This is a genomic window from Pseudomonas asturiensis (assembly GCF_900143095.1).
In the GTDB taxonomy this organism is placed as follows: Bacteria; Pseudomonadota; Gammaproteobacteria; order Pseudomonadales; family Pseudomonadaceae; genus Aquipseudomonas; species Aquipseudomonas asturiensis.
In genome coordinates this window covers 171744-213201 of sequence record NZ_FRDA01000010.1, presented here as the reverse complement: position 1 = coordinate 213201, position 41458 = coordinate 171744, and the positions used below count along the sequence as shown (strand labels likewise).

Genomic DNA, 41458 nt, shown 5'->3' with positions numbered 1-41458 from the left:
GCCCCTTCGCGGACAAGTCCGCTCCCGCTGGTTGGAACCGGTTTTCAACCTGCAGGATAGGGGCGTACTTTATTGTGCATGGCGCGACACCCTCTGCCTTCAGGCCGAAGTCGCCAGCCCTGCATTCACCAGCCATTGCTCCAGCCCTTGCAGGTCGGGAATGCGGGCTACGGTGTCGCCGACCTGTACGGCGGCCAGTTCCAGTTCGGTCAAGGGCACGTCGACGTAGCTCAGTTGGCTGTCGACCTTGCAGGAGCGCGGGATGCCTTGGGTCAGCAATGCGATAAACCTCACGTCATGGCGTCCGCCCAGCGCATTGAGCACGACGATCCGCGCTCGCCCGCCTACGCGCGTGCGACCACCGCAGGCCGCTTCGAAGCTGAGCAGTGGCAAGGTCAGTTCGCGCCAGGTGATCGGCCCCAGATACCACTCAGGCGCACCCGGTTCGGCGCTGCAATCCTGATAATCGATCAACTCGGCAACGGCGACGTTGGGCAGCAGCAGGTGACGATCGCTCAACGGCAGGATCAACCCGGTCAGGCTGGTCAGTCGCTGGGTCTGGAACGAACTTTCAGACATGAACCTGGCTCCAGTGCGCGATGCTGTCGAGCAGCACATTTTCCTGATACGGCTTGCTCAGGTATTCGTTGACGCCCAGGGCCATGGCCCGGTCGCGGTGTTTCTTGCCGGAGCGGGAGGTGATCATGATGATCGGCAGATCCTTGAGCTGTTCGTCGCGACGAATCTGGCTTGCCACTTCAAAGCCGTCCATGCGCGGCATTTCGATGTCCAGCAACAGGATGTCCGGCGTGTGTTCCTGCAACAGGGTCATGGCATCGACACCGTCCTTGGCGGTCAGCACATGCATGCCATGACGCTCCAGCAACCGGCCCGTGACCTTGCGCACGGTGACCGAGTCGTCCACCACCATGACCAGCAGCGGCCTGCTGTGCTCGACCTCAGCGGGTGCCGCCATTGACCCGACACCCAAGCGAGCGCCCTGCAAACGTCCCTGCAAGGTGCGGATTTGCGCCATCAGGTCGAGGATCAGCACCACATGACCATCACCCAGAATGGTTGCACCGGAGATGCCCTGAACCCTGGAAAACTGTGCGCCGAGGTGCTTGACGACGATTTCCCGCGACCCGGCCAGCGCATCCACTTGCACCGCCACCCACTGGTCCTGCAGATGCACCAGCAGCACCGGCAACGGCTGCAACTGGCCGATGAGCCTCGGCGGGCTGTTGTCGATCAGCTCACCCAGGTAGCGCAACTCGTAGCTGCGTCCGCCATATTGATAGCGCGGCGGGCTGGTCTGGTAATACGCATCCAGCTCGTTGGGCATGACGCGCACGATGCCGTCCACGGTGTTGAGCGGCACGGCATACTGCTCTTCGCCACAGGTCACCATCAACGCGCGGTTGACCGAGACCGAGAATGGCAGGCGAATCCTGAATCGTGTGCCTTTGCCCGGCACCGAATCGATCACCATCGAACCGCCCAGTTGCTTGACCTCGGCGTGCACCACGTCCATGCCGACGCCACGCCCGGATATCTGGGTGATGATTTCGGTGGTGGAAAAACCGGCCTGCAGGATGAACGGCAGGATTTCATGATCGGCAAGGTCTGCGTCCGGATGAATCATGCCGCGCTTGATCGCCTTGCGCCGCACGGCCGCCAGGTCGACACCGGAGCCGTCATCGCTGAGCTCGATCACGATATCGCCGCCCTCGTGCATCAGCTCAAGGTTGATATGCCCCTGCTCAGGCTTGCCGGCGGCCAGACGCTTTTCGGTGCTTTCAAGGCCATGATCGACGGCGTTGCGCAGCATGTGTTCCAGCGGCGCGACCATTCGCTCCAGCACGTTACGGTCCATTTCACCGTCGGCATTGCCGACATCAAATTGCACCTTCTTGTCCAATTGAGTCGCCACCTGACGCACCACTCGACGCAGGCGCGGGACCATACGTTCGAACGGCACCATGCGCGTGCGCATCAGGCCTTCCTGCAAACGGGTATTGACCCGCGCCTGCTGCGACAACAGCATTTCTGCGTCATGCGCCCGGGCCGCCAGGGTTTCCTTAAGGTCCATCAGGTCGGACGCCGATTCGAACAACGAGCGCGAGAGCTGTTGCAGTTGCGAGTGGCGGTCCATTTCCAGCGGATCGAAATCTTCATAGCCCAGACGCTCGACCTGAGCCTGATCGCGACTCAGAATTCGCCCTTGAGTCTCGATATCGAGGCGACGCAATTGATCGCGCATCCGCTCGATCGTGGTCTCCATCTCTGTCAGCGTCACCTGGGTGTCGAGCACTTCCTGCTCAAGTCGCCCACGAAATATCGACGTCTCACCCGCCAGATTGACCAGGTCCTCCAACTGCTCGGCGGGCACCTTAATCGTTTCGGGCACATTACGCTCGGACTCGGCATCTGCAGCCGGCGGCGCGACCACGACGGGCAACGCCTCTGGCGGACGGGCAACCGGCGTACGGTCTGCCGGGTCCAGGCTGGCGAGCCGTTGAATGCTCTCGATCAGCAGGGCCGCATCAGGCATCGGATTTTCGGTGCGCGCCGCATCGAGCATGTCAGCCAGTACATCGTGGCCGCTTTGCAGCAGGCTCATCATCAGCGGGTCAGGCTGCATGGTGCCACTCGACAGCCCTTCGTAAAGGGTTTCAAGCTCATGCGCGAGGTCGCCGATAGGGGTGATCTCGACCATTCGCGCCCCGCCCTTGAGCGTGTGCAGGTCGCGCAGCAGGTTTTCGACTTCCAGGGTGTTCTGCGGATCGGCTTGCCAGCGAGCGAGTGACGTGCCTGAGCTTTCGAGCAGGTCGAACCCTTCCTCCAGAAAGATTTCCAGCAGCTCGGTATCACGCTCCTGCGGCTCATCCGGTTGCGCGGCCAGCGCAACCGGCTCGGGCTCGGCTGTCTCGCCGGTGCGACAACGGATCAGTGCCTCGATCAGTGAGGATGGATCACTGAGCGGCTCTTGCCGGTACAACTGATCCAGCATGATCGCCAGCTCATCGTGACTCTGGAGCAGCAGCCCGGCCAGTGACGGCGAGTGGCTGAAACGCCGGTCGATCAAGCCTTCGTAGAGGTTTTCCAGCTCATGGGCCAGGTCGCCGACTTCGGCGACTTCGGCCATCCGCGCCCCCCCTTTGAGCGTGTGCAGATCTCGCTGCAGCGACGACAGCGGCAAGGGGTTGTCGGGGTCGTCCAGCCAGCGCTGCAGCGCTTGCCCGGCGCTGTCGAGGATATCGACGGCCTCTTCGAGGAATATCTCGACAATCTCGTCGTCCAGGCTGGCCGCTTCAGTTCGCGCAGCCTCGGCCTGCGAGGCTTCGTTCGCCAGTTGTTCAGTCGCGGCATTGAGTTCCGTGACGCTCAGCGTTCGATGGCCATCGCTTTTCACCAATCCGGTCGCAGCAGGATCGAGCGCCTGATCGAGCAGTTCGTGCAAGGCCCGCACACATTCGGGACGAGGCTCGACGTCCTGCCCCGCTGCCACTTGATCGAGCATGTTGATCAGGGCTTCGTGAGCGTGTTCGGCATCATCGAAAAAGCGCTCGCTGACGGCCAGGCTGCTTTCCTCCACTGCGCCATACAGGTCGAGCAAGGCTTCGCAGAGTTCATCGACCTGCGGCAGGTCGGCCAGGTGAGCGCCATGACCCAGCGTGGTCAGCTCGTCGAGCAGGGCGCTGAGCTCCTGACGCTCGCCGGGATGCTCGCGCCAGCGTCGCAGCAGGTTTTCCGCGTCCAGCACGATGTCCATGCCTTCAGCGAGGAAGCTGGCGATCAACTGAGGATTGCGTTTGATGCGCAGGCCGTTGTCCGATTCGCGCAACGCCGACGTCAGCCGGTCATTGAGCAGCGAATAGGCCGCCTCGATCAAGGCTGGCGCACCTGGAATCGGTGCAAACGGCTGGCTGTCCAGTTGTTCAAGGCCTTTGAGCAGGAGTGGCTCGGCACTGCGCAGCAAGCGAATTTCCGGCGAGCCGATGGCGATCAGATTGGCCTTGTACTCGCGCACCAGTTGGTCCAGCGGGCTGGCCAGTTCGGCCATCGGCAACACGCCCGCCATGTGCGCGCTGCCCTTGAGTGTATGCAGGGCGCGCAGCAGGCTGTCGCTGATCGACGGCGAGGCCGATTGCTCGGCACCCTCGAGAAAAAGGTTCAGGGTATTCAGGTGACCGAGCGCTTCCTGGCGGAAGATCTCCAGCAACTGCGGATCGATGACTTCGACGTCCGTCGACTCCACCGGCAGTGCGGGAGGCTCCAGACCGTTGGCCAACGCATGCGCACGCGCGGCCAGCAAATCGACGTCGTTGCGTTGACGCTGGGCACCTTCGGCAAAATCCCTGATGACAAGCGGCAACAGCGCCAGTACTTCATGCGTCAGTTGCCGGGCTTCCAGACCCGGCAGTACGTCGCCTTCCAGAATACGGTTCAGCAGGTTTTCAACCGACCAGGCCAGCTCGCTCAGGATCAGCGCACGCACCATGCGCCCGCTGCCCTTGAGCGTGTGGAACGCCCGACGCACTTCGGTCAGCGCAGCGACATCCCACTGATGACCCGCCGCCAGCGAGTTCAGCCACCTGGGCAGGTACTCTCGCAGCGCATCCAGCACTTCCTCGGCTTCTTCGAGGAAGACTTCACGCAGTTCGTCGTCCACGGCGTCTTCGCCGGAGGGCGGTGGCAACAGGCTCGTCGGGGCATGGCGAGCAGGCGGATTCACGGCAGACACCGGACTCGCCAGCACCTGAGCGATGGTCTGCGTCGGGCTGACCAGCGCCTTGCGGTCATCCAGCGCCAGCAATTCATCCTGGGTGATCACTTCGTCGAGCAGCGGCACTTCCAGCGTATCCGGCGCAGGCGCGTAGCCCAGCCGCGCCAGGCTCTGCTGCGCCAGATCGAGGATCTGGTCACCGGGCGCTTCATGGTCTTCGCCCATGCGCTCCAGGTAGTATTCGACGCCAGTAAGGGTATCAGCCAGGCAGTCTAGCAGGACCGCATCGGGACGCGTCTCGTCCACCAGCAGGTGTTCCTGAATGTATTCGTTGCACGCCGCCAGCAGACTGGCCGCACGTGCCAGCGGGATCATGGCCAGCGCGCCGCGCACCTGAACCAGCAAGGCGCACAACGGGTCGAGGCGTCGCCGGTCCCACTCGCCGTCGATGGACTCCAGAATCACGTCCTTGGCCTGTTGCAACACCGTGCGTGCTTCACGAATCACCAACTGGTGAATCTGGATCAGGTCGGTGGTCGGCAAGCGGCTTTCTTCACGGCTGGCCTGTTCGGTGTTGCCCGCCATGCCTGCCAGCGTCGATTCGACATAGAGCAACGCTCCCGCGACGTCCATCAACGCGGCATCGCTGGGCTCGCGCTGCCCTTGTGCCAGTCCCAGTACCACGGATAGTTGATCGATGATCACCTTGCGCGGCTGGCCAAAACCCAGCACTGCCAAGGTATCGGCGATCTGTCGCAGCGGCGGCAGCAGCGCGTTCAGTTCGCTGACATGCTGACGGTCGCCGCGCACGAACACGTCCAGCCGCTCCTTGACCCGCACCAGCCCTTCGCACAGGGCCTCGATGACCGAACGCATGGCGTCGCGGTCCGGGCCGGCCATGCGGGCGCGCTCTTCATTCACCACGTCGTTGCCGGGCAGAGCGTCGTCCAGCGCGTACTGATCCTTGAGGTCGAGCATCTTCGGCGCCAGGCTGTCGGATTTGGCGATGTAGAACAGCAGGCTTTTCAGCAACTCTTCGGGCGCAGGCTGATTGATGCCTTCAATGCCCTGTTCGGCCAGACGCTTGAGTTCCTTGTCGGCATCCTTCAGCAGGCTGCGCAGCGCCGGGCTGTTGGCAAAATTGCCGTTGAGCATGGTTTCGACCAGCGCCGTGGAAATCCGCCAGAGCGGCCCCAGCGGCGCGTCTTCGCAGAGCTGTTCGAGCCTGGCAAATACCTTGGCCATGTAACCGAGCTGGGTTTTGACGCCCTGCTCGCGCATCAGGCCCGCCAGTGCCGCTTGCAAGGTCTGGCGCAACTTGCGCAACAGGTTGGGCAGCTCGGGCGTGTTGCGCCGGGCGAGTTCTTCCTTGTCCAGCGCTGGCACGACCACCAGTTGCGGGGCGAACAGGCTGGTTTCCGACAGCAGGCTTTCGCCGCGGGCACTGCGCAGGTCGTTGAGCAACGGCAGGACCACCAGCGGCAGATCACGGCGCGCCGAATGAATCCGCTCCAGGTAGATCGGCAACTGGGTCATGGCCTGAATCAACAACTGCTCGGACTCGACCGGATGGCTGACGCGATGCTGCTGCACCGCCAGCACCAGTTGCTCGATTTCTTCGGCCAGCAGCGCAGCGCCGTAGAACTCGATCATCTGCAGACTGCCATGCACCTGATGCACAAGGTTCAGGCACTCGGCCATCGCCGCTGTGTTCGCAGGGTCCTCGATGAACTCGTCCAGCGCGTGACGTGCCTGCGTGAGGGTCTGGGCGATTTCGCCCTTAAGCCACTCCAGCGCCACGTAGTCGTGACGATCAGCCATGACGAATACCGCCCTTTACCCGATCCAGATCGTTCATGGGGTGAACATCATCCGATTTTTTTCGATGGCGGCAAGGTGAAACCCGACACGGAACGGCGCATTTCGCTGGCCATCTTCGCCAGGTTGCCAATGCTTTCGGCCGTTGCCGAGGTGCCCGAGGTGGTTTGCGACGTGGTCTGCTGAATCACGCTCATGGTCTGGGAAATCTGCCCGGCCGACTCGGCCTGTTGCCGCGCCGCGTCGGTGATACTTTCGATCAGTTCGGCCAGCACTCTGGACACCCCTTCGATCTCTTCGAGCGCAACGCCTGCATCCTGCGCCAGCCGTGCACCACGCACCACTTCGCTGGTGGTCTGCTCCATGGAGATGACCGCTTCGTTGGTATCGTTCTGAATGGCCCGCACCAGCGTTTCAATCTGCTTGGTGGCCGACGATGACCGCTCGGCCAGACGCTGCACCTCGTCCGCCACCACCGCAAAACCGCGTCCCGCATCGCCCGCCATGGACGCCTGAATGGCCGCGTTGAGGGCCAGAATGTTGGTCTGGTCGGCAATGTCATCGATCAGGCTGACAATGTCGCCAATTTCCTGCGAAGACTCGCCAAGACGCTTGATGCGCTTGGACGTGTCCTGAATCTGCTCACGAATGTTGTCCATGCCGCGAATGGTGTTGTGCACCACCTCGTTGCCCTTGTTGGCGATGGTCACCGAGCGCTCGGCCACCGAGGAGGATTCCGAAGCATTTGCCGAGACCTGATCAATGGACGCGGCCATGTCGTTGATCGACATGGAGGCCGCGCTGATCTGCAGCGCCTGATGCTCGGACGCCGCCGACAGCTGCATGGCCGTGGCCTGGGTTTCGGTGACCGCCGAGGCCACCTGCTCGGCCGTAAGGTTGATCGTGACCACCAGCTCGCGCAGTTGATCAATGGAGTAGTTGATGGAGTCGGCAATCGCGCCGGTGAAATCCTCGGTGACCGACGCTGCAACGGTCAGGTCGCCATCGGCCAGGTTCTCGATTTCATCGAGCAGGCGCATGATCGCGTTCTGGTTACGCTCGCTCTTCTGCGCCGTTTCGCGCAACTGGCGGTTGGTCTCGCGGACCATCACCAGACCGATCAGGATGATCGACATCAGCGCCAGCAGCCCCAGCACGTAACCGCCCACGGTATTGACCGTGCGCCGGTTGGCCAGGTTTTCCAGGCTGTTGGCCAGCACCGAAGTCTCGTCCAGCAGGGTCTGCGAGGTGTTGAAAATATTGCCGGACGCTTCCCGCACCCGGTACAGCTCGGGCGAGGTTTCGAGAATCTCGTCCACCGAACCGGACACGAACTCGAACAGTTCGGCAATTTCGGCCAGTCGCGCCCGCGCATCGCGGTCCTCGACCTGGGCGATGCGCAGGGTCGCATTACCTTCCAGCATGCCATTGAGCACCCGCCCGAACTGGCTGGCGTCGCGACCAAACGCATCGGCAGCCTGCACCGCAGTTTCATCGCCGGCCAGTACGGTGTTGACCGAGCCCAGAATCCGCTCGGCCAGCAGGGCCTGACGCTGGGCGACCACCACCTGGGTCGCAGGCGCTTTGCTTTGCAGAAGAATCTCGACGACCTTTTCGTACTCGGCCTGTAACTGTGGAATGGTCTCGGCCAGGGTCGCGGCCACCTGATGCAGCGACAGGACCGTCTGCTCGCTGGCCAGAATCACGTCGGTGTTCTTGCGCAGCGCTTCCCAGTCGTTCTGCACGTTGCGCAACTCGTCACGTATCGACGACGGCGCGGCAGGCAGGCTGGTGTTGGGATCACCCTTTCTGAGGTAACCCCAGCGCAAGTCGAAGTCGTTACGCGCATCGGCCAGCAGCTTGAACGCCTGGGCCTTGCCCGACGCCGCTTCGGTGGCGTTTTTCGCAATGCGCTGGGACAGCACACGCAATTCCCCGGCATGCCCGATGTACTGCTTGTCGTAATTGGACTGCGTATTGAGGTAAGCGAAGTTGGCGAACAGCAACATGATGAAAACGATCAGCGCGAAGAACAGCACGACAATCTGCATGCGGCTTCGAGCGCCTTCCAGTGACCTGCCTGTCTTACTCATTAATCAGGCCCCCGCCTGGACCAACTGCGATTCGTGACACAAAACAGACCGGCCAACACCGGGCCAACGGCTTTTCTACAACGCCACATCCATGAAATCTGCCGACTGCACCAGCGCCCAGGGACTGAACACCAGCCACGCCTGCTCCCGAATGAACTGCCCGCGCAGAAACGGCGCAACACGCGGATCGGGTGTGCCCTGCGCCTCGGAGATCAGGCTCAACTGACTGAAATGCTGCATGCCGAAGACCTCGTCCACCAGCAGGCCCGTCAACACATCCTGATGCTCCACCACCAGCACACGCCGTTGTTTGCGCACCGCTGAGAGTTCGTGACCGAAGAACCCGCACAAGTCCATGAGCGGCAGCAACCGCCCGCGAAGATTGGCGACGCCCAGCACCCAGGGTTTGACACCATGCAGCGCGGCATAACGTGGCTCATGAAGGATTTCGGCAATTTCGCCGATAGGTGCCACGAAACGCTGATCACCCATCCGAAAACCGATGCCGCTCCACTCCTGCTGATGGGTTTCCTGCAGCGGCAAACCGGCCGCCAGCGAACGGCAGCGCCGATCGATGTCCAGAAGCATTTCAAACGCTGTGCGTGGCTCGGCCATGATGATTCCGGCAATCAGCCGGCCAGCACCGCATTCAGGGTTTTCATCAGGGTGTCTTCATCCACCGGCTTGGTCAGGTAATCCCGCGCGCCCTGGCGCTTGCCCCAGACCTTGTCGGTTTCCTGATCCTTGGTGGTGATCATGATTACCGGAATCATCGCGGTGTCAGCGTCCTTGGTCAGCTGGCGGGTCGCCTGAAAACCGTTGAGGCCCGGCATCACGATGTCCATCAATACCGCATCGGGCTTTTCCTGACGGGCCAACGCCACGCCGTCTGCGCCGTTTTCAGCCTTGAGCACCTCGTGGCCGTGCTTTTCCAGCATGCCGGTGAGTTTGTACATTTCTGTCGGCGAGTCATCGACGATCAATATTCGAGCCATGGGTGTTCCCCGTCAGGTTGCGAGCACGCGCTCAATGGGCGCGGGCGTCACGGTATATGTTGTTCTGCTGCAACGAAGCTCGGCACATGAGCCTTGATCGCGCTGAGCAGTTCTTCCTTGCTGAAAGGCTTGGTCAAAAACTGATCAGAACCTACGATTCGTCCTTTGGCCTTGTCGAACAGCCCGTCCTTGGACGACAGCATGATGACAGGTGTGGACTTGAAGGCCCGGTTGTTCTTGATCAGGGCGCAGGTCTGATAGCCATCCAGGCGCGGCATCATGATATCGACGAATATGATGCGCGGGTGGTTATCGGCAATCTTGGCCAGTGCGTCGAAACCGTCCACCGCCGTGATGACGTCACATCCTGCGTTTTTCAGCAGCGTTTCGGCGGTGCGGCGGATGGTCTTCGAGTCATCGATGACCATGACTTTCAGGGCTGTGGGGTGTTGTTCCATATCTGCTCTTCCATCGCCGCAGCGAATTTTTGCGCGTTCTGCAAAGCACTGGGAGCCTGATGGTATGGCTTCACGGATCCGTCAGGATCTTAGACCGGATGCCGAGCCTTTTTAGCACACTCTCTCTGCTCAAGCCATAAAGTGCGCGAGCGCGTGCCTGCCCCTTGACCCAGCGCACTCGGAGCGCCACCCTGACGCCAATTTCACGGCCGTACCGGCCCTAATCGATCAGAGGATATTGCCCATGAGCGTTCGCCTAGGGATTGTCATGGACCCCATTGAGCGCATCTCCTATAAAAAGGACAGCTCGCTGGCCATGCTGCTGGCGGCACAGGCGCGCGGATGGACACTGTTCTATATGGAGCAGAAGGACCTGTACCAGAACGCAGGTCAGGCGCGTGCGCGCATGAAGCCGCTCAAGGTGTTCGCCGACCCGGGCAAATGGTTCGAATTCGAGGCTGAAGTCGATGCAGGCCTGGACGATCTGGACGTGATCCTGATGCGCAAGGATCCGCCGTTCGACATGGAATTCGTCTACGCCACCTACCTGCTGGAGCAGGCCGAGCGTGCCGGCGTGCTGGTGGTAAACAAGCCGCAGAGCCTGCGTGACTGCAACGAGAAACTGTTCGCCACACTGTTTCCGCAATGCACCCCGCCGACCCTGGTAAGCCGTCGCGCCGACATCATCCGCGCGTTCGCCGAGCAGCAAGGCGACGTGATCCTCAAACCGCTGGACGGCATGGGCGGCGCGTCGATCTTTCGTCATCGCGCAGGCGACCCCAACCTGTCGGTGATCCTGGAAACCCTGACCGCGCATGGCACCCAGCAGATCATGGCGCAAGGTTATCTGCCCGCCATCAAGGACGGCGACAAACGCATCCTGATGGTTGATGGCGAGCCTGTTCCGTACTGCCTCGCACGCATTCCGGCGGCGGGCGAAACCCGTGGCAACCTGGCCGCTGGCGGCCGTGGCGAAGCGCGTCCGCTGAGTGACAAGGACCGCTGGATTGCCGAGCAGATCGGCCCGACGCTGCGCGAGAAGGGGCTGCTGTTCGTAGGCCTGGACGTGATCGGTGAGCACCTGACCGAAATCAACGTCACCAGCCCGACCTGCATCCGCGAGATCGACAACGCGTTTGGCACCGACATCGGCGGCTTGCTGATGGATGCCATCGAGAAGAAACTGCAGGCGCGCGCTGCCTGATCAGCCGCTTTCACGGCGCACTGTTGTGCAGTTCACCGGCTGTGGGAGGGGGCTTGCCCGCGATGAACGATAATGCGGTTCTCCCGATGTACCGCGTCGACTGCATCGCCGGCAAGCCGCCTCCCACGGCCCGGTGTTTGCTGCACGACGTGACACGATGACTGCCGGGCATATAGGGCATTAACTTCCCTTCGTCCGATCCGCACCAGAGCTTCAACGCACATTGCGTTATCATGCGCCACCTGTAACACGACACGGACTTTGACATGCAGGCTGACGAGATGCTGAACCGCCAATGACATCAATGGCCAGAAACGACCTCCCCCTGGAGCTTGCCAACGTCGGTGTACGTCCGGCTGATCGACTGGGTTTCACCATGATGATCGCCGCGCTGATCCACCTGGCGGTGATCCTTGGCGTGGGCTTTACCTATGTAAAGCCGGAACAGATCTCGCAGACGCTGGAAATCACCCTCGCCACCTTCAAGAGCGAAGAGAAGCCCAAACAGGCAGACTTTCTCGCCCAGGACGACCAGCAGGGCAGCGGTACGCTGGACAAGGCCGAAACGCTCAAGACCACCGAAATCGCGCCCTATCAGGACACCAAGGTCAACAAGGTAACGCCGCCTCCGGCCAGCAAGCCGGTGGTCAAGCAGGAAGCGCCGAAAACCGCCGTCGCCACCACCGCACCCAGCCCGCAGAAAACCGTCGCCAAGCGTGAAGAGGTCAAACCCGAGCCCACCGCCAAGGCCGCCCCGGCCTTCGACAGCTCGCAACTGAGCAATGAAATTGCCAGTCTCGAGGCTGAACTGTCCGCCGAGCAGCAGCTGTACGCCAAACGCCCCAAGATCCATCGCCTGAACGCAGCCTCGACCATGCGTGACAAGGGTGCCTGGTACAAGGATGACTGGCGCAAGAAAGTCGAACGGGTCGGCAACCTGAACTACCCGGAAGAAGCGCGCCGCAAGCAGATCTACGGAAACTTGCGACTACTGGTATCGATCAACCGCGATGGCTCGCTGTACGAAGTGTTGGTGCTGGAGTCCTCCGGGCAGCCACTGCTGGACCAGGCCGCGCAGCGAATCGTGCGTCTGGCTGCGCCATTTGCGCCGTTCACCGGCGATCTGGCGGACATCGATCGACTTGAGATTATCCGCACCTGGAAATTCGCCCGCGGCGACAAGCTTTCCAGTAATTGATCCTTTTTTGCCGATACTGCCGACACACGTATAACTGACAGTTGTCAGGCACGCGGCTCAACGCCACACTAGGGCTCATGAAAAAAGTCTCTCCGAGTTACCTCAAGCATCAGTTCTTGATCGCCATGCCGCACATGCACGACGAGAACTTCTCGCAGACCTTGACTTACATCGTCGAGCACAACGCCAATGGCGCTATGGGACTGGTGATCAACCGCCCGCAAAGCCTGACCCTGGCCGACGTGCTCGAACAGTTGCGACCGGAGCTTCCAGCCCCGGTGCGCTGCCAGCAGATTCCCATTCATTCCGGCGGTCCGGTGCAGACCGACCGTGGCTTCGTGCTGCACCCCAGCGGTCAGACTTTTCAGGCGACCGTCAACCTGCCGGGCGGCATCTCGCTTTCCACCTCTCAGGATGTGTTGTTCTCGATTGCCGACGGCTATGGCCCTGATCAAAACGTGATCACCCTGGGCTATGCAGGCTGGGACGCAGGCCAACTGGATGCCGAGATGGCGGCCAATGCCTGGCTGACCTGCTCGTTCGATCCGGCCATCCTGTTCGATGTGGACAGTGAGCTGCGCCTTGATGCCGCAGCCGCACGCCTGGGGGTCAACCTCAGTCTTCTCTCGACCCAGGCAGGACACGCCTGATGGCTGGATTGCGCCTGCTGCTGGGGTTTGATTTCGGCACCAAACAGATCGGTGTTGCGGTCGGCCAGGCCATTACCGGCCAGGCACGCGAGCTGTGCACATTGAAAGCGCAGAACGGCATCCCGGACTGGGACAAGGTTCAGGCGCTGATCAAGGAATGGCAACCCGATGCCATCGTGGTCGGCCTGCCGCTGAACATGGACGGCACACGCAGCAACATGAGCGACCTGGCCGAGAAATTTTCGCGCAAGCTCAATGGCCGTTTCGGCGTGGCGGTGTATACCCACGATGAACGCCTGACCACCTTCGAAGCCAAGGGCGAGCGCATGGCCCGAGGCGGCCAGAAAGGCAGTTACCGCGACAACCCGGTCGACGCCATTGCCGCCGCCCTCCTGCTGCAAGGCTGGCTCGATGAGAACGCTGCGCTGTTGAATGCGTGACTTTTTGTGTCCGCACAGCTTCGAGATACCCGGATTCCACGTTTACGCCTGAGCCGCGCCGCATGGACGGACGCTGCCCGAGCCCTCAAGGAGCAACCATGAGCCTGCCAAACCCCGCCGAACTGATTCGTCAGATGGCCACTGACCTGAACGCTCATCTGAGCAAGCGCGGCATCAGCGACCCTCGCTTCATCGGCATCCGCACCGGCGGCGTATGGGTTGCACAGGCGCTGCTCAAGGCGCTCGACAAGCCCGACCCGCTCGGCACGCTGGATGTTTCCTTCTATCGCGACGACTTCAGCCAGAATGGTCTGCACCCGCAGGTACGCCCGTCTGAGCTGCCGTTCGAGATCGAAGGCCAGCATCTGGTGCTGATCGACGACGTGCTGATGAGCGGCCGCACCATTCGCGCCGCCCTTAATGAGCTGTTCGACTACGGTCGCCCGGCCAGTGTCACGCTGGTCTGCCTGCTGGACCTGGACGCCGGCGAATTGCCGATCTGCCCTGACGTAGTGGGCGCGACGCTGTCTCTGGCGCCACAGGAACGCATCAAACTGTCCGGCCCTGAGCCGCTTGCGCTTGAACTTCAAGACCTCTCTACCGCCCTCTAAGAGTCCTTTGCGATGACGCCTCTCGACGCCAAGCGCCCGCTGCAACTCAACCACCAGGGTCAGCTGCGCCATTTTCTGTCTCTGGACGGCTTGCCTCGCGAGCTGCTCACCGAAATCCTCGACACCGCCGACTCGTTTCTCGAAGTTGGCGCCCGGGCGGTGAAAAAAGTCCCGCTGTTACGGGGCAAGACGGTGTGCAACGTGTTCTTCGAGAACTCGACCCGCACGCGGACCACTTTCGAACTGGCCGCCCAGCGCCTGTCGGCTGACGTGATCACGCTGAACGTTTCGACCTCCTCCACCAGCAAGGGCGAGACGCTGTTCGACACCCTGCGCAACCTTGAAGCCATGGCTGCCGACATGTTCGTCGTGCGTCACGCCGACTCGGGTGCTGCGCATTTCATCGCCGAGCACGTGTGCCCGGAGGTGGCGATCATCAATGGCGGCGACGGCCGCCACGCGCACCCGACCCAGGGCATGCTCGACATGCTGACGATCCGTCGTCACAAGGGTGGTTTCGAGAACCTGTCGGTGGCCATCGTCGGCGACATCCTGCACTCACGCGTGGCGCGCTCCAACATGCTGGCGCTCAAGGCGCTGGGCTGCCCGGACATCCGTGTGATCGGGCCGAAAACCCTGCTGCCGGTCGGCATCGAGCAGTATGGCGTGAAGGTCTACACCGACCTGAACCAAGGTTTGAAAGACGTGGACGTGGTCATCATGCTGCGCCTGCAACGCGAACGCATGACCGGCGGCCTGCTGCCCAGCGAAGGCGAGTTTTACCGCCTGTTCGGGCTGACCACTGCACGTCTGGCCGTCGCGAAACCCGACGCTATCGTCATGCATCCCGGCCCGATCAATCGTGGCGTGGAAATCGAGTCGGCGGTGGCCGACGGGGCTCATTCGGTGATTCTCAATCAGGTGACCTACGGCATCGCCGTGCGCATGGCCGTGCTGTCCATGGCCATGAGCGGACAGACCGCACAACGACAGTTCGAGCAGGAGAACGCCCAGTGAAGCTCAGTATTCTCGGCGCTCGCGTCATCGACCCGGTCAGCGGACTGGATCAAGTTACCGATCTGCACATCGAGGCGTGCAAGGTGCTGGCGATCGGTGCGGCACCAGCCGGTTTCGAAGCGGGCCAGACCATCGACGCCACCGGCCTGGTCGCCGCGCCCGGCCTGGTCGACCTCAATGTCTCCCTGCGCGAGCCGGGTTATAGCCGCAAAGGCAGTATCGCCAGCGAAACCCGCGCGGCAACCGCAGGCGGCGTGACCAGCGTGTGCTGCCCGCCGCGCACCAAACCGGTACTGGACACCTCGGCGGTCGCCGAACTGATTCTGGACCGCGCCCGCGAAGCCGGTTTCAGCAAGGTGTTTCCTATCGGCGCGCTGAGCAAAGGCCTGGAAGGCGAGCAACTGGCAGAGCTGATCGCCCTGCGCGATGCCGGCTGCGTCGCTTTTGGCAACGGGCTGAGCAGCTTCAACAACACCCGCACCCTGTGCCGGGCGCTGGAATACGCGGCCACTTTTGACCTGACGGTGATTTTCAATTCGCAGGATCGTGATCTGGCCGAAGGCGGACTGGCGCACGACGGACCGACGGCCAGCTTCCTCGGGCTGGCAGGCATTCCGGAGACCGCTGAAACGGTCGCTCTGGCACGTGACCTGTTGCTGGTGGAGCAAAGCGGCGTGCGTGCGCACTTCAGCCAGTTGACCAGTGCTCGCGGCGCGGCCTTGATAGCCCAGGCGCAGGCGCGCGGACTGCCGGTCACAGCGGATGTGGCGTTGTATCAGTTGATCCTGACGGATGAGGCGCTGATCGACTTCTCCAGCCTGTACCACGTCCAGCCGCCGCTGCGCACCCGCGCCGACCGCGATGGCCTGCGTGAGGCGGTGAAGTCCGGGGTGATTCAAGCCATTTCCAGCCACCACCAGCCTCACGAGCGCGACGCCAAGCTGGCGCCGTTTGGCGCTACCGAGCCTGGCATCAGCAGCGTGGAGTTGTTGCTGCCGCTGGCCATGACGCTGGTCGAGGATGGTCTGCTCGACCTCCCCACCCTGCTCGCCCGCCTGAGCAGCGGCCCGGCCGCCGCCCTGCGCCTGCCAGCCGGCAAGTTGGGTGCCGGTGCGCCCGCCGACATCGTCCTGTTCGACCCGGCGGCGTCCACGCTTGCCGGCGAAACCTGGCTGTCCAAAGGCGAAAACTGCCCCTTCATCGGCCACTGCCTGCCAGGTTCGGTGCGCTACACCCTGGTGGACGGGCGGATCAGCTATAGCCGAGAGGCGTGATTCAGCCCCGTGCAGGCTCTGACCGAGTCTGCACTGGGGATGCCGTTACGCTTGATTCTGCGCGCTCTCGCGCCTCCCGCAATGGCGTTGCCGAGCCTCAACCGCGCTGTGCATTCTTCATGGATATCTGGTCATTCAGCGTCCAGAAGTCATACAGGATGCCGATCAGGAACAGGCCGCCGGTCAGCAGGTAGATGATCCCGGTGATCCACTTGCCCTGGTACATGCGATGCACGCCGAACAGACCGAGGAAAGTCAGCAGCACCCAGGCCACGCTGTAGTCGGTGGAGCCGGGTGTGAAACGCAGATCGGCCTGGCGATCCATCGACGGGATCAGGAACAGGTCGATCAACCAGCCGATGCCGAACAGGCCGAAGGTGAAGAACCAGATCGTTCCGGTCACCGGCTTTCCGTAATAGAAACGGTGCGCGCCCAGAAACCCCAGAATCCACAACAGATAACCCATCACCTTGCTGTGCGTGTCGGAGCGATAGCCGTTCATTTGTAACCTCTTTGAGCCAATAGAAAAAAATAAATAACAATTTTGTGACTTCACTGTCGTCTTCCGACGTATGGCATGACGCCTGTCACAACACCGTCAAACCCTTGTCGCCAAAGGAATTACGGCGAAAAAGGAAAGAGTCTGTCGCACATTTTGCAATGATGCCACTGTGATCCACTCGACAAATGGGGTCAGGTTTTTCGAAAAAGCTGTTATAAAGTTGCGCGCTGACCACTATGAGCCCTGCCGAATGCGTCCTTTTTTCAAGACATGGCTAACCATTTGCCTATTTATGCCACTGGCCGCCCACGCCACCAATCGTGAGCAACAGCTTCCTGCTAGCTTCTCGGGCTACACCGCAAAAAGTCACTCTTCGCCCGCGATCGCAACGCGCACTGCGCCTCAGGAAGCCACCGTCGTCCCTCATGCCACGCGAAACGCCCGTGCCGTTCAGACGCCGGTTTCGCGAAAGAATTCAGCCAAGGCCGTCAACGCGCAAGCGCTGGCAGCAGGTAATGCCAAGCAGGGAAACGCCGTTGTGAAACGCGCGCTGCAGGCGGTGGGCACGCCCTATCGCTGGGGCGGCACCACGCCTGGCAAAGGTCTGGATTGCAGCGGTCTGGTGAAGTACGCCTACACCGACGTACGTGAGGTCGACCTGCCCCGCACGTCCAACGCCATGGCTCAAGGCCACGGGCAGACAGTGGACCGCAAGGATTTGAAACCGGGTGATCTGCTGTTCTTCAACATCAAGAGCCGCAACATCAACCATGTGGCGATCTACCTGGGCGACAACAAGTTCGTTCACGCGCCACGCCGTGGCAAGGCTGTTACTGTCGATACGCTGAAAAAGCCGTACTGGAACAGCCATTACAAGATCGCCAAACGCGTTCTGCCGAAACAGACCACGCCACAAATGCGGGTCGTGCAGCGCTGATCCACCCCAGGCCTGCCACCGTGCAGGCCTGATTCTCCCCTTCATTTCTCTCTTGCCACACCGTCAGAAGTTGTCGGGTATCTTGGCGCGCTCGCGAGCGGCGTCTCGCGTGATCAACCCTTTCTTGAGCAGGTCGGCCAGGCACATGTCCAGCGTCTGCATGCCCAGCGAACCGCCGGTTTGCATGGCCGAATACATCTGCGCCACCTTGTCCTCGCGAATCAGGTTACGAATCGCGGGCGTACCCATCATGATTTCGTGCGCCGCAACGCGCCCGCCGCCCACTTTCTTCAGCAGTGACTGCGACACCACTGCATGCAGGGATTCGGACAACATCGAGCGAATCATGGATTTTTCCTGAGCAGGAAATACGTCCACGACCCGGTCGATGGTCTTGGCCGCCGAGGTGGTGTGCAAAGTGCCGAACACCAGGTGACCGGTCTCCGCTGCTGTCAGCGCAAGGCGAATGGTTTCAAGGTCACGCAGCTCGCCGACCATGATCACATCCGGGTCCTCACGCAGTGCCGAACGCAACGCTTCCGAGAAGCCCAGTGTGTCGCGATGCACTTCACGCTGGTTGACCAGGCACTTCTTGGAGTCGTGAACGAATTCGATCGGGTCTTCGATGGTCAGGATGTGGTGGTGCTTGTTGCAGTTGAGGTAGTCGATCATCGCCGCCAGCGTTGTCGACTTGCCTGACCCGGTCGGGCCGGTCACCAGCACCAGGCCGCGGGGCACGTCTGTAATCTTGCGAAACACACTGCCCATGCCCAGGTCTTCCATGCTCAGAATCCTGGAGGGAATGGTCCGGAATACCGCACCTGCACCCCGGTTCTGATTGAAGGCATTGACCCGAAAGCGTGCCACGCCCGGCACCTCGAACGAGAAGTCAGTCTCCAGGTACTCCTCGAAGTCCTGACGCTGCTTGTCATTCATGATGTCGTAGATCAGCGCCTTGGTTTCCTTGGCGTCGAGCGGGGGCAGGTTGATCCGCCGCACATCGCCGTCGACCCGAATCATCGGAGGAAGGCCTGCAGAGAGGTGCAAGTCCGACGCGCCCTGTTTGGCACTGAAGGCCAGCAGCTCGGTAATATCCATACAGCTCCTCAATCACATAGAATGCCGCAGACTTTAGCCCTGCTGGCGCAAATCAATGTCCACGATAGCATCGAACATTTCAACGCTCGAACAGCGAATTCGTACGGCGACCCTCGCGGCCCGGCGCGACCCGGCTTCGGTGGGTCTGCTGGCGGTGAGCAAAACCAAGCCTTCCAGCGACCTGCGTGAAGCCTATGCTGCCGGTTTGCGCGACTTTGGCGAGAACTATTTGCAGGAAGCCCTGAGCAAACAGTCTGAATTGGCCGACCTGCCCTTGTGCTGGCACTTCATTGGCCCCATTCAATCGAACAAGACGCGCGCAATCGCCGAACACTTCGCCTGGGTACATTCCGTGGATCGCCTGAAAATCGCTCAACGCCTGTCCGAGCAACGTCCTGAAGGCCTGGAACCGCTCAACATCTGCATTCAGGTCAATGTCAGCGGCGAGGCCAGCAAATCCGGCTGCACGCCAGAGGACCTGCCTGCATTGGCCAGCGCTATCAGCGCACTGCCGCGCCTGAAGCTGCGTGGCCTGATGGCGATTCCCGAGCCGACTGAAGACCGCGATGAGCAGGAGGCTGCGTTTGCAGCTGTACGCACGCTGCAGGAGCAACTGGGCCTGCCGCTCGACACACTCTCCATGGGCATGAGCCACGACCTGGAAGCCGCCATCGCGCAAGGCGCAACCTGGGTCAGGGTCGGCACCGCTCTGTTTGGCGCCCGCGACTACGGCCAGACCTAACTCCACACAAGGACCTCATTGATGAGCAAGACTCGTATCGCCTTCATCGGCGCAGGAAACATGGCCTCCAGCCTGATTGGCGGCCTGCGCGCGCAAGGCGTTGACGCGGCGCTGATCTGCGCCAGCGCGCCGGGTGCCGAAACTCGCGAACGCATTGCGACCGAGCATGGCATCAGCGTATTTGCCGACAACGCCGAGGCGGTCAGGCATGCGGATGTTGTGGTGCTGGCGGTCAAACCGCAGATGATGAAGGCCGTGTGCCAGGCGCTCAAACCCAGCCTTGAAGCGCATCAACTGATCGTGTCGGTTGCCGCGGGCATCACCTGCGCTAGCCTGACCGCCTGGCTCGGCGAGCTACCTGTCGTACGCTGCATGCCCAATACGCCTTCGCTGCTGCGCCAGGGCGCGAGCGGCCTGTACGCCACGGCGAATGTCACTGCGGCACAACGCGAGCAGGCCGAGCACATGCTGTCGGCCGTCGGGATTGCGGTCTGGGTCGAGCAGGAAAAACACATGGACGCCGTGACCGCTGTGTCCGGCAGCGGTCCTGCGTATTTCTTCCTGATGATGGAAGCGATGACCGCCGCAGGTGTGAAACTGGGCCTGCCGGAAGACATCGCTAAAAAGCTCACCCTGCAAACCGCGCTGGGCTCGGCGCTGATCGCCACCGGCAGCGACGCGGATGCAGGCGAACTGCGTCGCCGTGTCACCTCGCCAGGCGGGACCACGGAAGCAGCGATCAAGGCATTTCAGACAGGCGGGTTCGAAGCACTGGTGGAAGCCGCGCTGACCGCCGCCGATCATCGCGCAGCCGAACTGGCTGAGCAACTGGGCAACTAATTTTCAGGTCTTTTTCGGAGCAGATTGATGATCGGATTGAACACCGCTGCAATTTTCGTCCTGCAAACCCTCGGCAGTCTGTACCTGCTGATCGTCCTGTTGCGCTTTGTGCTGCAACTGGTGCGCGCCAACTTCTACAACCCGCTGAGCCAGTTCATCGTCAAGGCCACTCAGCCGCTGCTCAAGCCACTGCGCCGTATCATCCCGAGTGTATTCGGGCTGGACATGTCGTCACTGGTGCTGGCGATCATTGTGCAGATTATTTTGATGACCCTGACGCTGCTGTTGATGTTCGGCACAACGGGTGATCCGCTGAAACTGCCGGTCTGGGCGATCATTGGCGTCACTGCGCTGTTCCTGAATATTTTCTTCTTCGCGCTGATCGTGAGCGTGATCCTGTCATGGGTCGCACCAGGCAGTCACAATCCGGCGGCGGAACTGGTCAATCAGATCTGCGAACCGGCACTGGCACCCTTCCGCAAAATCGTCCCGAATCTGGGCGGTCTCGACATCTCGCCGATCCTGGCGTTTCTGGTGATCAAGCTGCTGGACATGCTGGTCATCAACAACCTGGCGATCATGAGCGGTATGCCAGACGTGCTGCGTTTGTTGATGTAATCCATCGACAAAGAGCGTACCCATGCGCTGCGTGGGTACGTTCTGCCGCTGGAACGCATGTCCAGGTCAGCTCCCACCACTGCCCCTGCCTGCCTGACGACCATTCCCTTATTGCCGCTACACCCCACGGTCTTTAGACTTACGCCTCATTCAAGCGAGAGCAGGGTCGATGCCCACGGTCTTTCCCCACGATTCTGTCGGTCTGGTCACACCGCAACTGGCCCATTTCAGCGAGCCTCTGGCGCTGGCGTGTGGCCGTTCGCTGCCGGCCTACGACCTGATTTACGAAACCTACGGTCAACTCAACGCCACAGCCAGCAACGCCGTGCTGATCTGTCACGCGCTGTCCGGGCATCATCATGCGGCGGGCTTTCACAGCGCCGACGATCGCAAGCCCGGCTGGTGGGACAGTTGCATCGGTCCCGGCAAGCCCATCGACACCCAAAAATTCTTCGTCGTCAGCCTGAACAACCTGGGCGGCTGCAACGGCTCGACCGGCCCCAGCAGCATCGATCCGGACACCGGCAAGCCGTTCGGTGCCAACTTCCCGGTCGTGACCGTGGAAGACTGGGTCAACAGTCAGGCCCGGCTGGCCGACGTGTTGGGCATTGCGCAGTGGGCGGCGGTCATCGGCGGCAGTCTGGGCGGCATGCAGGCGCTGCAATGGACCATCAGCTACCCGGAGCGCGTGCGCCACTGCCTGGCAATCGCCTCGGCTCCCAAGCTGTCGGCACAGAACATCGCGTTCAACGAAGTGGCGCGTCAGGCCATTCTCACCGATCCCGAATTCCATGGCGGCTCGTTTCAGGAGCGCGGTGTGATCCCCAAGCGCGGGCTGATGCTGGCGCGCATGGTCGGGCACATCACCTACCTGTCCGATGACTCGATGGGCGAGAAATTCGGCCGTGGTCTGAAGAGCGAAAAACTCAACTACGACTTCCACAGCGTCGAGTTTCAGGTCGAGAGCTACCTGCGTTATCAGGGCGAAGAGTTTTCCGGGCGTTTCGACGCCAATACCTACCTGTTGATGACCAAAGCGCTGGATTACTTCGACCCGGCAGCAAACTTCAACGATGACCTGGCCAAGACGTTTGCCAACGCCACGGCGAAGTTCTGCGTGATGTCGTTCACCACCGACTGGCGCTTCTCGCCCGCGCGTTCCCGCGAGCTGGTGGACGCGCTGATGGCTGCACGCAAGGACGTCTGCTACCTGGAAATCGACGCGCCTCAGGGCCACGACGCCTTTCTGATCCCGATCCCGCGCTACCTGCAGGCGTTCAGTAATTACATGAATCGAATTTCGCTGTGAGGATGTCATGAGAGCCGATCTGGAAATCATCCAGGAATGGATCCCCGCTGGCAGCCGCGTGCTCGACCTGGGGTGCGGTGACGGCGAGCTGCTGACCTGGCTGCGTGACCACAAGCAGGTTACCGGCTACGGACTGGAAAACGATGCAGACAACATCGCCCAGTGTGTCGCCAAGGGCATCAATGTCATCGAACAGGACCTGGACAAAGGGCTTGGCAACTTCGCCAGCAACAGTTTCGACGTCGTGGTCATGACCCAGGCGCTGCAGGCCGTGCATTACCCGGACCGCATCCTCGACGAGATGCTGCGCGTCGGGCGTCAGTGCATCATCACCTTCCCGAACTTCGGCCACTGGCGCTGCCGCTGGTATCTGGCGAGCAAGGGGCGCATGCCGGTCTCCGACTTTCTGCCGTACACCTGGTACAACACGCCGAACATTCACTTCTGCACCTTCGGCGATTTCGAAGAGCTGTGCCGTGAACGCGACGCGCAAGTCCTCGACCGACTGGCCGTCGATCAGCAACACCGTCACGGGTGGGCCAGCAAACTCTGGCCTAATCTGTTGGGTGAAATCGGCATCTATCGCGTCACCAGCCCTGGGCTGACAGACCACCGGATCGCCGTGTAACGCTGCGTTTTCGAGGAAAGCGACATGAGCCGCCTGATGCTTTCTCTGCTGATCGCCAGCCTCAGCCTGCCTGCGCTGGCAGCGCAAGCCATCAAGGGCAATCGGCAGGAAACATTCGGCGACGTCACCGTTCACTACAACACCTTCAATTCGACGGTGCTGCAACCGGACATCGCAAAGGGTGCCGAGCTGATCCGCAGCAAGGAACAGGGCGTCATCAACCTCTCGGTGGTCCGTAACGGAAAGCCGCAACCGGCGCAGGTCAGCGGCACGATCAAGGATCTGACCAACGACGCGCTGCCGTTGAATTTCAAGCCGGTTACCGAATACGGCGCGGTCAGCTACGTGGCGCAGTACCCTGTGCCGCAGCAGGAAGTGCGAATTTTCGACATTGCTGTCCAGACGGGCGGCGCTACTTACCGTTTCAGTTTTAACCAGGAACTCTTTCCGGGCCCATGATGAACCTTACCCAACTCGTACTGGCCAGCCACAACGCTGGCAAGCTCAAAGAACTCCAGGCCATGCTCGGCGACAGCGTCACCCTGCGCTCGGTAGGCGAATTCAGTCAGGTTGAACCTGAAGAGACCGGCCTGTCGTTCGTCGAGAACGCCATCCTCAAGGCTCGCAATGCAGCACGCCTGTCCGGCCTGCCTGCGCTGGCAGACGACTCGGGGCTGGCCGTGGATTTTCTCGGCGGTGCGCCGGGCATTTATTCGGCACGCTACGCAGACGGCAAGGGCGACGCGGCCAACAACGCCAAACTGCTGGAGGCGCTGAAAGACGTGCCGGACGAGCAACGCGGTGCGCAGTTCGTGTGTGTACTGGCGCTGGTGCGTCACGCTGACGACCCGCTGCCGATTCTGTGTGAGGGCCTGTGGCACGGGCGCATCCTGCATGCGGCCAGCGGCGACCATGGCTTTGGCTACGACCCACTGTTCTGGGTGCCCGAGCGCGACTGCTCCAGCGCAGAACTGGGCCCTGTGGAGAAAAACCAGCTCAGCCATCGCGCCCGCGCCATGGTTCTGCTGCGCCAGCGCCTGGGTCTGAAATGATCCACGATCCGCCTGCGCAGCCGCTGTTCCTGGGCGAGACCGGTTTCTCGTCCGAAGGCCCGCGCCCTGCGCTGCCGCACCTGCCGCCGCTGTCGCTGTACATCCATATCCCATGGTGCGTGCGCAAATGCCCGTACTGCGATTTCAACTCGCACACCGCAAGCCCGGTGCTGCCGGAACAGGAATACGTGGACGCGCTGCTGGCCGACCTGGATCAGGATCTGCCACACGTCTACGGCCGCGAACTGCAATCGATCTTCTTCGGTGGTGGCACACCCAGTCTGTTCAGCGCCGACGCGCTGGGCCGCTTGCTCAAAGGGGTGGAGCAGCGTATTCGCTTCGCCAGCGACATTGAAATCACCCTGGAAGCCAACCCCGGCACGTTCGAGCAGGCCAAGTTCAGCGCCTATCGCGCACTGGGCATCAATCGGCTGTCCATTGGCATTCAGAGCTTTCAGGAATCCAAACTCAAGGCGCTGGGCCGGATCCATAACGGCGACGAAGCAATCCGTGCCGCGGACATGGCGCGTCAGGCCGGATTCGACAATTTCAATCTGGACCTGATGCACGGCTTACCGGATCAGTCACAGGACGAAGCACTGGCTGACCTGCACCAGGCCATCGCACTGAAACCGACGCACCTGTCCTGGTATCAACTGACGCTGGAACCCAATACGGTGTTCTGGAACCAGCCACCCGTGCTGCCGGAAGACGACATTCTCTGGGATATTCAGGAAACGGGTCAGCAACTGCTGGCAGATCATGGCTACGCGCAGTACGAGGTTTCGGCTTACGCCCAGCCCGGAAAACCGGCGCGCCACAATCTGAACTACTGGGCTTTCGGTGATTTCATCGGCATCGGTGCGGGCGCACACGGCAAGCTGAGCCATCTGGACGGGCGTATTTTCCGCACCTGGAAAACGCGGTTGCCCAAGGATTATTTGAACCCGGACAAACCGTTTCAGGCAGGCATGAAGCTGTTGCCACTGGACGAATTACCGTTCGAATTCCTGATGAACGCCCTGCGGCTCACAAAAGGCGTGGACGCTGCATTATTTCGGGAAAGAACGGGTCTAAGCGTCGACTCACTGGCCAGCGCTCGCAAGCAGGCGGAGCAACGCGGTCTGTTGCAGACGGATCCGACACGTCTGGTAGCAACGCCACAAGGCCAGCTTTTCCTCAACGACTTGTTGCAATACTTTCTGATCTAAGGACCCTGCATGGATCTCGTACTCGATCTGCTCGCCACCGTTTCACGCTGGAGTCGCAGCAACCTTTCAGAGATCGCCCTGGCGCTGGTGGGCTGCCTGCTGGTGCTGTTCGGCTCTGACGTCAAAGGCTGGCTGGAGCAACGCGTGGGCAGCATGGCAGGCGCCTTGCGCATCCCGATCATGGCCCTTCTGTGCACCGTCGGCAGCGGCCTGGCCCTGATCTACGCCACTCCCTGGGTCGTGCGCGGCCTGAGCCAGTTCAACAACTACAGCCTTGCGCCGGTGTTGTTGGTGGTACTGGTGCTGATCGGAGTGGTTGCGGACAGGAAGTGATGGCGAGGACCGTGCCCACGCAGAGCGTGGGCACGATCAATGGTTAATCAACCTTCTCGAACTTCAAATCCCAGACCCCATGACCCAGACGTTCGCCACGGCGTTCGAACTTGGTGATCGGGCGCTCGGCGGGACGCGGCACATATTGATTGTCTTCGGCCTGATTGCGGAAACCCGGCGCGACGCTCATCACTTCCAGCATGTACTCGGCGTAAGGGCCCCAGTCGGTGGCCATGTGGAACACGCCACCGGTCTTCAGCTTGCTGCGTACCAAGGCGGCGAACTCGGGCTGCACGATACGGCGCTTGTGGTGACGGCTCTTGTGCCAAGGATCCGGGAAAAACAGCATCAGACGATCCAGACTGTTATCCGCGATGCAGCGGTTCAGCACTTCAATGGCGTCGCAGTCATACACCCGCACGTTGGTCAGGCCCTGAGTCAACACGCCATTGAGCAGCGCACCGACACCGGGGTAATGCACCTCGACGCCGATGAAATCCTGGTCAGGCGCAGCCGCGGCCATTTCCAGCAGCGAATGGCCCATGCCGAAACCGATTTCCAGCGTGCGCGGCGCAGCGCGGCCAAACACCTGATCGAAATCGACCGGCGCATCAGTCAGCGACAGGCCGAACTTCGGGCGACCTTGATCCAGGCCGCGCTGCTGGCCTTCTGTCATGCGGCCGGCTCGCATCACGAAACTCTTGATGCGGCGGTGCTGGCGCTCTTCGCCCTCTTCGGTAGCAGGCGACTCTGGGTGCGGAACGTGCGAATCAGTCATCAACGGGCTCTTACTTGATCAGGCCATCCAGCGGCGAAGATGCGCTGGCATAGAGTTTTCGTGGCATGCGTCCGGCGAGGTACGCCAGACGACCGGCAATTACAGCGTGCTTCATGGCTTCGGCCATCAAGATCGGCTGCTGGGCGTGGGCGATGGCGGAGTTCATCAATACGGCCTCACAGCCCAGCTCCATCGCGATGGTGGCATCGGACGCTGTGCCGACACCGGCATCGACCAGCACCGGCACTTTGGTTTCTTCCAGGATGATCTGCAGGTTATACGGATTGCAGATCCCCAGACCGCTGCCGATCAGGCCGGCCAGCGGCATGATCGCGATGCAGCCAATCTCGGCGAGCTGGCGAGCGATGATCGGGTCATCGCTGGTGTAAACCATCACGTCGAAACCGTCCTTGACCAGCACTTCGGCGGCCTTGAGGGTTTCGATCACGTTGGGGAACAGGGTTTTCTGGTCAGCCAGTACTTCCAGCTTGACCAGATTGCGGCCGTCGAGCAGCTCGCGGGACAGACGGCAGGTACGCACCGCCTCGATCGCATCAAAGCAACCCGCCGTGTTCGGCAGGATGGTGTAGCGATCCGGCGGCAGCACGTCCAGCAGGTTTGGCTCACCCGGGTTCTGGCCCAGGTTCGTACGACGCACCGCAACGGTGACAATCTCGGCACCCGAGGCTTCGATGGCCAGTCGGGTCTGCTCCATGTCCACGTATTTGCCGGTGCCTACCAGCAGGCGCGACTCAAAGGTCCGACCGGCCAGAACGAAGGGCTTGTCGCTGCGAACATTGCTCATCGGGAATCCTCTTCAACTTGCAGATTAGGGGGCGTCGCCGTTCGGGGCTGCGAACTAGCCGCCGCCGATGGCGTGAACCACTTCGACCTGATCACCTTCGGACAGGGCGGTGGTCTCGTGCTGGCTGCGCGGCACGATATCCAGATTCAATTCCACTGCAACGCGACGTCCGGCAAGCTCCAGACGGGTCAGCAGCGCCGCGACGGTTGCGCCGTCGGGCAATTCAAAGGACTCACCGTTCAACTGAATGTGCATGCGAGAGCAGCCATCATTTTAGGGGCCAGCATTCTAGCCCGATCAGCCGGTATGACCAAATCAAAGCCACACCATTCGTCTCAGCCTTCAGGGTAATCAGCCCTGGATTCAGGGCGCAGAACCCAGCCGCCAGGCTGCCAGACCCAGGATCGACCAGCCGAACAGAAACGCGAGGCCGCCGAACGGGGTGATGATCCCCAGCTTGCTGATGCCGGTCAGGGTCAGCGCGTACAGGCTGCCGGAGAACAACAGGATGCCGATGGCGAACGAAACACCGGCCCAGGTCACCAGCCGACCAGGAACCTGAGTCGCCAGCAACGCTACGCCGAGCAGTGCGAGCGCATGCACCAGTTGATACAGCACGCCCGTCTGGAAAATCGCCAGGTACTCGGCAGTCAGGCGTCCTTTCAGGCCATGAGCGGCAAAGGCACCGAGCGCCACGCCGGTGAATCCGAAGAAAGCGGCCAGCATTAAAAAGCTACGAAGCATCAGGAACTCCAGTGAAAAATCGTCCAAAGGCGCACGGTCTGTATAATGGCCCGCTCAACGGGTTCGGCCAAGCCATCTCTATGCTGCAGTCTCTCTTTCGTCGCCTACTCAAAGCCCTGCTGTGGTTCGCTGCCGGCAGCGTCATTCTGGTTCTGATCTTCCGCTGGATACCACCGCCAGGCACGGCGCTGATGGTGGAGCGCAAGATCGAATCCTGGGTTGACGGTCAGCCTATCGACCTGCAGCGCGACTGGCAGCCGTGGGACAAGATTTCCGACAACCTGAAAATCGCCGTCATCGCAGGCGAAGACCAGAAATTCGCCGAGCATTGGGGCTTCGATGTCGACGCCATCCAGGCGGCCATCCTGCATAACGAACGCGGCGGCTCGATCCGCGGCGCCAGCACCCTGAGCCAGCAAGTCTCGAAAAACCTGTTCCTGTGGTCCGGCCGCAGCTACCTGCGCAAAGGCCTGGAAGCCTGGTTCACCACGCTGATCGAGCTGCTGTGGTCCAAGGAGCGCATCCTTGAGGTCTACCTCAACAGCGTCGAATGGGACGAAGGCGTGTTTGGCGCTCAAGCCGCCGCGCAGCATCACTTCCGGGTCAATGCCAGCGCCCTGACCGTCCAGCAAGCCAGCTACCTCGCCGCCGTCCTGCCCAACCCCCGGGAATGGAGCGCCAGCCACCCCAGCAGCTACGTCTCCCGCCGCGCGGGCTGGATCCGCCAGCAGATGCGGCAATTGGGTGGGGATGGGTATCTGGCGAATTTGAATAGCAGCCGTCGGTGGTGATGACTCATGATCCGAACTACTTCTACCAGCTGACATGCAACATTGACGACTACTAACAAAAACGCCCCGATCAGATCGGGGCGTTTTGCATTGCCGTTTCGCGTTACGCCGCTATCGACGTCTTGAGCTTGTTCATCGCGCTCGGCAGAGCCGTTGTATTTTTGCGCCGAGTGAAGAACCGAAAAATATTAAAAAATGAAACAACCCTCTATTACGTATGATTATTTACCTATTCTTGTGGTATCCATCTCCTTTTTTCTCGAAACCTTGTTTAGATATCCAGAATATTTAATCTGACAGGCATTATAGAAAGCCGGGGGAACTTTTCTTGAGCAAAAGAAGATTTCGAACAAAGGTGGAAATGCACAATAAACGCGAAGAACACCTAGGTTAAATCAGCCCTAAAGCAGGTATAAATATCAAAGATGCCGATCCTAAAAGGAGTATCGAAGCATAAAATATCTACTTGAAGCATTCGATAAAAAAACCGAGTATCTTGCTTTCAAAAAAGAAATCCCAGTTGGCAATGACGAACAGCTCAAGAGCATCATGGGCTGGACATCCGAGCAGTGGGGCGATGAAGGCTACAACCTAGAGGTCTCTCAGTTGGAAGCAATCGTCAAGATCATCGGTGATGAGCCCCATGATCCGAATTACTTTTACCAACTGACGTGCAACGCTGACGACCTCTAAAACCAAAATGCTCCGATCTGATCGGCGTGTGTTGTAGTGTTGGGTAATTACGCAGCCACCTAAGCTTTATGCAGGTACACCGATCTTCTTCAGCTGACGAATACGTCCGACGGAGAGTCGCCTCCGCCCCCAAGATCGTGCAATGTGGAATATTACATAACGAGAAACAGAAGCACAGACTAAAGAGGACTACCCCTAATACGAGGATCGAACCATGAAATACTTACTTGAAGCATTCGATAAAAAAACCGATTTCCTCGCTTTTGAAAAAGAAATCCCTCCCGGCAATGACGAACAGCTCAAAAGCATCATGGGCTGGACATCAGAGCAACTGGGCTATGAAGGCTACAATCTTGACGCCGCTCAACTGCAAGCAATCGTCAAACTCATCGGTGACGAGCCCCATGATCCGAACTACTTCTACCAGCTGACATGCAACATTGACGACTACTAACAAAAACGCCCCGATCAGATCGGGGCGTTTTGCGTTACCGGGCTACGTTACGCCGCTATCGACGTCTTGAGCTTGTTCATCGCGCTTTTCTCAAGCTGACGAATACGCTCGGCGGAGACGTTGTACTTCTGCGCCAGGTCGTGCAGCGTGGCTTTTTCTTCTGCCAGCCAGCGCTGGTAGAGGATGTCACGGCTGCGCTCGTCCAGCACGTCCAGCGCCTGATGCAGATTGGCAGTGGAGTTGTCGGTCCAGTCGGAGTCTTCCAACTGACGCGCAGGATCGTAGCGGTGGTCTTCGAGGTAGTTGGCTGGCGACTGGAATGCGCTGTCGTCATCAGCTTCGGCTGCCGGGTCGAAGGCCATGTCGTGGCCGGTCAGGCGGCTTTCCATCTCGCGCACTTCACGCGGCTCCACGCCCAGGCTTTCAGCGACGCGATGCACTTCGTCGTTGTTCAGCCAGGCCAGACGCTTTTTCTGGCTGCGCAGGTTGAAGAACAGCTTGCGCTGCGCCTTGGTCGTGGCGACCTTGACGATGCGCCAGTTGCGCAGGATGAACTCGTGGATTTCAGCCTTGATCCAGTGCACAGCGAACGACACCAGACGCACACCCATTTCAGGGTTGAAACGCTTCACGGCCTTCATCAGGCCGACGTTACCTTCCTGAATCAGATCAGCCTGAGCCAGGCCGTAACCGGAATAGCTGCGTGCGATGTGCACGACAAAACGCAGGTGGGCGAGAACCATCTGCCGAGCCGCCCCCAAATCCTGCTCATAGTAGAGACTCTCAGCCAGTTCACGCTCCTGCTCGGGCGTCAGCAATGGAATGCTGTTCACCGTATGCACATAGGCCTCAAGGTTCGCACCCGGGACCAAGGCATAAGCAGGTTGCAAAGAAGTGGTCATACGAAAAAACCTCCAGCGCACATAAAAGTGCAGTTCAGCACTGCCAGATTGACTTGGAACCGCGAGACAAGTTCCTTGTTTTCAAGAAGCCAACTGGTGAAACAAAATTTAGCTTTACCGGGGCGCCAGCTCACGCAAGTGACGAGCGACCGCAATCCAAGCACCGATATACCCTAACAATACCGCTCCAAGCAAGAGCGAAAATCCGTCGCCCACTGGCACACCGGCCAAGGCAAAGTCGCTTCCGTAAAGACCGGCCAAGCCTACAACCGCACCGTTGAGCCAGTTCAAACCATATGCCAGCACGCCCCAGGACAGGATCCCTGCCCCGAAACCGTACAGCGCGCCCATATAAAGGAAGGGCCTGCGCACATAGCTGTCGGTCCCGCCCACCAGCTTGATCACTTCGATCTCGGTGCGACGGTTCTCGATGTGCAGACGTATCGTGTTACCAATGACCAATAGCAAAGCCGAGACCAGCAGAACCGTCAAGCCGAAAACGAACCGGTCGCCCAGTTTGAGAATGGCCGCCAGTCGTTCGACCCAGACCAGATCAAGCTGGGCCTGCTGCACCTTGGGCAGCTCGGCAAGACGGGTGCGCAAGGCTTCCAGCGCCGGCTTGTCGACTTGGTCAGGCGTTACCAGGACCACGCCGGGCAGCGGGTTTTCCGGCAACTCCTTGAGCGCCTCGCCCAACCCTGACTGCTGCTGGAACTCGCCCAGCGCCTGCTCACTGCTGATGTATTCGGCATCCGCCACACCAGGCATGGCCTTGATTTCATCGCGCATGCGGGTGCCATCAGCTGTGCTGGCATCCAGGTTCAGGTAGATCGAAATCTGCGCCGCACGCTGCCAGGAACCGCCAAGACGCTCGACGTTGCTCAACAGCAATGACAGGCCCATGGGCAGACTCAGGGCAATGGCCATGACCAGGCAGGTAAAGAAGCTGCCGATCGGCTGTTTGCCCAGACGACGCAGGCTGTCGACCATGCTGGACCGATGGCTCTCGATCCAGGCCGACAGCAAGGCGCTGAAGTCCGGGCCGTCATCGTCGTGGTCATTACGCTTTTTTTTCTGTTTTTGAGGCGCTGGATCAGCGGCCTTGGGCGCTACGCGCTCCGAAACCTTTGGACTGCGTGTAGCACTCATACCCCGGCCTCCCCGTCGCCGATCAGACGACCGCGTTGCAAGGTCAGCATGCGATGGCGCATGCGGGCGATCAGGGCCAGGTCGTGACTGGCGATCAGCACGCTGGTGCCCAGCCGGTTGATGTCTTCGAACACACCCATGATTTCCGCTGCCAATCGTGGATCGAGGTTACCGGTCGGCTCATCCGCCAGCAGCAAGGCCGGGCGGTGGACGATAGCGCGGGCAATACCGACGCGCTGTTGTTGCCCGGTCGAAAGGTCGCCAGGATACAGATCGGCCTTGTCGGACAGTGCCACACGATCCAGCGCAGAATCGACACGCTTGGCGATTTCAGGCTTGGACAACCCGAGAATCTGCAACGGCAGTGCGATGTTGTTGAACACCGTGCGATCAAACAGCAACTGGTGATTCTGGAACACCACACCGATCTGACGACGCAGGAACGGGATCTGCGCATTGCTGATCTGCCCGAGGTCCTGGCCCGCCAGCATCAATTTGCCGGTTGTCGGGCGCTCCATGGCCAGCAACAGGCGCAGCAGCGTGCTCTTGCCCTCACCGGAATGCCCGGTGACGAACAGAAATTCGCCGCGACGTACTCGAAAGCTCAGTTCATGCAACCCGACATGTCCATTCGGGTAGCGTTTACCGACCTGCTCGAAACGAATCATGGACGCTCCCGCTCCGCAAACAGAGCCTGAACAAAGGGTTCGGCTTCGAAGGTGCGCAGGTCGTCGATGCCTTCACCCACGCCGATGTAACGAATGGGCAGGCCGAATTGCTTGGCCAGCGCAAAAATGACACCGCCTTTGGCCGTGCCATCCAGTTTAGTGAGCGCAAGACCGGTCAGCGTGACCGTCTGGTTGAACTGCTTGGCCTGGTTGATAGCGTTCTGGCCGGTACCTGCATCGAGCACCAGCAGCACTTCGTGCGGTGCATCTGCGTCCAGTTTGCCGATCACACGGCGCACCTTTTTCAGTTCTTCCATCAGGTTGTCTTTGGTGTGCAGGCGGCCAGCGGTGTCGGCAATCAGTACGTCGATGCCACGCGCCTTGGCGGCCTGAACGGCGTCGAAGATGACCGAAGCGGAGTCTGCACCCGTGTGCTGGGCGATGACCGGAATCTTGTTGCGCTCACCCCAGACCTGCAACTGCTCGACGGCAGCGGCGCGGAAGGTATCGCCTGCCGCGAGCATCACTTTCTTGCCTTCAAGCTGCAGTTTCTTGGCCAGCTTGCCAATGGTCGTGGTCTTGCCAGCACCGTTGACGCCCACCACCAGAATCACGAAGGGCTTGTGCTCGGCCTTGATCACCAGCGGCTGTTCAACCGGCTTGAGCATCGCGGCCAGCTCACCTTGCAGCGAGGTGTAGAGCGCCTGAGCGTCGGTCAACTGTTTGCGGGCCACCTTCTGGGTCAGGCTCTGAATGATCACCGACGTGGCTTCGACGCCGACATCAGCGGTCAGCAGGCGGGTCTCGATTTCTTCGAGCAGGTCATCGTCAATGGCTTTCTTGCCCAGAAACAGGCTGGCCATGCCCTCGCCGATGCTGGCGCTGGTTTTCGACAGGCCCTGTTTGAGGCGGGCAAAGAAGCCGACCTTACTGGTTTCAGGCTCTTGAACCGGCGGAGGGACAGGAGCGGGTTCCTGAGCGGGCTCGGCTGCCTGCTTAACAGGCAGTACAGCAGGCTGTGCGATGACCGGCTCAACAACGGGCGCAGGCTCGACCAGCACAGGCTCCGGAACGCTGGTCGACACAATATCGACAGCAGGTTCTGGTTCCGGCTCAGGCGAAGGCACGGGAGCCGGCACCGCCGCGTACTGAGGCGCAGATTGCACAGGAGGCTGTTGGGGAATAGGCGGCGTAATGTGAGGCTCACGCTCATCGATCAAGGCCACTGGCTCTTCGGCCACCGGCAATGTCAGCCAGGGTTGTGGCGACGGCTCGCCCGGTTCCACATGCGGCTGCGGCTCGGCAGCCCGGAGAACGGATTGAGGGGCAATCAGAGCCTCAACCTGCGGCGTCGCTTCGACGACGGGTTCAGGCTGTGCAGCGGTTGACTCTTGCGGCGCAGGCTCGGCTTCCTGTGGCTTTTTACGCAGCCATCCGAACAGGCCTTTCTTCTCTCCAGCGGCAGCTGGGGTCTTCTTGTCGTCGTTAGAACCAAACATGGAGGACGGCTATCTCAAGGTTGCGGGACGCCAGAGCGCGATCCGGAAAATTCTGACAGTAAAAACAGACTGCATTTAGGGCTGCATGTTCACTTTGCAGCCCACTGTTGGGATATGGTTCAGCTTCGTTTTAAACAGGTTCACTCGCCTTTGACAGGTGAAAGCTGTTTCTCACGAAACACACCATTATCCTAACATCCTCGCGGCTGCCGACGCTAAGTTCAGGCAGGTCGTACTCGATCAGGTTCAAATTCACGGATGAATACCTTAACCCGCAATGATGCGGCACTTCCGCTCAGCACACACGACGTACCGTTGACGGCATCGACCATCGATCCGCAACCCACTCACGAATTCACCCTCGACAACGGCCTCAAGGTCATTGTTCGCGAAGACCACCGTGCTCCGGTGGTGATTTCCCAGCTCTGGTACAGGATCGGCTCCAGCTACGAGATGCCGGGGCAGACCGGTCTGTCACACGCCCTTGAACACATGATGTTCAAAGGCAGCAGCAAGACCGGGCCGGGCGAGTCTTCGCTGATCCTGCGAAACCTGGGCGCCGAAGATAACGCATATACCAGTGATGACTGCACCGTCTACCACCAGACGCTGGCTCGTGATCTTCTGAGTGTCGCGCTGGAGCTGGAAGCAGATCGCATGACGACTCTGACGCTGCCCGCCGACGAGTTCAGCCGCGAAATCGAAGTCATCAGGGAAGAGCGGCGCATGAGCATCGACGATGATCCGAAGGCCAAGGCGCTTGAACGCTTCAGCGCTCTCGCCTTTCCCTCCAGTGGCTACCACAATCCGACCCTTGGCTGGATGGCCGACCTTGAGCGCATGACGATCGAGGAACTGCGTCGCTGGTACGAAGCCTGGTACGCGCCTAACAATGCCACGCTGGTGGTAGTCGGTGACGTACAGCCGGACGAAGTCAAGGCACTGGTACAGCGATTCTTCGGTGCTATTCCCCGCCGTGACTTGCCCCCGTCGAAAAGACCGTTGGAGCTTGCCGAACCGGGCGAGCGAAAGATCACCCTGCACCTCAACACCCAACTGCCCAGACTGCTCTACGGCTTCAATGTGCCTGGCATGGCGACGACTGAAGACACGCGCTCGGTCAATGCACTGCGCCTTATCGCTGCATTGCTGGACGGCGGTTACAGCGCACGTATTGCAACGCAACTCAATCGTGGCGAAGAGCTGGTGTCTGAAGCCTCTTCAAGCTACGACGCGTTTACGCGCGGCGACAGTCTGTTCATGATCAAAGCTGTCCCCAACACCCAGAAGAAAAAAACCCTGACGGATGTCGAAGCGGGCATCTGGCGCCTGCTGGAAGACTTGAAGACCACGCTGACTTCTGCTGAAGAGCTTGAACGCGCCCAGGCACAGGTCATTGCAAACGTGATTTACGAGCGCGACCTGATCGAAAGCCAGGCCACCATGATCGGTACACTGGAAACCATTGGCCTGCCCTGGAAGTTGATGGACGGCGAGCTGGAAGCCCTGCAGAGCGTGACGCCGCAGGACATCCAGAATGCCGCCAACATCTATTTTACCCGCGGGCGCCTCAGCATCGCGCATGTGATGCCAGAGGAGAAAGCCCAATGATCAAACGCAACGATCCACGTCATACGATTTCTGATCGGGTCATAGCCGATACCTCTATTGCTCAGTCCGATCTGACGGATCAGGCAACCACACCGCCTTTGGGCAGCAAACTGGAGACCCTCAAGGAACTGGATGGCAAGGCACCGGCTCGCCGTGCGCTGAACATCCAGACCTGGAATACCGCCGAGGGCGCCAAGGTGTTGTTCGTCGAGGCACACGAACTGCCGATGCTGGACATATTTCTGACCTTCGCTGCAGGCAGCAGCCAGGATGACAAGACACCGGGCATCGCCAAGCTGACCAGCTACATGCTCAAAGAAGGCATCAACGGCAAGGACGCCAACGCAATCGCCCAGGGATTCGAGGCGCTGGGAGCCCAACTTGAAACAGGGGCAGATGATGACAGTGCCACGGTCTGGCTGCGCAGCCTGAGTGCGGCGCAAAAGCGTGAACCGGCCTTGAAACTTTTCAGCGAAGTCGTCGGCAAGCCAACCTTCCCGAGCGATGCGATGACGCGCCTGAAGAACCTGATGATTGCCAATATCGAGAGTGAAAAGCTGGAGCCCCGCGCCATTGCCTGGAATGAACTATACAAAAAAATCTATGGCGATCATCCCTATGCCCATCGAACCAATAGTAATGAAAAAGACGTCAACGCCATTACCCAGACGCATTTGAAAGCATTCCACGCCGAGGGATATGCTGCCGGCAATGCCGTGATTGCAATGATTGGCGATCTTTCCAGGGAAGAAGCCCAGGCCATCGCAGCGCAAGTTTCAACCTCGCTGCCAAAGGGGCCGAAACTTGCGAAAACTGGCGACCCGGTCGAACCCGAGGCAAGCGCAACGCACATCGAGTTCCCGTCCAGCCAGGCGCAAATATTGCTGGGCCAGTTGGGCATCACACGTAACGACTCCGATTACGCTGCACTGATGGCTGGCAGTTCGATATTGGGCGGGAGTGGTTTTGGCAGCCGCCTGATGACTGAAGTGCGTGAAAAACGCGGACTGACCTACGACGTCTGGTCCAAATTCCTTACCCAAAAGGCTTCTGGAGTTTTCATGGTCGAGTTGCAGACCCGTGCCGAGATGAGTGAAAACACCTTGAAACTGGTTCAGGAGATCGTGCGCGACTTCATCGCCAATGGTCCGACCCAGAATGAGCTGGATAACGTCAAACGCAAAATAATCGGCAGCTTCCCGCTGGAGGTGGCGGGCAACGGCGCTATTGGTGCCCGATTGGCAGATATTGGTTTCTATGATCTACCGTTGTCCCATTTCGATGACTACCTGGCAGCCATCCAGAGCCTGACAGTCCAGCAGGTCAAGACCGTGATGAGCAAACACCTGAGTGCTGACAAGATGATTGCAGTCACCGTAGGCCCAACCGTTGCGCAGAAGGAGCTGCCTGCGCCAATCGAAAAACCGGCGTCTCAAGCGGCTGACGCCAGAGCGCACTAACCGCCATGGCGGCGTAAAACTGCCTTTTTGGCCTGGTACCTCCATCAGATTGCCGACCTGAACCAGCAATCTGATGGAAAACCGCCGCAGGCCTTTGTTCCCCTCACCCGCATTCAGAATTTTTCAGTCATCGCTGGAGCCGGACAGAAAGGACGATTCTGAAAGATTCTGATATGCAAAACAGCCCGCATTCACGACCGCGTGTTCACTGGACTGCCCCTTCTACGGGTATCGTTCAGCTTCGTTTCAAACAGGTTTCACTCGCATTGGGCCAGTGAAGGCTGTTTCTCATGCAAGCGGACCAGTATCCTAATACCCCCGCGCCTGCCGACGCCAAGTTCACGCAGGCCGCCCTACAGGTTCAAACGACGAATGAATGTTCTAGCCCGCCGCGCCGCAGGCCTGTTGCTCAGCACAATCTGTTTGCCGCTGACAGCATTGGCCGCCGATCTGCAACCGACTCATGAATTCACCCTCGACAATGGCCTCAAGGTCATCGTCCGCGAAGACCACCGCGCGCCGGTGGTGGTTTCCCAGATCTGGTACAAGGTCGGCTCAAGCTACGAGACACCTGGCCAGACCGGTCTGTCTCACGCCCTTGAACACATGATGTTCAAAGGCAGCAGCAAGACCGGGCCGGGCGAGTCCTCACTGATCCTGCGCGATCTGGGCGCTGAAGAGAACGCCTTCACCAGCGACGACTACACCGCCTACTACCAGGTGCTGGCCCGTGATCGTCTGAGTGTGGCGCTGGAGCTGGAAGCTGACCGCATGGCGACCCTGAAACTGCCGGCCGATGAGTTCAGCCGCGAAATCGAAGTCATCAAGGAAGAGCGCCGCATGCGCACCGATGACAAACCGCTGGGCAAGGCACTGGAACGTTTCAACGCCCTCGCCTATCCGGCCAGCGGCTATCACACGCCGACCATCGGCTGGATGGCAGACCTGGAACGCATGAAGGTCGAGGAACTGCGTCATTGGTACGAGGCCTGGTACACGCCAAACAACGCCACGCTGGTGGTGGTCGGTGATGTGCAGCCGGATGAGGTCAAGGCGCTGGCAGAGCGTTTCTTCGGCGCCATCCCTCGCCGCGACGTGCCGCCGTCGAAGAAACCGCTGGAGCTGGCTGAACCCGGCGAGCGCAAGATTACCCTGCATGTGAAAACCCAACTGCCCAGCCTGCTTTACGGCTTCAACGTGCCCAGCGTAGCCACCGCTGAAGACCAGCGCTCGGTCAACGCCCTGCGCCTGATCGCAGCCTTGCTCGACGGTGGTTACAGCGCGCGTATTCCTGCGCGTCTGGAGCGCGGTGAAGAACTGGTTTCGGGAGCATCGTCGCGCTACGACGCGTTCGCTCGCGGCGACAGTCTGTTCCTGATCAGCGCCACGCCCAACACCCAGAAAAAGAAAACCCTGACCGATGTCGAGGCGGGTATCTGGCGTCTGCTGGATGATCTGAAAACCAAGGCACCGTCCGCTGAAGAACTGGAGCGCGTCCGGGCGCAGGTCATTGCAGGCGTGGTCTACGAACGCGATTCGATCACCAGCCAGGCGACCATGATCGGCGAACTGGAAACCGTCGGCCTGTCCTGGAAGCTGATGGACGGTGAACTGGAAGCGCTGCAAAGCGTGACACCGCAGGATATCCAGAAAGCCGCCAACACCTATTTCACTCGCGAGCGCCTCAGCATCGCGCACGTGCTGCCTGAGGAGAAAGCCAAATGATCAAGCGCAACGCTCCACGTCATGCGCTGCTTGGCCTGATCCTGGCCGGTACGTTCATCACCCAGCCGGTTTTTGCGGATGAGCCTGCCGCGCAGCCGCTGGGCAGCAACCTGCAAACGCTCAAGGAGCTGGATGGCAAGGCTCCGGCTCGCCGCGCGCTGAACATTCAGACCTGGAACACCGCCGAAGGCGCCAAAGTGCTGTTCGTCGAGTCTCGCGAACTGCCCATGATCGACATGCGCCTGATCTTCGCCGCGGGCAGCAGCCAGGACGGGAACAGCCCCGGCATTGCCCTGCTGACCAATGCGATGCTCAACGAAGGCGTCAAGGGCAAGGACGTAAGCGCCATCGCCCAGGGCTTCGAGGGTCTGGGTGCAGAGTTTGAAAACGGCTCCTATCGCGACATGGCAGTGGCCTCGTTGCGCAGCCTGAGCGCAGCGGACAAGCGTGAGCCGGCGTTGAAGCTGTTCAGTGAAGTGGTCGGCAAGCCGACGTTCCCGACCGATTCGCTGACACGCATCAAGAACCAGTTGATCGCCAGCTTCGAGTACCAGAAGCAGAACCCAGGTGCTATCGGTAGCAAAGAGCTGTTCAAGAAGCTGTACGGCAATCACCCCTACGCGCACCCAAGTGACGGCGATGCCAAAAGCATCAACGCCATCACCCTGGCTCAGCTCAAGGCATTTCACGCCAAAGGCTATGCTGCGGGCAATGCGGTGATCGCACTGGTGGGCGATCTGTCGAAGGATGAGGCCCAGGCCGTCGCAGCGCAGGTTTCGGCCTCGCTGCCAAAAGGTCCGGCGCTGGCAAAAGTGGCCGATCCCGTAGAGCCCAAGGCGGGCACTACACACATCGAGTTCGCGTCCAATCAGACACTCCTGATGCTGGCACAACTGGGCATCACGCGTGACGACCCGGACTACGCGGCGTTGACCGTTGGCAACTCGGTACTGGGTGGCGGCGGTTTCGGCAGTCGCCTGATGACTGAAGTACGCGAAAAGCGCGGCCTGACCTACGGCGTGTCGTCCGGTTTCACCGCCATGCAGGCAGCCGGGCCTTTCATGATCAACCTGCAGACCCGCGCCGAGATGAATGAAAACACCTTGAAGCTGGTACAGGGCATCGTGCAGGACTTCCTCGCCAACGGACCGACCCAGAAGGAACTCGACGACGTGAAGCGCGAACTGACCGGCAGCTTCCCGCTGACCGCTGCCAGCAACTCCGCCATCGTGGCCCAATTGGGTGCCATTGGTTTCTACGACCTGCCGCTGACTTACCTCGAAGACTATATGACCGCCGCCCAGAGCGTGACGGTCGAGCAGGTCAAGGCCGCGATGAGCAAGCACTTGAGCGCTGACAAGATGGTCATCGTGACCGTCGGCCCGACCGTGCCGCAAAAGGCGCTGCCTGCACCGACCGATAAACCCACTCGCCAACCTGCAGGGGTCCCGGAACACTGATGGCCAATCCACGTCCGAAGGGCCATAACGGCCTGGGTCAGCTTCGTATCATTGGTGGCGAATGGGGCAGTCGCAAACTGACCTTCCCCGACGCCCCCGGCCTGCGCCCGACGCCTGATCGCGTGCGCGAAACCCTGTTCAACTGGCTGGCGCCCCATATCGCGGGCGCCAGGGTACTGGACGTGTTCACCGGCAGTGGCGCGCTGTATTTCGAAGCGCTGTCACGCGGTGCCAGCATGGGCCTGGCGCTGGACAGCAACGCTACGGCCATTGCCAGCCTGCGCCAGAACCTGACCGCGCTGAACTGCACCACCGGCCAGGTTTCCCACACCGACGCATTGCGCCACCTGGAAACCGCCGTGGCCTCGCCGTTCGACGTGATTTTCCTGGACCCGCCCTTCCATCAGGGCCTGCTGGCCTCGGCCTGCAACCTGCTGGAAACCCGTGGCTGGCTCGCCGACCAGGCGTGGATCTACACCGAAAGCGAAACGCCGCCCTCGACGACCGGTCTGCCAGGCGCCTGGCGCCTGCATCGTGAGAAAAAAGCCGGTCAGGTGTATTACGCGCTTTGGCAGCGGGGACAGGATTTAGGCAACCGTTAGAACAGCTATAGGCTATCAAGGCGTGGGAGGCGGCTTGCCGGCGATGCGATTTTTGATGCGACACCTCATCGCTGGACTGACGCCATCGCCGGCAAGCCGCCTCCCACAGTCCGATGTTTGCTGCGAGACATTGCCAATGACGATGGTCGTGCGGCCAAGCGAACCGTCAGCATGAACCGCCACTCGACCAAACCCCTCTTACATCCGGCTCCACTTAGTGGCAACGTACGACCTGTCAGCCATTGAATTCATCGACGAGCAAGGCCGTGCCTACCAGCCCCACTTCTCTGTTCCACGTCAATCCGTTCGTACCAGCCTCCGGCCTGGGCAATCCGCATCTGCAAACACTGTGGGGGCCGC

At 60.4% G+C, this 41458-nt stretch carries 42 protein-coding genes (1 of these 42 running past the window's edge); 26 read left to right on the top strand and 16 right to left on the bottom strand.

Annotated features, from left to right (window positions below; translation table 11 throughout):
* Positions 1-99: 99 nt before the first annotated feature.
* From BUB69_RS18550 to pilG, 6 genes are all read right to left on the bottom strand, one after another.
* Positions 100-579 (bottom strand): chemotaxis protein CheW, encoded by a 480-nt coding sequence (locus BUB69_RS18550; protein WP_073169266.1) that lies wholly within the window; start codon positions 577-579, stop codon positions 100-102.
* The gene (locus BUB69_RS18545; RefSeq protein WP_073169264.1) at positions 572-6550 is read right to left on the bottom strand and encodes an Hpt domain-containing protein; all 5979 of its coding nucleotides are present in this window, start codon (positions 6548-6550) and stop codon (positions 572-574) included. Before BUB69_RS18545 ends, BUB69_RS18550 begins: the two co-directional genes overlap by 8 nt.
* 47 nt (positions 6551-6597) lie before the next feature.
* Positions 6598-8640: a methyl-accepting chemotaxis protein gene (locus BUB69_RS18540; RefSeq protein WP_073169262.1), complete on the bottom strand. Its 2043-nt coding sequence runs from the start codon at positions 8638-8640 to the stop codon at positions 6598-6600.
* Between the two features lie 75 nt (positions 8641-8715).
* Entirely contained in the window at positions 8716-9255 is a 540-nt protein-coding gene (locus BUB69_RS18535) for a chemotaxis protein CheW (protein ID WP_073169260.1), read from the bottom strand.
* Between the two features lie 14 nt (positions 9256-9269).
* Positions 9270-9635, bottom strand: coding sequence for a twitching motility response regulator PilH (gene pilH, locus BUB69_RS18530; protein WP_004884368.1), 366 nt, complete (start codon positions 9633-9635; stop codon positions 9270-9272).
* 47 nt (positions 9636-9682) lie between these two features.
* On the bottom strand, positions 9683-10093 hold the full coding sequence (gene pilG, locus BUB69_RS18525) for a twitching motility response regulator PilG (RefSeq protein ID WP_024685311.1): 411 nt from the start codon (positions 10091-10093) through the stop codon (positions 9683-9685).
* Between the two features lie 244 nt (positions 10094-10337).
* Here pilG and gshB point away from each other — a divergent pair, with 244 nt between their 5' ends.
* The 7 genes from gshB (at position 10338) to BUB69_RS18490 (ending at position 16487) form a co-directional block, all read left to right on the top strand.
* The gene (gene gshB / locus BUB69_RS18520; RefSeq protein ID WP_073169258.1) at positions 10338-11297 is read left to right on the top strand and encodes a glutathione synthase; all 960 of its coding nucleotides are present in this window, start codon (positions 10338-10340) and stop codon (positions 11295-11297) included.
* A gap of 295 nt (positions 11298-11592) precedes the next feature.
* Complete coding sequence (locus BUB69_RS18515) at positions 11593-12495, top strand: energy transducer TonB (protein ID WP_073169256.1); 903 nt, start codon at positions 11593-11595, stop codon at positions 12493-12495.
* Positions 12496-12572: 77 nt separating this feature from the next.
* Positions 12573-13145, top strand: a complete 573-nt coding sequence (locus BUB69_RS18510) for a YqgE/AlgH family protein (RefSeq protein WP_073169254.1) — start codon at positions 12573-12575, stop codon at positions 13143-13145.
* The gene (gene ruvX, locus BUB69_RS18505) at positions 13145-13585 is read left to right on the top strand and encodes a Holliday junction resolvase RuvX (protein WP_073169252.1); all 441 of its coding nucleotides are present in this window, start codon (positions 13145-13147) and stop codon (positions 13583-13585) included. The genes BUB69_RS18510 and ruvX overlap by 1 nt, the downstream gene beginning before the upstream one ends.
* 98 nt (positions 13586-13683) lie before the next feature.
* The gene (gene pyrR, locus BUB69_RS18500) at positions 13684-14196 is read left to right on the top strand and encodes a bifunctional pyr operon transcriptional regulator/uracil phosphoribosyltransferase PyrR (RefSeq protein ID WP_073169250.1); all 513 of its coding nucleotides are present in this window, start codon (positions 13684-13686) and stop codon (positions 14194-14196) included.
* 12 nt (positions 14197-14208) lie between these two features.
* Complete coding sequence (locus tag BUB69_RS18495) at positions 14209-15213, top strand: aspartate carbamoyltransferase catalytic subunit (protein WP_073169248.1); 1005 nt, start codon at positions 14209-14211, stop codon at positions 15211-15213.
* Complete coding sequence (locus BUB69_RS18490; protein ID WP_073169246.1) at positions 15210-16487, top strand: dihydroorotase; 1278 nt, start codon at positions 15210-15212, stop codon at positions 16485-16487. The genes BUB69_RS18495 and BUB69_RS18490 overlap by 4 nt, the downstream gene beginning before the upstream one ends.
* Before the next feature lie 97 nt (positions 16488-16584).
* Here BUB69_RS18490 and BUB69_RS18485 read toward each other — a convergent pair whose 3' ends face one another.
* Entirely contained in the window at positions 16585-16989 is a 405-nt protein-coding gene (locus tag BUB69_RS18485; RefSeq protein ID WP_024684936.1) for an NINE protein, read from the bottom strand.
* 250 nt (positions 16990-17239) lie between these two features.
* On the opposite strand from BUB69_RS18485, the gene BUB69_RS18480 reads away from it, so the two are divergent.
* On the top strand, positions 17240-17926 hold the full coding sequence (locus tag BUB69_RS18480; RefSeq protein WP_073169245.1) for a C40 family peptidase: 687 nt from the start codon (positions 17240-17242) through the stop codon (positions 17924-17926).
* A 63-nt stretch (positions 17927-17989) separates the two neighbouring features.
* Here BUB69_RS18480 and BUB69_RS18475 read toward each other — a convergent pair whose 3' ends face one another.
* Complete coding sequence (locus BUB69_RS18475) at positions 17990-19024, bottom strand: type IV pilus twitching motility protein PilT (RefSeq protein ID WP_073169243.1); 1035 nt, start codon at positions 19022-19024, stop codon at positions 17990-17992.
* 55 nt (positions 19025-19079) lie between these two features.
* On the opposite strand from BUB69_RS18475, the gene BUB69_RS18470 reads away from it, so the two are divergent.
* The 9 genes from BUB69_RS18470 (at position 19080) to BUB69_RS18430 (ending at position 25757) form a co-directional block, all read left to right on the top strand.
* Positions 19080-19766 (top strand): YggS family pyridoxal phosphate-dependent enzyme, encoded by a 687-nt coding sequence (locus BUB69_RS18470; RefSeq protein WP_073169240.1) that lies wholly within the window; start codon positions 19080-19082, stop codon positions 19764-19766.
* Positions 19767-19787: 21 nt separating this feature from the next.
* Positions 19788-20606: a pyrroline-5-carboxylate reductase gene (proC, locus tag BUB69_RS18465; RefSeq protein ID WP_073169239.1), complete on the top strand. Its 819-nt coding sequence runs from the start codon at positions 19788-19790 to the stop codon at positions 20604-20606.
* 27 nt (positions 20607-20633) lie between these two features.
* Positions 20634-21224 carry a YggT family protein gene (locus BUB69_RS18460; RefSeq protein ID WP_073169237.1) on the top strand — a complete coding sequence of 197 codons (591 nt, stop codon included), beginning with the start codon at positions 20634-20636 and terminating at the stop codon, positions 21222-21224.
* A 169-nt stretch (positions 21225-21393) separates the two neighbouring features.
* The gene (gene metX / locus BUB69_RS18455; RefSeq protein ID WP_073169235.1) at positions 21394-22533 is read left to right on the top strand and encodes a homoserine O-succinyltransferase MetX; all 1140 of its coding nucleotides are present in this window, start codon (positions 21394-21396) and stop codon (positions 22531-22533) included.
* Positions 22534-22540: 7 nt separating this feature from the next.
* Positions 22541-23161, top strand: coding sequence for a methionine biosynthesis protein MetW (gene metW, locus BUB69_RS18450; protein WP_024684929.1), 621 nt, complete (start codon positions 22541-22543; stop codon positions 23159-23161).
* Positions 23162-23185: 24 nt separating this feature from the next.
* Positions 23186-23620 carry a DUF4426 domain-containing protein gene (locus BUB69_RS18445; RefSeq protein ID WP_073169233.1) on the top strand — a complete coding sequence of 145 codons (435 nt, stop codon included), beginning with the start codon at positions 23186-23188 and terminating at the stop codon, positions 23618-23620.
* Positions 23617-24213 (top strand): RdgB/HAM1 family non-canonical purine NTP pyrophosphatase, encoded by a 597-nt coding sequence (rdgB, locus tag BUB69_RS18440; protein WP_163032119.1) that lies wholly within the window; start codon positions 23617-23619, stop codon positions 24211-24213. The genes BUB69_RS18445 and rdgB overlap by 4 nt, the downstream gene beginning before the upstream one ends.
* Positions 24210-25424, top strand: coding sequence for a radical SAM family heme chaperone HemW (hemW, locus tag BUB69_RS18435; RefSeq protein WP_073169231.1), 1215 nt, complete (start codon positions 24210-24212; stop codon positions 25422-25424). The genes rdgB and hemW overlap by 4 nt, the downstream gene beginning before the upstream one ends.
* Positions 25425-25433: 9 nt before the next feature.
* A complete protein-coding gene (locus tag BUB69_RS18430) occupies positions 25434-25757 on the top strand; it encodes a DUF3392 domain-containing protein (RefSeq protein WP_004884392.1) in 324 nt (107 codons plus the stop codon).
* Positions 25758-25800: 43 nt separating this feature from the next.
* On the opposite strand, the gene trmB is transcribed toward BUB69_RS18430, so the two are convergent.
* From trmB to BUB69_RS18410, 4 genes are all read right to left on the bottom strand, one after another.
* Positions 25801-26448, bottom strand: coding sequence for a tRNA (guanosine(46)-N7)-methyltransferase TrmB (gene trmB, locus BUB69_RS18425; protein ID WP_217654471.1), 648 nt, complete (start codon positions 26446-26448; stop codon positions 25801-25803).
* Between the two features lie 97 nt (positions 26449-26545).
* Complete coding sequence (locus tag BUB69_RS18420; RefSeq protein WP_073169227.1) at positions 26546-27340, bottom strand: thiazole synthase; 795 nt, start codon at positions 27338-27340, stop codon at positions 26546-26548.
* Between the two features lie 54 nt (positions 27341-27394).
* The gene (gene thiS / locus BUB69_RS18415; RefSeq protein WP_024686366.1) at positions 27395-27595 is read right to left on the bottom strand and encodes a sulfur carrier protein ThiS; all 201 of its coding nucleotides are present in this window, start codon (positions 27593-27595) and stop codon (positions 27395-27397) included.
* Positions 27596-27703: 108 nt separating this feature from the next.
* The gene (locus BUB69_RS18410; protein WP_073169225.1) at positions 27704-28084 is read right to left on the bottom strand and encodes a DUF423 domain-containing protein; all 381 of its coding nucleotides are present in this window, start codon (positions 28082-28084) and stop codon (positions 27704-27706) included.
* Positions 28085-28164: 80 nt separating this feature from the next.
* On the opposite strand from BUB69_RS18410, the gene mtgA reads away from it, so the two are divergent.
* The 3 genes from mtgA to BUB69_RS18395 all read left to right on the top strand — a co-directional run bounded on the left by mtgA (position 28165) and on the right by BUB69_RS18395 (position 30022).
* Positions 28165-28875: a monofunctional biosynthetic peptidoglycan transglycosylase gene (mtgA, locus tag BUB69_RS18405; RefSeq protein ID WP_073169288.1), complete on the top strand. Its 711-nt coding sequence runs from the start codon at positions 28165-28167 to the stop codon at positions 28873-28875.
* 453 nt (positions 28876-29328) lie between these two features.
* A complete protein-coding gene (locus BUB69_RS29700; protein ID WP_073169223.1) occupies positions 29329-29568 on the top strand; it encodes a DUF7683 domain-containing protein in 240 nt (79 codons plus the stop codon).
* Positions 29569-29782: 214 nt separating this feature from the next.
* Positions 29783-30022 (top strand): DUF7683 domain-containing protein, encoded by a 240-nt coding sequence (locus BUB69_RS18395; RefSeq protein WP_073169221.1) that lies wholly within the window; start codon positions 29783-29785, stop codon positions 30020-30022.
* Positions 30023-30069: 47 nt separating this feature from the next.
* Here the strand turns inward: BUB69_RS18395 and rpoH are convergent, their stop codons facing one another.
* The 4 genes from rpoH to ftsY form a co-directional block, all read right to left on the bottom strand.
* The gene (gene rpoH / locus BUB69_RS18390; protein WP_024689060.1) at positions 30070-30924 is read right to left on the bottom strand and encodes an RNA polymerase sigma factor RpoH; all 855 of its coding nucleotides are present in this window, start codon (positions 30922-30924) and stop codon (positions 30070-30072) included.
* A 114-nt stretch (positions 30925-31038) separates the two neighbouring features.
* Positions 31039-32073 (bottom strand): permease-like cell division protein FtsX, encoded by a 1035-nt coding sequence (ftsX, locus tag BUB69_RS18385; protein ID WP_073169220.1) that lies wholly within the window; start codon positions 32071-32073, stop codon positions 31039-31041.
* Positions 32070-32741, bottom strand: coding sequence for a cell division ATP-binding protein FtsE (ftsE, locus tag BUB69_RS18380; protein ID WP_073169218.1), 672 nt, complete (start codon positions 32739-32741; stop codon positions 32070-32072). Before ftsE ends, ftsX begins: the two co-directional genes overlap by 4 nt.
* On the bottom strand, positions 32738-34240 hold the full coding sequence (gene ftsY, locus BUB69_RS18375; protein ID WP_073169216.1) for a signal recognition particle-docking protein FtsY: 1503 nt from the start codon (positions 34238-34240) through the stop codon (positions 32738-32740). The genes ftsE and ftsY overlap by 4 nt, the downstream gene beginning before the upstream one ends.
* Positions 34241-34498: 258 nt before the next feature.
* Here ftsY and BUB69_RS18370 point away from each other — a divergent pair, with 258 nt between their 5' ends.
* The 6 genes from BUB69_RS18370 to BUB69_RS18345 all read left to right on the top strand — a co-directional run.
* Positions 34499-35851: a M16 family metallopeptidase gene (locus BUB69_RS18370; RefSeq protein WP_073169214.1), complete on the top strand. Its 1353-nt coding sequence runs from the start codon at positions 34499-34501 to the stop codon at positions 35849-35851.
* Positions 35848-37311, top strand: coding sequence for a M16 family metallopeptidase (locus BUB69_RS18365; protein ID WP_073169212.1), 1464 nt, complete (start codon positions 35848-35850; stop codon positions 37309-37311). The genes BUB69_RS18370 and BUB69_RS18365 overlap by 4 nt, the downstream gene beginning before the upstream one ends.
* A gap of 372 nt (positions 37312-37683) precedes the next feature.
* On the top strand, positions 37684-39036 hold the full coding sequence (locus BUB69_RS18360) for a M16 family metallopeptidase (protein WP_073169210.1): 1353 nt from the start codon (positions 37684-37686) through the stop codon (positions 39034-39036).
* Positions 39033-40496 carry a M16 family metallopeptidase gene (locus tag BUB69_RS18355; RefSeq protein ID WP_073169207.1) on the top strand — a complete coding sequence of 488 codons (1464 nt, stop codon included), beginning with the start codon at positions 39033-39035 and terminating at the stop codon, positions 40494-40496. Before BUB69_RS18360 ends, BUB69_RS18355 begins: the two co-directional genes overlap by 4 nt.
* Positions 40496-41098, top strand: coding sequence for a 16S rRNA (guanine(966)-N(2))-methyltransferase RsmD (gene rsmD / locus BUB69_RS18350; RefSeq protein ID WP_073169205.1), 603 nt, complete (start codon positions 40496-40498; stop codon positions 41096-41098). The genes BUB69_RS18355 and rsmD overlap by 1 nt, the downstream gene beginning before the upstream one ends.
* 266 nt (positions 41099-41364) lie before the next feature.
* On the top strand, positions 41365-41458 hold the 5' portion of the coding sequence (locus tag BUB69_RS18345; protein ID WP_073169203.1) for a hydrolase. 941 nt of this gene lie beyond the right edge of the window; 94 of the gene's 1035 nt are visible here — the first part of the coding sequence; it begins with the start codon at positions 41365-41367; its stop codon lies beyond the right edge, outside the window.

What these genes read in the sequence shown, in the direction of transcription:
- BUB69_RS18495 (WP_073169248.1), top strand. Translation starts at nt 14,209, where the DNA reads ATGACGCCTCTCGACGCCAAGCGCCCGCTGCAACTCAACCACCAGGGT.
- BUB69_RS18460 (WP_073169237.1), top strand. Translation starts at nt 20,634, where the DNA reads ATGATCGGATTGAACACCGCTGCAATTTTCGTCCTGCAAACCCTCGGC.
- proC (WP_073169239.1), top strand. Translation starts at nt 19,788, where the DNA reads ATGAGCAAGACTCGTATCGCCTTCATCGGCGCAGGAAACATGGCCTCC.
- pyrR (WP_073169250.1), top strand. Translation starts at nt 13,684, where the DNA reads ATGAGCCTGCCAAACCCCGCCGAACTGATTCGTCAGATGGCCACTGAC.
- pilH (WP_004884368.1), bottom strand. Translation starts at nt 9,635, where the DNA reads ATGGCTCGAATATTGATCGTCGATGACTCGCCGACAGAAATGTACAAA.
- ftsE (WP_073169218.1), bottom strand. Translation starts at nt 32,741, where the DNA reads ATGATTCGTTTCGAGCAGGTCGGTAAACGCTACCCGAATGGACATGTC.
- rsmD (WP_073169205.1), top strand. Translation starts at nt 40,496, where the DNA reads ATGGCCAATCCACGTCCGAAGGGCCATAACGGCCTGGGTCAGCTTCGT.
- BUB69_RS18430 (WP_004884392.1), top strand. Translation starts at nt 25,434, where the DNA reads ATGGATCTCGTACTCGATCTGCTCGCCACCGTTTCACGCTGGAGTCGC.
- BUB69_RS18480 (WP_073169245.1), top strand. Translation starts at nt 17,240, where the DNA reads ATGCGTCCTTTTTTCAAGACATGGCTAACCATTTGCCTATTTATGCCA.
- BUB69_RS18410 (WP_073169225.1), bottom strand. Translation starts at nt 28,084, where the DNA reads ATGCTTCGTAGCTTTTTAATGCTGGCCGCTTTCTTCGGATTCACCGGC.
- BUB69_RS18510 (WP_073169254.1), top strand. Translation starts at nt 12,573, where the DNA reads ATGAAAAAAGTCTCTCCGAGTTACCTCAAGCATCAGTTCTTGATCGCC.
- thiS (WP_024686366.1), bottom strand. Translation starts at nt 27,595, where the DNA reads ATGCACATTCAGTTGAACGGTGAGTCCTTTGAATTGCCCGACGGCGCA.
- BUB69_RS18370 (WP_073169214.1), top strand. Translation starts at nt 34,499, where the DNA reads ATGAATACCTTAACCCGCAATGATGCGGCACTTCCGCTCAGCACACAC.
- BUB69_RS18475 (WP_073169243.1), bottom strand. Translation starts at nt 19,024, where the DNA reads ATGGATATTACCGAGCTGCTGGCCTTCAGTGCCAAACAGGGCGCGTCG.
- gshB (WP_073169258.1), top strand. Translation starts at nt 10,338, where the DNA reads ATGAGCGTTCGCCTAGGGATTGTCATGGACCCCATTGAGCGCATCTCC.
- BUB69_RS18470 (WP_073169240.1), top strand. Translation starts at nt 19,080, where the DNA reads ATGTCCACGATAGCATCGAACATTTCAACGCTCGAACAGCGAATTCGT.
- metX (WP_073169235.1), top strand. Translation starts at nt 21,394, where the DNA reads ATGCCCACGGTCTTTCCCCACGATTCTGTCGGTCTGGTCACACCGCAA.
- BUB69_RS18420 (WP_073169227.1), bottom strand. Translation starts at nt 27,340, where the DNA reads ATGAGCAATGTTCGCAGCGACAAGCCCTTCGTTCTGGCCGGTCGGACC.
- BUB69_RS18550 (WP_073169266.1), bottom strand. Translation starts at nt 579, where the DNA reads ATGTCTGAAAGTTCGTTCCAGACCCAGCGACTGACCAGCCTGACCGGG.
- rdgB (WP_163032119.1), top strand. Translation starts at nt 23,617, where the DNA reads ATGATGAACCTTACCCAACTCGTACTGGCCAGCCACAACGCTGGCAAG.
- BUB69_RS18485 (WP_024684936.1), bottom strand. Translation starts at nt 16,989, where the DNA reads ATGAACGGCTATCGCTCCGACACGCACAGCAAGGTGATGGGTTATCTG.
- pilG (WP_024685311.1), bottom strand. Translation starts at nt 10,093, where the DNA reads ATGGAACAACACCCCACAGCCCTGAAAGTCATGGTCATCGATGACTCG.
- ftsX (WP_073169220.1), bottom strand. Translation starts at nt 32,073, where the DNA reads ATGAGTGCTACACGCAGTCCAAAGGTTTCGGAGCGCGTAGCGCCCAAG.
- BUB69_RS18355 (WP_073169207.1), top strand. Translation starts at nt 39,033, where the DNA reads ATGATCAAGCGCAACGCTCCACGTCATGCGCTGCTTGGCCTGATCCTG.
- metW (WP_024684929.1), top strand. Translation starts at nt 22,541, where the DNA reads ATGAGAGCCGATCTGGAAATCATCCAGGAATGGATCCCCGCTGGCAGC.
- BUB69_RS18365 (WP_073169212.1), top strand. Translation starts at nt 35,848, where the DNA reads ATGATCAAACGCAACGATCCACGTCATACGATTTCTGATCGGGTCATA.
- hemW (WP_073169231.1), top strand. Translation starts at nt 24,210, where the DNA reads ATGATCCACGATCCGCCTGCGCAGCCGCTGTTCCTGGGCGAGACCGGT.
- BUB69_RS18395 (WP_073169221.1), top strand. Translation starts at nt 29,783, where the DNA reads ATGAAATACTTACTTGAAGCATTCGATAAAAAAACCGATTTCCTCGCT.
- BUB69_RS18445 (WP_073169233.1), top strand. Translation starts at nt 23,186, where the DNA reads ATGAGCCGCCTGATGCTTTCTCTGCTGATCGCCAGCCTCAGCCTGCCT.
- BUB69_RS18360 (WP_073169210.1), top strand. Translation starts at nt 37,684, where the DNA reads ATGAATGTTCTAGCCCGCCGCGCCGCAGGCCTGTTGCTCAGCACAATC.
- ftsY (WP_073169216.1), bottom strand. Translation starts at nt 34,240, where the DNA reads ATGTTTGGTTCTAACGACGACAAGAAGACCCCAGCTGCCGCTGGAGAG.
- mtgA (WP_073169288.1), top strand. Translation starts at nt 28,165, where the DNA reads ATGCTGCAGTCTCTCTTTCGTCGCCTACTCAAAGCCCTGCTGTGGTTC.
- rpoH (WP_024689060.1), bottom strand. Translation starts at nt 30,924, where the DNA reads ATGACCACTTCTTTGCAACCTGCTTATGCCTTGGTCCCGGGTGCGAAC.
- trmB (WP_217654471.1), bottom strand. Translation starts at nt 26,448, where the DNA reads ATGCGAGCCGGCCGCATGACAGAAGGCCAGCAGCGCGGCCTGGATCAA.
- BUB69_RS18515 (WP_073169256.1), top strand. Translation starts at nt 11,593, where the DNA reads ATGACATCAATGGCCAGAAACGACCTCCCCCTGGAGCTTGCCAACGTC.
- BUB69_RS18535 (WP_073169260.1), bottom strand. Translation starts at nt 9,255, where the DNA reads ATGGCCGAGCCACGCACAGCGTTTGAAATGCTTCTGGACATCGATCGG.
- BUB69_RS18540 (WP_073169262.1), bottom strand. Translation starts at nt 8,640, where the DNA reads ATGAGTAAGACAGGCAGGTCACTGGAAGGCGCTCGAAGCCGCATGCAG.
- BUB69_RS18545 (WP_073169264.1), bottom strand. Translation starts at nt 6,550, where the DNA reads ATGGCTGATCGTCACGACTACGTGGCGCTGGAGTGGCTTAAGGGCGAA.
- ruvX (WP_073169252.1), top strand. Translation starts at nt 13,145, where the DNA reads ATGGCTGGATTGCGCCTGCTGCTGGGGTTTGATTTCGGCACCAAACAG.